Raw genomic sequence first — 57,671 nt, 5'->3', positions numbered from 1 at the left:
CCGCCGGTGGCAGAGCGGCTGCCCGTCAATCCGCTGGTCGTCGAGCCGGTGGACCGCATCGGGCCGTACGGCGGGACCTGGCGCAACGGCATGGTCGGGGCGCAGCCGTTCCGCCTGGACTACACCGTCGCGTACGAGAACCTGGTGCGGTGGAACCGCGACTGGACCGAGATCATCCCGAACGTCGCCGAGTCGTTCGAGGCCAGCGCCGACGTCACGCAGTTCACGTTCGTGCTGCGCGAGGGCCTCAAGTGGTCCGACGGGCAGCCGTTCACGGCCGACGACGTCGTCTTCGCCTACGACGACCTGGTCAACAATCCGCAGGTCATGCCGGAGGGTCTGGGCATCTTCCGGTCCGGTGACGCGACGGCGACGCTGGAGAAGGTCGACGAGCGCACCGTCCGGTTCACGTTCGCCGTACCGTACGCGTTGTTCCTCGACGCCATCGCCAACCAGCCGCTGAACGTCCTGACCCGGCTGCCCAAGCACTACCTCCAGCAGTACCACCTCGACTACAACCCCGACGCCGACGCCGCCGCACAGGCCGCCGACTTCTCCGGATGGAGCGAGGCACTGCAGCACGCGATCAGCGGCGCGGCGCTGTGGGACGACGTGAACCTGCCGCGCCTGCACGCCTGGGTGCCCACCACGCCGATCTCCTCGGCGAGCCGGATGACGTTCGAGCGCAACCCGTACTACTGGAAGGTCGATCCCGAGGGCAGCCAGCTCCCGTACCTCGACGGCGTCGAGTTCGCGATCGTCCAGGACGAGCAGGTCCTCCTGCTCAACACCGTCCAGGGCGAGATCGACATGATCGACCGGGTCGTGACCACGACGGCGAACAAGCCGGTCCTCGCGGCGGACCGCGAGACCGGCGGCTACGACTTCTTCGACCTCATCCCGGACAAGATCAACACCTGCACCATCCTGCTCAACCAGAACTGCAAGGACGAGACCAAGCGGGCGATCTTCCAGAACCGCGACTTCCGCATCGGCCTGTCCCACGCGATCAACCGCCCGGAGATCATCGACGCGGTCTTCGCCCGGCAAGGCGAGCCCTGGCAGCCGGCGCCGCTGCCGGACAGCCCGGCGTACGACGAGGAGTTCGGCAAGCAGTACACCGAGTACGACGTCGAGCTGGCCAACCAGCACCTCGACGCGGCCGGGCTCACCGCGACCGACGGCGACGGCCGCCGGCTCGGCCCGGACGGGCAGCCGATCGGCATCCGGATCCTCGCGCCGAGCGACCAGAAGCCGGAGCTGACCGACGCGCTCCAGCTGATCAAGGCGCACTGGGCGGAGGTGGGCATCGAGCTGTCCATCCAGAGCGAGGCCAGTGAGCACCGGTACGAGATCCTCAACGCCAACGACCAGGAGGCGCACGTCTGGGACGGTGACGGTGGACTCGACCCGATCACCACGCCGCAGTACTACATGCCCTCCGGCGGCCCGGACAACGGGTTCGCCACCCTCTGGGACCGCTGGTACGTCTCCGGCGGCACCGACCCGGCCGGCCTGGAGCCGCCGGCCTACGTCATCGAGCAGCGCGAACTCTACGACCAGCTGCGGGTCGAGCCCGACGCCGACCGCCGGGTGGAGCTCATGCTTCAGGTGCTGGCGATCTCGCGTGAGCAGTTCTACCTGATCGGCGTCAGCAGTCCGCTCACCGGGTACGGCGTGGTCAAGAACACGTTCCACAACATGGTCGACGAGACCTACTTCGCGGCCAACTTCCCGTATCCGGGTGTGACCAACCCCGAGCAGTACTTCATCCAGGGCTGACGGGGCGTCCGTCGTGCTGACCTTCATCGCGCGCCGCTGCTTGTTCATGGTGCCGACGCTGTTCGCCATCTCGGTGGTGGCGTTCGTCATCATCCAGCTACCGCCGGGGGACTACCTGACCACGATGGTCACCCGGCTGGAGGCCGAGGGACAGCAGGTCGACGAGGCGATGCTGGAGGGCCTGAGGGAGCGGTACGGGCTGGGCCGGCCCGTCCACGAGCAGTACCTGGCGTGGATGTCCGGGATCGTGCAGGGTGACTTCGGGCAGTCGTTCGAGTACGGGACCAGCGTGTCCAGCCTGATCGCGGACCGGCTCCCGCTGTCGATCGTCCTCACCGTGTCGACCCTGCTCGCGACGTGGCTCATCGCCTTCCCGATCGGCCTCTACTCCGCCGTGCGGCAGTACTCCGCCGGCGACTACCTCGCCACGATGATCGGGTTCCTGGGCCTCGCGGTGCCGAACTTCCTCATCGCGCTCGGCCTGATGTACGTCATGCACACGGTGTTCGGCTACAGCGTCGGCGGCTTGTTCTCGCCGGAGTACCGCGATGCGCCGTGGAGCGTGGCGAAGCTGGGCGACCTGGCTGCGCACCTGTGGATCCCCATCGTCGTGCTCGGCACCGCCGGAACGGCCGGGCTGATCCGGATCCTGCGCGCCAACGTGCTGGACGAGGTGCGCAAGCCGTATGTCGTGGCGGCCCGGGCGCGCGGCGTCCCGGAACGGCGGCTCGTGCTCAAGTACCCGCTGCGGGTGGCCCTGAACCCGTTCGTGTCCACCGTCGGCTGGGTGCTGCCGGCGCTGCTCTCCGGCGAGGTCATCGTGGCGTCGGTGCTGAACCTGCCGACGACGGGTCCGCTCCTGCTGGGCGCACTGCGCAGCCAGGACATGTACCTGGCCGGCTCGATCATCCTCATCGTCAGCGTGCTGACCGTGGTGGGGACGCTGCTGTCCGACATCCTGCTCGCCTGGCTCGATCCCCGGGTCCGGCTCGGATACCGGTGAGAGGAGGCTCTCGATGACCGACCTGACCTCTCCGGCGCCCCTGCACGAGCCGGGGCCACCGCCCGAGCCGCCCCCGGCCGCGACGGAGGCCGCCGAGGAGCGGCCGAAGGGTACGGCCTCGCAGCGCAGCCTCGTGTGGTGGAGGTTCAAGCAGCACCGGCTGGCGATGGCCGGGTTGATCGTCACCGGATTCATCTACCTCGTGGCCGTCTTCGCCGGGTTCCTCGCTCCCTTCAGCTCCAGCACCTTCAACGCCGACTACACCTACGCCCCGCCGCAGCGGCTGCACATCGTCGACCGGTCCGGCGGCGACTGGGACTGGGGCCTGTTCGTCCACGGATACCGGTCCGTCGTCGACGACGAGACGCTCGAGCTCACCTTCGAGATCGACGAGTCCCAGAAGATCGACGTCGGCCTGTTCGTGAAGGGCGACGAGTACGAGATCTTCGGCCTCATCCCGTGGGACCGGCACCTCATCGGCCCGACGAATCCCGACGATCCGATGTATCTGCTGGGCGGCACGCGGACCGGGCACGACCTGCTGTCCCGGATGATCCACGGCACCACTGTGTCGATGAGCATCGGGCTGGTCGGTGTGGCGATGGCGTTCGTTCTGGGCGTGACGCTCGGCGGGGTGTCCGGCTACGTCGGCGGCAAGACCGACCTGGCGATCCAGCGACTCGTCGAGTTCTTCATGTCCGTGCCCAGCATCCCGCTCTGGCTGGGCCTGGCCGCCGCGCTGCCACCGGACTGGGGGTCGATGCAGCGGTACTTCGCCATCACCACGATCCTGGCCGTGATCGCCTGGACCGACCTCGCCCGGGTGGTGCGAGGCCGCTTCCTGTCCCTGCGCAACGAGGAGTTCGTGACCTCGGCGCGCCTGGACGGCAGCAGCCGCCGCCGGGTGATCTTCCGGCACATGATGCCGTCGTTCAGCAGCCACCTGATCGCCTCGGTGACGCTGTCGATCCCGGGCATGATCCTGGCCGAGACCTCGCTCAGTTTCCTCGGCCTGGGGCTGCAGGCGCCCGTGGTGTCGTGGGGCGTCCTGTTGCAGGACGCGCAGAACATCCGTGCGATGGCGACCGCGCCGTGGCTGCTGCTCCCGGGGCTGTGCGTGATCGTCGCGGTGCTCGCCCTGAACTTCGTCGGCGACGGTCTGCGTGATGCCGCCGACCCGTACAAGAGATGAGGTCGGTGGAGATGAGCGCTGCCCGCCCGGACCACGACGGCCCGCTGCTGGAGATCGACGGACTGGCGACGCGGTTCTTCACGCGTGAAGGCACCGTCCGCGCCGTCGATGGCGTGAGCCTGTCCGTTCCGCGCGGCGCCACCGTGTGTGTCGTCGGTGAGTCCGGCTGCGGGAAGAGCGTGACGGCGCGGTCGGTGCTCGGGCTGGTCGACGAGCCTGGCCGGATCGTCGGCGGCCGGATCCTCTGGCGGCCCGGTGACGGTGACCCCGTCGACCTCGCCGCGCTCGACCCGAACAGTGAGCGGATGCGCCGGATCCGCGGCGGCGAGATCTCCATGGTCTTCCAGGAGCCGATGGCGTCGCTGTCGCCGATGCACACGGTCGGGTCGCAGCTGGTGGAGGCGATCCGCCTGCACCTGCCGCTCGGCCGGGCCGAGGCACACGACCGCGCCGTGGACCTGCTGCGCCGGGTGGGCATCCCGCGCCCGGAGGAACGGATGGACGCCTATTCCTTCCAGCTCTCCGGCGGCATGTGCCAACGGGTGATGATCGCGATCGCGCTGGCGTGCGACCCGGCGCTGCTGATCGCCGACGAGCCGACGACGGCCCTCGACGTCACCACCCAGGCGCGGATCATCGACCTGCTCCGCGACCTGCAGGCACAGTCCGGGATGTCGATGCTGTTCATCACCCACGACCTGGGTGTGGTGGCCGAGATCGCCGACGAGGTGGTGGTCATGTACCTGGGCACGGTCGTCGAGCGGGGCGGCGTCGACGAGATCTTCCACGATCCCAAGCACCCGTACACCCGGGCGCTGCTCGGTTCAGTGCCGCGGATGGGGGCGGGCTCCCGTCAGCGCCTGACAACCATCCGCGGAACCGTGCCGCATCCCTCGGACCGCCCGGCGGGCTGCCCGTTCCATCCGCGCTGCGATGCCGCCGTCGCCGGCGTCTGCGACCGAAGCGACCCTCCGGACGTGCCGGTCGGCCCGGGCCGGACGGCGCGCTGCGTGCTGTACGACGAGGCCGCGGTGCCGGCCAGTGGGGTGGTGTGACGACGATGACCGCACCGATCCTGGTGGTCCGGAACCTGCACGTGCGGTTCCCCGTCAAGCGTGGATTCTTCGGCCGCACCGTCGGCCACGTCCGGGCCGTCGACGGCGTCGATCTGACCATTCGCCCGGGCGAGACGCTCGGGCTCGTCGGCGAATCGGGCTGCGGCAAGACGACGCTGGGCCGCAGCATCGCACGCATCATCACGCCCACGTCGGGTGAGATCCTGTACCGCGACGCCGCCGGTGCGGACGTCGATCTGGCGACCGCGCCGAACTACGAGCTGCGCGAGTTGCAGCGGCAGGTCAGGGTCGTGTTCCAGGACCCGTTCTCGTCGCTGAACCCGCGCATGACGCTGCTGCAGATCGTCGGCGAACCGCTGCGCAACCACGGCGTGGCTACCGGGTCCGAACTCGAGGACCGCGTCGCCGGCATGCTGCAGCGGGTCGGGCTGTCGCCGAAGTACCTTCACCGGTATCCGCACGCGTTCTCCGGCGGCGAACGTCAGCGGGTCAACATCGCCCGGGCGCTGATCCTCGAGCCGCGGCTGGTGATCGCCGACGAGCCGGTGTCCGCACTCGACGTGTCGGTGCGGGCGCAGATCCTCAACCTGCTCCGTGATCTGCAGGACGAGTTCGGCCTGACGTACCTGTTCATCTCCCACGACCTCTCGGTGGTCGAGAGCGTCTGCGACCGGGTCGCCGTCATGTACCTCGGCCGCCTGGTCGAGGTGGCCGACACCGGTGACCTCTACACCCGTCCCCGTCACCCGTACACCGAGGCACTGCTCTCTGCGGTGCCCCGGCCGGACCCGCGGCTGCGCGACTCCGGCCGTCGGATCCGGCTGGCCGACGACCTCCCCGACCCGGCAGACCCGCCACCCGGATGCACGTTCCACACCCGCTGCCGGTACGCGGTGGCCGGCACCTGCGACGTCCCCGGCGGCGCGCCCGTGCTGGCGCAGACCGCTCACGGCCACCGGGCGGCATGTCTGCGCACGAACGAACTGGACCTCGCGGGCATCGAACCCGATCCCGTCTGACGACGACAGAAGGGCAGGCACAGATCCATGCGAACACGACGAACAGCCCTCATGGTGGGCGTGGCCACGGCCGTCATCACCGCTGGACTCGCGATGACCGCCGCGCAGGCCGGCCCTGCACCGGTGGACGGCAGTGGACCGCCCTCATTCATCGAACATTTCGACGCGCCCTTGGACCCGAGCTTCTGGTACGTCTCCGACGGCTACCGCAACGGCACGTACATGAACTGCGCCTTCAACCAGAACAACGTCACGGTCGCCAACGGCATGCTCTCCATCGAGCTGGACGACACCCCGTACGCCGGGCAGAACTACTCGTGTGCCTCCATCCAGACGACGCAGAACTACGGCTATGGGACCTACGAGACCCGGATGCGGGTCGACAGGGCCAGCGGCACCAACCAGTCGCTGTTCACCTACACCGGGCCGTCGCACGGCGACCCGTGGCATGAGATCGACTTCGAGGTGCTCGGCAAGGACACGACCGAGGTCGAACCGAACGCCTGGGTCAACGGTGTCGCCGCGGGCGGCGGACCGGTCGCGCTCGGCGTCGACAACGATGTGGAGTTCGTCGACTACGCGTTCATCTGGGAGCCCGACCGGCTGCGGTTCTTCACCGATGGCCGGCTGGTACGCACCTACACAGACCCGGCCCAGGTGCCGTCGTACACCCAGCGGATCATTGCCATGACCTGGGGCACCGAGACGCTGAACGACTGGATGGGACCGTTCGAGTATCCCGGCCAGCCGGTAGTGACCGAGTACGACTACATCGCCTATACGAAGTTGGGCGACCCGTGCCCGTTCCCGGGATCGATGGCCTGCGGCGTCGAGGCGCCGACCTCGTCGTTCGTCGACGAGTTCGACTCGCTCGACACGTCGCGCTGGTTCGTGTCCGACGGCTGGGCCAGCGGTGCCGCGTACAACTGCACGTGGGACGCCGGCCAGGTCTCCACCACCGGCGGCGCCCTCGAGCTGACCTTCGTCGAACAACCCACCGGCGACCGCGCGTACGCCTGCGCTGAGGTCCAGCATCGCAAGCCACTGGGCTACGGGACGTACGAGGTGCGCGCTCAGGCGGTCGAGAATTCCGGTGTCGTGTCGTCGCTGGCCACCTACGTGCCGGCCAGCGATGCCGGACCGGCGGAAGGCATCAACCTGGCGAGGCTGCTGGGGGTCGACACCACTCGCGTGCGCTACGCCACGTCGCGGTACAACCAGGCGATGACGACCGGCTCCGCGACGCTGGACGTACCGTCCGACGCCGCTTACCACGACTACGGCATGGTGTGGAGCCCCGACAGGCTCGACTTCTACGTCGACGGCGCGCTGACCTGGTCGGTGACCGATCCCGCCAAGATCCCGGTTCGCGACGCGAAACTGTTCCTGAACATCTGGGGCAGCGAGACGACCTCCTCGATGGGTGCCTTCGTCCCGCCGACGGGCCCGCTCACGATGCGCGTCGACCGCGTCGCCTACACCGCCCCCGGCGACGAATGCCAGTTCACCGGTTCGATCGCCTGCTCGCCATGACCAGCGTCCTGCACGCTTCTGAGTCGGTTCGTCGATCTCCCGTTGGCACAGAGGACGCCGTCCGCTCCGGAGGCGCCGAGTGAGATGCGTGTAGCCCGTTGCGGACTACATCGGCCATCGCTCATCGCCGCGGGAACGAGGGAGAGCCGTGGCGGCCATCCTCCGGGCGGGTGGCTGCCACGACCTCCCGGGAATGTCTGGTTGGCGGTCTCAGAGTCGAGGATCACCGGCCTGGCTCCGACCGCGGAACCTGGACGACGCGGTGGCTGATACGCGTTTCCCGGGTACAGCCCCGGAATGGTGTCTGATCTGATCATCGTCCACGCCGGTGGGTTCGGGCGGGAGACCGCCGAGGCGGTGCGGGCCGTCAACGAACGCCGCCGCACTTGGAGTGTGCTCGGGTTCGTCGACGACCGGGCGGAGACGCACGGCGCCTCGGTGGACGGGCTGCCGGTGCTCGGCCCGGTCGACGCCGTCGCGGACTACGCGGATGCGCGGCTGGTGCTCTGCAACGGCCATCTCGCGGACCGGACGGCCCGGTGCGAGGTCGTCGAGCGGCTCGCCCGCCCGGCGGAGGCGTATGCCACGGTGATCCATCCGTCGGCCGTTCTGCCGTCGTCACCGACGATCGGGCCGGGCTGCGTCGTCCTGGCCGGTGTCGTCGCCACCACGCACGTCACGATCGGCCCGCACGTGCTCATCGAGGCAGGGGTGGTCCTCACGCACGACGACTCGATCGAGCGGTACGCCGCGATCGCTCCCGGCGCCCGGCTGGCCGGCAACGTTCGAGTGGGCGAGGGCGCATACATCGGCACCGGGGCCGCGGTCCACCCCGACCGCCGCATCGGCGCCTGGGCGACGGTCGGCCTCGGAGCGGCCGTACTGCGCGACGTCCCGGCGGGCGAGGTCTGGGCCGGTGTACCCGCTCGGCCCCTGCACGAGGCCTCGCCGCCGGGTGCGCCATGAACTCTCGGCATCGTTCCGCGCAGGCTCGCCTGGGTGGCGACGGTCACTGGTTCGATCCCGGGTCCCCCTCAGACCTGACTAGTCGTATCTGAGTGTGCGGGATCTCGCCTGGTAGAAGCTCGGCGGGCGCAGATGGCCCCGCGGGGTGCGGGCGGCCGGATGCGGTGCGCCGGCGTGTCGATGAGGTCGCGCACGTGTCAGAACCTCCGATCGTTCGGATTGGGCTGAGGAATGGCCGCTTGTACCGTGACCAGCCAGGTGTCGAGTGCCTGGCTCAGCCGGCGCGCATCGCCGGGTCGTCTCGTCGCGAGGTTCTTCGTCTCTGAGATGTCGTCCCCAAGGTTGTACAGCTCCAGGCGGTCGTCCTCGAAGAACCGGACCAGTTTGAGTTCGTCCCATCGGACAGCGGCAGCAGGAGTGCCTCCCTGGTTGCCGTAATGGGGGTAGTGCCAGAAGATCGGGCCGCGGTCGAATGCCTTGCCGCGCAGGAGCGGGAGGATGCTGACGCCGTCCGTGTGCTGTTCGGGTCGCAGTGGCAGGCCGGCAGCGTCAAGGAGAGTCGGGTAGAGGTCGGGGCTGGTGGTCGGCTCAGCCGTCGTCGTTCCCGGCTTGACGACTCGCGGCCAGCTCACGATGAGCGGCACGCGAACCCCTCCGTCGTACATCCATCCCTTTCCCTCGGCCAGCGGGGTGTTGCAGGTGGGCGAGCCCTCGGCCGTCGAGAGACCACCGTTGTCGGAGGAGAACAGGACGATCGTGTTGGGGAGCTTCCCGCACCGTTCGAGGCCGTCGAGGAGCCGGCCGACGTTCCAGTCGAGGTTCTCGATCATCGCCGCGTAGGCGGGATCCGATTGAACGATCCGGCGCTGTACGCTCCTGCCGCTCAGGTGCCAGGCCGGCATCGGCTCGCCGGGCACGACGGCATCGACGCCGGCCAGGCCGAGTCTGCTCGCCTTGTCGCGGTACTTGCGGATCAGGTGCTCAGGCGCCTCGACGGGCGTGTGGACGGCGTAATGCCAGAGGTTGAGCAAGAACGGCCGGTCGCCGGCCGATTCGATGAGCGCGAGGGCCTCGTCGGTGAGCCGGTCGGTGAGGTATTCGCCGTCGGGGCCATCGGCCAAGGTGGGGCATCCGTACGGGCTGAAATAGCTCGGTGGGCGCCCCCAGTCGCAACCCGCCACATTGACATCGAATCCGTGCCGGTCCGGCCATGCCGTGCGCGGGCCGAGATGCCACTTTCCGACGTGGAACGTCCGGTAACCGGCATCGCGCAGGGCTCGGGCGAGGGAGGTCTCCTGGCTCGGAAGACGATGGTGGTAGGGCACGTCGCAGAGGCGTCCCACCGCGTGGCCGCCGATGAAGTTCGTGACGCCCACCGTAGCCGGGTACTTTCCCGTGAGAATGCTCGCCCGGGTGGGGGAGCAGACGGGTGCCGCGGCGTAGGCGTCGGTGAACCGCATGCCGCTCATCGCGAGGCGGTCCAGGTTCGGCGTCTCGTAGAAGGTCGAGCCGTAACAGCTCAGATCGCGCCAGCCGAGGTCGTCGACGAGGATCACGACGATGTTGGGCTTTGACGTGACGAGATCGGTCATGGCTGTCGCGCTCCCTTCGTCCCTTGCCGAGCCCTGTTGACATCGCCAGTGTGGCATATATTCTTCGAGTCGAAGAAATTTCACCCGGCCCCCTATCGCGGGGTGCGCCTCCAACGAAGTGGGTGGTGATGTGAGACTCATCCGTCAGCAGCCGGCGTTCTCGGCTCCCGCGTGGTCGCGTCCGTCCCGGCGGGAGGTGTTGAAGTGGGGTGCCCTGACCGGAGCCGCGGTCGGGCTCGTCGGATGTGGCACCGACGACGAGCCCGGCGCGCAGGGCCAGGGCGGCTCGGGCACGCCCAAGCCCGGCGGCACGCTCACGATCGCGCAGCCGGCCGAAGCGAACCCGGCCCAGGCGCTGAACCAGAACATCGCCAACCAGAGCTGGCGCCGCGCCGTCTACGACTGTCTGGTCGACTACGATCCCGAGCGCCGGGAGGTCGTCGAGGGCCTGGCCACCTCATGGGAGACCAGCGCGGACGGCAGGCAGGTCGTCCTCACCCTCCGTGAGGGGGTCAGCTGGCACTCGGGGCGGCCGTTCGGCGCGGACGACGTGGAGTTCACCATCGACACCGCGATCAACTCGACGCCGTCATTCCAGCTCGCCTGGGTCTTCCGGAACCTGCAGGGCATCGACATGTCCGGCACCACCGTGACGCTCGACTTCTCCGAGCCGGTGACGTCCATCTACGACGCGCTGAGTCTCATGACGGTCATCGACCGGGAGTCGCATGACGGCTTCGTCGACGGCACGGCGCACGTGGGCACCGGGCCGTTCGTGTGGGGCTCGTTCGCTCCCGGCACCGGTATCACGCTGCGGCGCAACGACAACTACTGGCGCGGTGGCCGGCCGTACCTGGACGGCCTCGAGATCCGGTTCATCACCCGGTCCGAGGCACTGGTCTCCGCCGTCCGCTCGGACCAGGTCGACATGGGGTTGAACCTGCTGCCGCTGGATCGGCGCACGGTCGAAGGGGACGAGCGCTTCGACGTGGTCGCCTACAACACCTACGGCGCTGCTCTGTACGTCGGCGCGAACGTCGAGGTCGAGCCGTTGAACCGCAAGGAGATCCGTCAGGCCATCCACTATGCGATCGATCGGCAGCGGATCAACGACGAGCTGTACCAGGGACAGGGCAAGGTCAGCGCTGCCCCCTGGTCGCCGACTAGCTCCGGATACGACGAGAAGTGGGCGCAGGCCTACTCCCGTGACCTCGACAAGGCGAAGAGCCTGGTGGCCGCCGCCGGCCCGATCGGCGAGGTCATCGTGGTCGAAGCCGGCGCCGCGCAGTCGAGGGCCGCGGAGATCGTCGCGTTCAACCTCAGCGAGATCGGTCTGGAGACTGACATCCAGATCCTCGAACCGGCGCTGATCACCGAGAGGTTCCAGAGTCGTAGCTTCGCCGGCCTGTACCTGGCCTTCCACGGCTGGAACACGCTGTCACCGATCAACGTCGTGTACAGCGCCGCGCCGATGCGGGTGGAGAACAACCTGTTCCGGTTCGCCTCTGACGAGTACGCCCACCTCGCCACCGAGCTTGCCACGGCTGACCCGGCCGGTGCGCCGGCGGCGATCGAAGCGCTGACAGAGCTCATCCTCGACGAGGCCTTCTGCCTCGACGTGGTCCACACGTCGAACAACGTGGTCAGTCAGCAGAACGTGCATGGCTGGTCGTACAACGTCTGGGACGAGATGCTCTTCGCCGATGCGTGGAAGAGCTGACCGATGCTGCGCTATGCCCTGCGTCGGATTCCCACCGCCGTACTGACCTGTGTCGTGGCCTCGATCGGGATCTTCTGGCTGGTTCAGCTGCTCCCGGGTAGTCCGGTGGCGATGGTGCTGGGCGAGCAGGCCACGCCGGAGAGCGTCGCCGCGCTTGAGGCGGAGGCGGGCCTCGACCGGCCGTTCGTCGTGCAGTACTTCGACTGGATCGGCGGGCTGCTCACCGGTGACCTCGGCGTCTCCTACGTCTCCCGGTTGCCGATCGCTGATCTCGTCGGCCCCGCGGTGGGGGCGACGCTGGAACTCGCGCTCGCGAGCCTGCTGGTGACGGTGGTGGTGGGGTTGGCCTTGGGGATCACCGGGGCCGTTGCCCGTCGCCGGCCGGCGACGGTGGCGTACCGGCTGATCTCGGCGATCGGGTTCGGCGTGCCGGAATACGTGGTTGGAGTACTGCTGGTCTTCGTCTTCGCGGTCACCCTCCGAACGCTGCCCGCGGGTGGGCGGGTGCCGCTGCTGGAAGACCCGGGCACCGGCGTGCAGCATCTGGTGCTGCCCGCGATCGCCCTGTCCGTCCACTCGGCGATCGTGGTCGGACGGTTCCTCGAGACCGCCCTGAACCAGCAGATGGACGAGGAGTACCTGGACACCGCACGGGCCAAGGGTGCGTCCCGGCGACGCGTGCTGTGGCGACATGCGTTGCCGAACGCGTTGCCATCGGTGGTGACCGTGATCGGTCTTCGCATCGGTCATCTGCTCGGCGGCGTCGTCGTGATCGAGACGATCTTCGCCTGGCCCGGGCTGGGCACCGTGCTGGTCAACGCGGTGTCGTCGCGCGACTACCTCCTGGTCCAGGACCTCGTGCTGATCTCCGTCGCCGTGTTCATCGTCGTCCAGGTCGGCAGCGATCTGCTGCATGCCGCCCTCGACCCGCGTGTACGGCTGGAGGCCTGATCATGAGCGCAGTGATCGAGACGACGGAGGTCGCGGCCCACGTGCCGCAGAACCGCAGCCGGATCCGGTCCGCCTTGCGCTCTCCAGCCGGCATGCTCGGGGCCGGCGTCGTGATCGCGATCAGCGCGCTCGGCCTGCTCGCCCCCGTGCTGGCAGCGGCGGATCCGGAGGCGCAGCAGGCGGGCGCGTCGCTGCTGGGCCCCAGCGGGGACCATGTGCTCGGTACCGATGAGATCGGCCGGGACATCTTCGCCCGGCTGCTCTACGGCATCCGGCAGAACGTGATTGTGGTGGTCCTCGCGGTCCCGCTGAGCAAGGCCATCGGGATGATCATCGGCCTGCTGTCCACCATGCATCCACGGATCGATACCGCCGTTCAGCGCCTGCTCGACGTCCTCATCGCGTTCCCCAACCTCATCTTGGGCGCCTGTCTCGCCGCCTTCCTCGGAGCGGGCTTCGAGACCGTCGTGATCGTCATCGTCCTGATCGGGATACCGATGGCGGCGCGGTTGACCCGCACGGCGGTGCTGACCCAACGCGAACGCGAGTACGTTCTCGGCGCTCGCGCCGTCGGCGCATCGCGCCTCGGGGTGCTGTTCCGGCACGTGCTGCCGAACTCGCTGGACGCACTGATCGTGAACTTCGTGCTCTCCGCCGCGACGGCGATCTTCGTCGAGGGCGGGCTGAGTCTCCTGGGTTTCGGCATCCAGCCCCCGAACCCCTCGCTCGGCAGCATGGTCGACGCCGGTCTTCCGTACATGGCCGACCAGCCGTTCTATGCGCTGGCGCCGGTCGCCGTGATCACCGCACTTGTCATCGGGTTGAACCTGTTCGCCGACGCGCTCAACCGCGCTCTGCGGCGTGGATGAGGAGTCAGGATGAAGACCGAAACCCTGCTGGAGGTACGCGGGCTGCGCGTCGAGTTCCCGGGGTCTGCCGGAACGGTGCACGCCGTACGCGGCATCGACCTGGGTGTCCGGGCGGGGGAGCGGCTCGCCATCGTGGGAGAGAGCGGCTCGGGCAAGACCGTCACGGCTCGCACCCTGCTGCGGCTGCTGCCGGCCACCGCCGCGATGACCGGCCAGGTGCTCTTCAAGGGCCGCGACGTGCTGGCCATGGGCGACAGCGAGCTTCGCCGGTATCGAGGCGGCGACGCCGCAATGGTGTTCCAGGACTCGCTGGCGGCGCTGAACCCGGTGATGCGCATCGGCGAGCAGGTGGCCGAGGCGATGCGCGTGCACGGCGTCTCCAAGACCGCGGCGCGCAGCCGCGCCGTCGACATGCTGGATCTGGTGGGGGTGCCCGACCCGCAGCGACGCGTTGACGAGTACCCGCATCAGTTCTCGGGCGGTATGCGTCAGCGCGTCGTGATCGCGATGGCGCTGGTCAACGACCCGGACGTGCTGATCTGCGATGAGCCCACCACCGCGCTCGACGTCACGGTGCAGGCCCAGATCCTCGAGGTGTTCGCCCGCCTCAACGAGCAGCTGGGCACGGCAGTCGTCCTCATCACCCACAACCTCGGAGTCGTCGCCAGCCTGTGTGAACGGACCGTCGTGATGTACGGCGGGCGGATCGCCGAGATGGGCGACACGGAGCAGCTGCTCACCGAGCCCGCCCATCCCTACACCGCGCAGCTCCTCCGCTCCGTGCCTCGGCTGGGCGTCGAATCGACCCGGCGGATGCATGCGATTCCCGGCCAGCCACCCGATCCGCACCACCCGCCCCAGGGATGCCCGTTCGCCCCGCGATGCGCACTGGCCGAAGAACGCTGTGCCGTCGAGGCGCCGGACCTGACGCGTCGTGGACACGGACACGTCGCGGCCTGCTGGGTGACCGCCGACCGGCCACACGGGTGGGAGACCGTCTCGGCTGACGAGATTGCAGTGACGGCGCGGCGACCGGTGTCGAGCGCCGAGCGTCCGGTGCTCGTTGTGGAGGACGCCGAGAAGACGTTCCTGCCCCGGCAGGGGCTGCTGGCTCGGCGCCGGCAGGCCGGGGTCCGTGCGCTGGACGGCGTCAGTCTCGCCATCCGGCCGGCCGAGACGCTCGGGCTGGTCGGCGAGTCCGGTTGCGGCAAGTCGACGCTGGGACGGGCCGTTCTCGGTCTGCAGGACATCGACGCGGGCCAGGTGCTGGTGGCCGGCGACGACCTGCGCGCGGCACGAGGAAGGGAACTACGCCGCCTGCGCCGTCGGGCCCAGATCGTCTTCCAGGACCCGTACGCCTCGCTCAACCCCCGCCACACCGTGGGCGCGCTGGTGGCCGAGCCGCTCAAGATCCACCAGATCGTACCGCCGGACCAGATCGCGGCGAGGGTGGATCAGCTTTTGGAGCTGGTGGGTCTGAACCCCGGTCATGCGGGCCGGTTGCCGCGGGAGTTCTCCGGCGGGCAGCGGCAGCGCATCGCGATCGCCCGAGCTCTGGCCACCGAGCCCGATGTCGTCGTGCTCGACGAGCCCGTCTCCGCGCTCGACGTCTCGCTGCAGGCGCAGGTCGTCAACCTGCTCCGGGACTTGCAGGACCGTCTCGGGGTGGCGTATCTGTTCATCGCGCACGACATCGCTCTCGTCCGGTACATGAGCGACCGGATCGCCGTCATGTATCTCGGCCAGGTCGTCGAGCAGGGCGACGCCGATGAGGTGTGCGCCGACCCGCTGCATCCATACACGGCCAGCCTGCTCTCCGCCGTTCCCGATCCCGAGCCGAAGGCACGCCGGGAGCGGATCATCCTGTCAGGAGACGTGCCCAGTCCCGCGAATCCACCACCGGGGTGCCGGTTCCACACCCGGTGCCCGATCGGCCCCATGGCGCGACCCGGCCGTGAGATCTGCGTGACCACGCCACCGCCTCTGGCCGAAGCGCGACCGGGCCGCCTCACCGCCTGCCACTTCGCCACCGACGTGCCGGGCCTCACGACGAGCAGGGAGAACACCGATGTCCGACGGGGGTAGCACAGTGGATTCGATACGCGGCGTCTCGCCGGTTCTGGCCACACCGTTCGAACCCGACGGCAAGGTCGATGTCGCGTCGTTCCGGCGCTCGGTGACCAGGCTCGTCGACACGGGCGTCACGTCGATGATGTTCCCCGGCTTCGCCTCGGAGTTCCACCAGCTCGACGACGGCGAGAGGTCGCTGCTCCTCGCCGAGGTGTTACGGATCACCGAGAACTCGGACATCGCGGTCATCGGATCGGTCGCCGACAGCTCGACCTACGTGGCGCGCCGACGAGCGCTCGAGATGGTCGAGCGAGGCGTGCACGCGATCAATCTGCTGCCGCCCCGGCACCCGGATGCACCGGTTCCGGAGATCCGCGACCACCTCGCCGCGGTCGTCGACACGGTCGCTCCGATTCCGGTCGTCCTGCAGTACGTGCCTCAGGAGACGGCAGCGTGGATCGCCGTCGACGACGTCAGAGCGCTTGCCGCCGCGCACCCGAACCTCACGCACGTCAAGGTCGAGATCCGATCGCCGTCGGACTACATCGCGGCGCTGCTCGGCGGCGCGCCACCGATCGCGAGCCTTATCGGGAACGGCGGCATCGAGATGCTGCCCGCCCTGGAGGCCGGCGCCGTCGGCGTCCAGCCCGGCGGTGGCTTCCTCGAGGTGTACCTGGCGATCTGGCAGGCCTGGACCTCCCGGGACACCGCTGCGGCGGAGGATCTGTACCGGCGGCTGTTGCCCTATGTGACGTACTGGCTGGGATCAGGGACGCTCACCCAGGCCGGGAAGCTGCTCGCGTACCGTCGCGGCGAGATCGCCTCGCCGGTCTGCCGTGGGCCCGTCGCCGGCATCGGCGGGTACGCCGCCGAGCTGGTCGACCGGTTCCTGAAGGAGTTCGCCGCGGAGCTGGCCGCGTGAACAGTCCGCACATCATCGAGGTCCGCCGATACTCTCGCGACGTCACCTGGCGAACGACCTGGGAGTTCGCCGAGGTCGTCCTGTCGGACGGAACGGTCGGGCTCGGGGAATGGTCCGATGCCGGAGCGTGGCAACTGGCCCATGCCAGCATCGACGCCCGAGCGGGCCGCTTGATCCGCCTGCCGCTCGAGGCCGCGCTCACACAGATCCGAGCCGAGGCAGAGGAGGTGGGACGGCGCGACCCGCGGTCCCACCCGCACCGCCGGCTCGAGCTGACGGTTCTCGGGGGGCTGGACGCCGCGCTGTGTGACCTGGCAGCGCAGCACGCCGGCTCGTCTCTCTCGGCCTGGCTGGTGTCGCAGGCCGGCGCGGAGGCCCAGGGCGCCGCCCGCGCGGGCAGCCAGGACGCCCCGGTCGCTGACATCCGCTGCTACGGCAACATCAACCGGGCGGTCCACATCCGGACGGTCGACAGCGTGGTCCGGGTCGCCAAGGAGGCGCTCGCCGCGGGCTTCACCAGGCTGAAGCTGGCGCCCTTCGACTTCCTCGTCGGCGCTCGGCGGATCTCGGCCGGTCTCGAGCTCGCGGCGGCGGTCAGAGACGCTGTGGGGACCGAGACCGAGCTCATGCTCGACCTGCACAACCAGCTGAGCGTCGACGAGATCCTCGCCGTGCGGGACGAGCTGCAGGCACTCGACCTGCGATGGCTCGAGGACGTCGCGCCGCTGCATGACGTGGACGCGCATCGGCGCGTGCGTGACGAGATCGGAGTACCACTGGCGGCGGGCGAGTTCGCGGCGTCGCCGGCGGAGCTGCGGCCGCTGCTCGACGCCGGCGCGCTCAATGTCGTGATGCCCGACGTGAAGCACGCCGGCGGCCCGCGACGTGCGCTCGAGCTCGCCCGCTTCGCCGGCCGTCACGGAGTCGAGGTGTCACCGCACAACCCGACCGGCCCCGTCGCGTCGGCCCACACTGCCATGCTGTGCAGGGCGGTGTCGCCGCACGGCCTCCTCGAGCTCGCGCTGTTGGAGACGGAGGACCGTCAAGCGATCGTCGATCCCCCCGAGACGACGGTGAGTGGCGCATACGTGTCACCGGCCGGACCGGGACTCGGCGTCCGGCTGGCCGCGGCGGGAACATGGTCGAGCGTTCAGAGGATCAGGTGATGGCGAGGTTCGATGGCGAGGCGGTCGTGGTCGTCGGCGCCGGCAGGGGCATCGGAGCGGCGGTCGCGTCCGCCTTCGCCGCCGACGGTGCCGCTGTGGTGCTGGTCGATCATCGCTCCGAGGTGACGACCCGAGCGGCCGAGCTCGCGGGCGGGGCGGTGGCCGTCGTCGGCGACGGTTCGGACGCCGACGTCATGGAGCGGGCCGTCGGTTCCGCGGCCGGCATCGGGCGGCTGTCCACGCTGGTCTACGCCGCCGCTCACCAGCGGCCCGCGCCGGTGCTCTCCCTCACACCGCAGGAGTGGGACCGTGCCCACGACGTCGGTGTGAAGGGTGCCTGGCTGGCCGCCGGCCGGTTCGCGGCGGCCGTCCGCCGGCAGGGCGGCGGGCCGGCCTCGATCGTGATGGTCGCGTCGGTACATGCCTACCAGGCCTATCCGCGCCACGCCGCTTACGGCGCCGCCAAGGCCGCACTGGTGGGACTGACGCGTTCGCTGGCCGCAGAGCTCGGCCCCCTCGGCATCCGGTGCAATGCCGTGGCGCCGGGTTTCATCGCGGTCGAGCGCAACCGCGACGCGTGGGCCCTGCCGGAGCAGGCGGCCCGGCACGCCGCACGCAACCCGTTGCGCCGCTTGGGCCGGCCCGAGGACGTGGCGCGGGTGGTCGGGTTCCTCGCCTCCGGCGACGCGGCGCACGTCAATGGTGTATGCCTGCTGGTCGACGGTGGAGAGCTCGCCATCAGGCCCGGAGGCTCCGACCAGGACCACGATGCGCTCGCGGAGGACTCATGACCTGGCGCTCCACCCACAGCATCCATCCGGTGACGATGCGCCAGCAGAATCTGGCCACGGTACTGAAGGTGATCCTGGCGCACGGCCCGATACCCCGGGCGGACATCACCGAGATCGCTGGAACCTCGTCCGGCACGACGACCAAACTCACCGCCGCTCTGATCGAGGCGGGGATCGTCAAGGAGCTGACCGCCTCCGGGCCGACGGCGGGCGCGGGCCGCCCGCGCGTGCCGCTCGATCTCGACACAGCGAGCCGGGCCGTGCTCACGCTGCACATCGGCGTGCATTATTCGCTGGTGGCCGCGGTCGACATCCGGGCCGAGCAGATCCTGCAACGCAAGGTCGAGCACCGGTCGGCCGACGCTCGCGAGGTGATACAGCGGGCCGCGGGGGCTCTCGCCGAGCTCCGTCGGCAGCTCGGTGGGCGCCTAGTCATCGGTGTCGGCATCACCTCGGGCGGCACCGTCGATCACACCGCCGGACGGCTGATGCACCACGCAGACCTCGGCTGGACGTCGGTCCCGGTCCGCGACCTCGTGGCCGAGCAGCTCGGGCTCGAGGTGGTCTATGACAACGAGGCCCGCGGCGAGGCCCTGGCCGAGTTGACCTTCGGTGTCGGGTCGAGGGCGGACAACGTGATCGCCCTGTTCGTCGGGAGCGTCGTCGAGGCCGCGATCGTCGTCGACCGGCGGATCCACCGTGGCGCCCACGGTGTCGCGGGCACGGTGACCCACCTTCCCGTCGGCGAGGCGCGTGGGCCCAGGTGCGAATGCGGCCGGAGGAACTGCCTTCGCATGGTCGCTAGCAACACCGGGCTGCTCACCATCGCACGGGAACAGGGGATCGCCACGGAGTCGACCACGTACGAAGAGCTGGTCGAGCGCAGTGCCGGCGGGGACGATGCCGTGGCCGAGCTGCTCGCCCTGCGCGCTCGCTGGGTGGGCGAGGCGGTCGGAGTCCTCACCGATCTGCTGGATCCGGACGCGGTGACCCTGTCCGGCAACGCGACCCATGCCGAGGGCTTCCTCGACGCGGTGCGGACCGGCATGCGCTCGGCCGACCCGACCAGGCCGGACGAGGTCGTACAGCTGGCGACGTTCGGCGAGCAGTCCACCGCGGCGGCCGCGGCCGCGCTGTTGCTGGACCGCTACTTTGCGGATCCGGTCGCGTTCGAACCCGGCCTCGACACCAACCACGGCGGCTGACGCACGGACGGCCCATTGACGTTCGCGCGACCAGCCCGATAGATTCCAGACGTAATTATCTTTGGAACGAAGATAATTCACGGAGAACCCATCCCAACGTCGTAGGAGGTTCCCATGCGTGTGTCGTCCCGCCGGTTGGCACTGGCGTCGACAGCGTTCATCGTCGCCGGCTCGATGGCCGCCGTGCCCCAGGCCGGCTCTGTGGAAGCGACCCCGGATCCCGGAGTGGTCGGCGTTGCAGCGGGCCCGGGTCACCTGGTCGTCGCCGGCACGTCGACGCCGTTCGTGCCGCGAGGTTTCAACTCCGTCGGCATCCTCTACCCGGAGGAGTATCCCGCCCTCTGCGACGCTGTCGGGCTGAGCGATGGCGAAAGGGCCGAGCTGTCCGACGTGCGTGCCGCGATGGTGAACGACACCGAGGAGCAGCTGCTCGCCATGAAGACGCACTGGCGGGCCAACGCGGTGCGGTACCAGGTGAGCCAGGGAGCGCTGGCACTCGAACACCACGACCCGGGACCGGATCCGTACACCGAGACCGTTCTCGACGTCGTGGCACAGGCGCGGGCTATGGGCCTGGTCACCGTCGTGTCGCTGCAGACCCAGATCCGTGGTTGCACGCCGCACGTGGACGGCGACCAGGTCAAGCTGCCCAATGACGATTCCGTCGCCGCCTGGAGTCAGCTCGCACCGACATGGGTCGACGACATGGGCGTCGTCCTGGAGATCTTCAACGAGCCGCAGAGCAAGCGGCCCTGCGCCACCGGGGTGGACTGGTCGTGGCCGGAGTGGGCATACGGCTGCGACACCGATCCCGCCACGGGTGTGGACGGCATGGTGCCGCTGGGGCAGGCGGTGCGGGCGATGGCGCCGGACAACCTGCTGCTCTTCGACGGCGACAACAACGGGGGCAAGTTCAACGACTTCACGCCGCCGCCGGACATTACCGACAACACCGCCTACGCCATCCACCCGTACTTCTACGCCGACGGTCCCACCGGTGACGGCCCGGCCGGCGGCGAGGGTTGGGACGAGCGCTTCGGCCACCTGCAGGAGAGCGGACAGGCCGTCGTGAACACCGAGTGGAACGGGTCGGCCTCGTGCCGGGAGCCGGAGCTGGCCGCCGAACTCGTCCAGGACTACCTGCCGGATCACCAGGTCGGCATGTTCGTGCACTCATGGGACGCTCCAGCCGCGAGGCTCGTCGACGACAACTACGACCCGGTCGACTCGGTCCCCAAGTGCCCCGAATTCACCGGGGCGACGTTGGCGTACGACCTGTTCTGGTCGCAGGCGGGCGGGGGAGACCCGGCACCTGAGATCAAGGTCGGTTCGGTCACGATGTCCGACGGCGCGGTGGACGCGGTGAGCGTGGCGATCGCGGACAACGGCAGCGACGACGGCTCGGCCGGTCCGCTGCAGGCTCGCTCGGTTCTGCTGCTGGTCCAGAAGGCCGGCTCGACCCGGTCGTCGGCCCTCACGAGCATGAGCCTGGACACCACGTTCGCGTGGACGAACGGCAGCTTCACGATCGCGACCGCATCCGGTCTGGCCGACCGGCGGATCGCGGCCGAGGCCGGCGACGTGCTGATCGTCCGGGTCCGCTACGGCGACGGCACGGGCGACGAGATCAGCTACCCGGTGGGCTGACGGAAGGGGTTCCTGGCCATGATCGGTGCCGATGCGAGGCGCAGACGTGCGATCTTCGTGTTCTTCGACACGCTCAACCGCAGGTACCTGCCGCCGTACGGCAACCCGTGGGTGCACGCGCCGAACTTCACCCGGCTCGCCCGGCGGGCCGTGACGTTCGACAACTGCTACGCGGGCAGCATGCCCTGCATGCCGGCGCGGCGGGAGCTGCACACCGGGCGGTACGGATTCCTGCACCGCGGCTGGGGACCACTCGAGCCGTTCGACGACTCGATGCCGCAGCTGCTCGCCGAGCACGGGGTGTACACCCATCTGGCCAGCGACCACCAGCACTACTGGGAGGACGGCGGCGGGACGTATCACACGCGGTACCGCTCATGGGAGTTCTTCCGGGGACAGGAAGGCGACCCGTGGAAGGGCCAGGTGGCCGAGCCGGACGTTCCCGACGCGGTCAGGCTGGTCCGGAACCGGCTCTGGCGGCAGGACTGGGTGAACCGGCGGTACCTCGAGCACGAGGAGGAGCACCCGCAGACCCGGACCGTCGATGCCGGGCTGGAGTTCGTGGCCACCAATCACGAGCAGGACCGCTGGCTCGTGCAGATCGAGACCTTCGACCCGCACGAGCCGTTCTTCACCTACAAGCAGTACCGCGACCGGTATCCGCACGACTACGCCGGACCACACTTCGACTGGCCCGAGTACAAGCGGGTGACCGAGCGGCCCGTGGCCGTGGATCACGTCCGGTACGAGTACGCGGCGCTGTTGAGCATGTGCGACCACTCGCTCGGCCGAGTGCTCGACGCGATGGACCGGTACCGGTCGTGGGACGACACCATGCTCGTGGTCGGTACCGACCACGGCTTCCTGCTCGGCGAGCACGGTTGGTGGGGCAAGAACGTGCAGCCCTGGTACGACGAGACCATACACACGCCGCTGTTCATCTGGGACCCGCGCGTGGGCAGCGCCGACGAGAGACGGAGCAGCCTGGTCCAGACGATCGACCTCGCACCGAGCCTGCTGGAGTTCTTCGGTGCCGAGCGTCCGCCCGACATGCAGGGAAGCCCGCTGCTCGAAACGATCGCCTCCGATCGGCCCGTGCGAGAGGCAGCATTGTTCGGGTCGTTCGGCGGGCACGTCAACGTCACCGACGGCCGGTACGTGTATATGCGCGCGCCGGCCACCCCGGAGAACGCGCCGCTGTTCGAGTACACCCTCATGCCCACCCACATGCGGGCCCGGTTCGCCGTGGACGAGCTCGCCGAGGCACAGCTGGCCCGACCGTTCGCGTTCACCAAGGGCTGCCCGACGCTGCGGGTGCCGGCGCCGGGCCAAGCGAACGCGCACGTCTTCGGGACCCTGCTGTTCGACCTCCAGACCGATCCGGAGCAGGAGCGCCCGCTCGTCGACGACGAGCTGGAACGCCGGATGGCCACGCTCATGGTCGAGCTGATGCGGTCGGCCGATGCTCCGCCTGAGCAGTATCAGCGACTCGGCCTGCCGGCGGCGGGTGAGGTCGAGGATCGCCATCTGCTCATCCAACGGCAGCGTGACCACAGCGAGCGCGCCACGGCCGCGCTGCCGCGGCCGGAGGACCTGCCAGCGGGCGGGATCGACGTCAGCACACCGATCACCAAGCTGCTCGCCGACCCGGGCGTGGTGGCCGCCATCGACGGCACGGTGCCGGGATTGCTGGACAATCCCCGAGTGGCCACGCTGGGACACGTCTCGTTGCTGGAACTCGCCGCATTGGCGCCCAGCGTGCTGGACGGGCCGAAGCTGCGGGCGCTGGCCGACGCCCTCGCCGTCCATGACCTCTCGAGAAAGGCCGCCGATGGATAGCCCTCCGAACGTGGTGCTGATCTGCGTGGACCAGTGGCGAGGCGACTGCTTGTCCGCCGACGGCCATCGAGTCGTGCACACGCCGCACCTGGACGCACTGGCTGCTCGCGGCGCCCGCTTCCGCCGGGCCTACTCGGCGACGCCCACGTGCATTCCCGCACGCGCCGCGCTGATGACCGGACTGTCGCAGCGGTCGCACCGGAGAGTGGGCTACGAGAACGCACGGCCGTGGGACTACCAGGTGACCGTGGCCGGGGAGTTCCGCCGGGCGGGATATCAGACGCAGGCCATCGGGAAGATGCACGTCTATCCGGAACGTACGCGGCTGGGTTTCGACGACGTCCTGCTGCACGACGGCTACCTGCATTTCGCCCGTCGCCGTCATCGGCCCTACGAGGAGTTCGACGACTACCTGCCATGGCTGCGGATGCAGGCCGGCGCCAGCGCCGTCGAGGACTACTACGACAACGGGCTCAACGGGAACTCGATGATCGCCCGCCCGTGGGACAAGCCCGAGGCCTGGCACCCCACGACCTGGACGGTCACGCAGGCAACGTCGTGGCTGTACCGCCGCGATCCGCGCAGCCCGTTCTTCCTGTACATGTCGTTCCACCGGCCGCATCCGCCGTTCGATCCGCCGGCCTGGGCGTACGAGCAGTACCTCGACGTGCTGCCCTACGTTCCCGAGGTCGGCGACTGGGTGGACGTGCTCGAGCCGCGCTACGAGGACTGGCGGCACAACCCGGTGGCCGCCCGCATGTCGCCGGCGGTCCTGCACCGAGCCCGCGCCGGCTACTACGGCCACCTGGCCCACATCGATCTGCAGATCAACCGGTTCCTCGAGATCCTCGGTGAGTTCGGACTGGCCGAGAACACCGTGGTCTGCTTCGTGTCCGACCACGGTGAGATGCTCGGGGAGCACCACCTGTTCCAGAAGGGCCTCCCGTACGAAGGCGCCGCCCGCATCCCGTTCCTCCTCGCCGGCCCGGGCGTGCCCGGCGGTGCGGTCCGCGACGATGTCGTCGAGCTACGCGACGTGATGCCGACGCTGCTCGACGCCGCCGGCGTTCCGGTGCCGGACGACATCGACGGCCGCAGTGTGCTGCAGCTGCTACGGCAGCCCGGCGCCGGCTGGCGTAGGCACCTGCACGGCGAGCATCCCAATCTCGGGCAGAAGCTGCACTGGATCACCGACGATCGCTGGAAGTACGTCTGGTGGTCCGGCGACGGCCGTGAGCAGCTGTTCGACCTGTCCGCCGATCCACTGGAGTGCCATGACCTGGCCGGCGAGCCGTCAGCCGAAACGCATCTGGTACGGCTCCGGGAACTGCTCGTCGACGAGCTGTCGGACCGCGAGGAGGGCTACGTCAACGGTGGGCGCCTCGTCAGCGGGCGGCCGTCCCGGAGCTGGCTGGAGAAGGCGTGACCCGGCCCACGTCGCGGCCGAACATCGTGCTGATCGTCTCCGACGACCACGGCTACGGTGACTTCGGCCGGCTCGGTGTCCACGAGGGCGTGCGCACGCCTCATCTGGATCGGCTGGCATCCCAGAGCGTGGCGTGCACAGACGCCTACGTGACGGCACCGATCTGCAGTCCGTCGCGGGCCGGCCTGATCTCGGGCTGCTACCAGCAACGCTGGGGCAGTACCTGGTTCGGTGACTCCCGGTTTCCCGATCACCTGCCCACCCTTGCGGAGCGGCTGGCCGAGCTCGGTTACGCGACGGGGTACTTCGGGAAGGTGCACTACGGGCCGGAGCAGGCCGGCGACCGAGCCTGCCCGCCGAACCACGGGTTCACCGAGTCGTTCTACGGGCTGGCGGGCCAGCAGCAGGGACGGCTGAACTACTTGCGGCATTCGAAGGCGGCGGTGGCCGAGTACGGTCCGGAGGCGTCGCAGCGGATGGCCGTGCTGCCGCTGTACGACGGGCAGGAGGAGGTCGAGTACGAAGGGTTCCTCACGGCCGAGCTCGGCCGGCGGGCCTCGGACTTCGTCGCGCGGCACGAGCACGAGCCGTTCTTCGCCATGGTGGCGTTCAACGCGGTGCACAACTTCTGCTTCCAGCTCCCAGATCATGAGCTGGGCAGGCGTGGCCTGCCCCGGTTCGGCGACTGGGACTCGGCCGTGTCGGGCTACGACGCGTGGTACGAGGACGTCATCTGGCCGAATCTGCCCCACGGGCGTGCGTATTACCTTGCCCAGCTGGAGCTGATGGACGCCGAGATCGGCAGGATCCTCGACGAGCTGGACCGGCGCGGGCTCACCGACGAGACGATCGTGGTGTACCTGACCGACAACGGCGGGTCCACATGCAACTTCGGTGACAACACACCGCTGCGCGGTGGGAAGTACACCCTGTACGAAGGCGGCATCCGCGTGCCATTCCTGGTCCGGTGGCCGGCCGGCGGCGTACCGGCGGCTGTCGAGCGCGCTGGGCTGGTCAGCGCCATGGATCTGGTCCCGACGCTCGTCGGGGCTGCCGGCGGGACGGACCCGATGCCCGCTGTCGACGGCGTGAACCAGTTGCCACTGTTGCGCGGACAGGGCGAATCCGGCCACGAGTCGCTGCACTGGGACTGCGGGTTCCAGTGGGCCGCGCGCTCTGGCGGCTGGAAGCTGCGATGGGTGGACGGCCTCGACCCTCGCGTCGACAGGCTGCGACGCGGGGAGCACGTCGACGTCGGTACGGGTCTGGTGCTCTACGACCTGCACGACGACGCCGGGGAGACGAGAGACCTCGCGGGCCGTCACCCCCAGGTCGTCGCAGAGCTCACCGCCCGCCACGCTCGATGGCAGCGCGAAGTAGGCCTTCGCCCGTAAATCGCGTTCTCGACCCGGCTGGCGCCATCTCAAGGAGTCAGGTGTGGCCAGCTCCCTGCTGGAAGTCGCGTGCGCGCTCCATGTCGCGGCCCGAGACGACGGGTTCTGGCAGGTCAGAGCCGATAGGGCAGGTGCCGCCATGCCGCCCACTCAAGGCAGTGCCCCCAGAACCCGAGGGTTGTCCGTTCTGCATTCGCGACGAGCAGGCGACGGCCTGGCACGGCGGGCGCGAAGGCGGCCTGATGGCGTGCCGCACAACGCCGTTCACGGATTTGGCCCCCACATGGGCCACCAAGCACGGGTACACATCGGGCACGCGGTGCGAAGGCCTCCGGTGAGAAACTTGTCTTGAGCTGCGGCGACGTGGATCGGCCCGGCATCCGTCGGCATGGCGGGCACCGGCCGGATGCCCAGGCATTCAGCCGGTGCCCTCACCCGCCGCGCGGACGCCTCTTCCGGCCCGCCCCACCGCCGCGTGGTCCCGGTCGACACGATGCGGACGGAGCCACGGAAGCAGCGGAAGAGCCTGGCCCTCGTCCTCATCAGGCCTTCACGTAGCCGCGCGCCTCGGTGATCCGACCACCGCGGATCCGGATGAGGTTCACGCCACGGACACGGTCCTGCTCACCGTCGCCCCACTGCAGGTGCCACGGCTGGACTGCGAGATCCCCGTGGATCTCTGCCGTCTCCGGCGTGAACCTCAGCGCACGGTTCCCCGCGAGCTCGGACCACCGCGCCAGGCACGCTCGGCCGCCCTCGCGGCGTAGCCCGTCCGGAGCCGGGCCGGAGTCCTCGATGACGCAATCGTCTGCGATCAGATCATTCAGAAGCCCAGGCTCGTGCAAACGGAAAGCATCGTTGTACAGGTCGAGGACCTCGCGGGTTGTCCGCACTCTCACGTGTGCCCGCTCGACGCTGACGGCCTCGGCGGCCAGTGGGACGCCTCCGGTCTTGCCATATCCGAGGGCCTCGACGATCAGGCCGTCGCTCACCCGTACGAGAGTCACGCCGCGTACGGAGTCGGAAGGACTGTCGCCGAAGCGGTACCGCCAGCGGATCGTCGCCCGCTCCCCGGAGACGGTGACCTCTTCGGGCTCGAACTGGGTGGTGCGATCTGCGGCGAGTGCCTGCCAGAACGTCAGGCAGGCGTCGCGTCCTTCGTAGCGGGCGCCGTCGGGGGTCGGCTGGATGGCCTCCATCACGCAGTTCGCCCCGATCAGGTCGGTGAGCGCCTCGGCGTCGTGGTCGATGAACACGCGGTTGAAGCGGTCGATGGTGTCGGCTGTCGTGCGAGTCGGCATGTCCGGACTCCTCGTAGATAGACCATTCGGTCTACTCACCATATCGACCGGTCGATCTACCCGTCAAGTAGACTGAGCGCCGTGACCACACGCACTCTGCCAGGACCACGGGAACGCCTGTTGGAGGCAGCCAAGGAGCTGACCTACAAGCAGGGCGTAGGGGTGGGCGTCGATGCGCTGTTGAAAGCCGCGAACGTGGCCCGGCGGTCGCTCTACGAGCATTTCGGTGGCAAGGACGGGTTGATCACCGAGGTTCTACGACTGAGCGCCGCCGAGGACGAGGCCGGGTATCAGGAAGCCATGCGGGCGGCAGGAGATGACCCGCGCCGCCGCCTGCTGGGCGTCTTCGACTGGCTCGGCGAGGTCATCGAGGAGCCGGAGTTCCGCGGCTGCCGGTATCTCGCCGCCGAGCTCGCCCTGGCCGACCCGGACCATCCGGGGCACGATGTCATCCGCCGGTATCGCGAGCGCGTGCACGACCTCCTCGAGCGAGAACTGCGCGAGCTCGATCACCCACAGCCGGCGCACGCCGCCGATCAACTGCTCCTGCTCGTCGACGGCACCCTGGCCGTCGGGGCCATCCGGCGCGACACGCACCCGGCCGCCGGGGCTCGCCAACTCGCCGAACAGATCCTCGGCGACCCGCGCCCCAGCACCCGCCGATCCTGATCCCACCGTGTCCAACCAGGCCAGACGAGTGATCCTCCGGCGCTGCCGTCAGGAAGTCATCTGAAGGGGAAGGGCCGATAGAGGTAGCCGGGTGTCCAGAACGGCGGGTAGCCGTAGTAACCGTAGACGTCCTCGTAGTACGTGGGCTCCTGGACCAGCTTCGGGTCGTACCTCGGCGCACCGGCGACATGCCTGCGTTCCTTCGCGATGCGGACGGTGTCGTCGATGCTCTCGATCGCGTCGACCGGGATGAGAGTCTTCTGTTCCCCGAGGCCGAGGAATCCGCCCGATCCCACCTGAAGGAACCGGACCCGTCGTTCGTCGGGATCGATGAGGAGGTCGTCGACCTGACCGATGTCGTCGCCGTTGCGGTCCACGACGGTGCGGCCGCGGATGTCGTCGGCATCGCCGGCGAGGGTGAGGTCGGTGTCGCTGAGGTGCACCAGCATGGCTGGTCGGTCAGTAGTCATACTGACGGCTCGTACCCGTGCCGGGGGTGTGCATGCACGCCGAGCACGATGGCGCGCGCAGAACCACCCGTTAGCGGCCGGATGTCCGTGGGTAGGGGCGACTCATGGTCGACGAGACGTTCGATCGGCAGCCACGCGGCGATGAGCAGGGCGATCCCTATGCCTATGCCGGTGAGGCCGCCGAGGGCTCGGTGCACACGGTCATGGGTGGGGACTGGGACGAGGTCACAGAGGCGGCGGCGGTCGGTGAGGAGCGCATCGTCGTCAACATGGGTCCGCAGCACCCGTCGACGCACGGGGTGCTCCGGCTGATCCTCGAGCTCGACGGCGAGACGGTGGTCGAGGTGCGCCCCGGGGTGGGGTATCTGCACACCGGCATCGAGAAGAACATGGAGTACCGGACGTGGACCCAGGGGGTCACGTTCGTGACCCGCATGGACTACCTGTCCCCGTTCTTCAACGAGGCCGCGTACGTGCTGGGTGTGGAGAAGCTGCTGGATGTCGAGGGCCAGATCCCGGACCGGGCGACGGTGCTGCGGGTGATGTTGATGGAGCTCAACCGCATCTCCTCACACCTGGTGGCGATCGCCACCGCCGGCATGGAGATCGGCGCGCTCACCATCATGACCAACGGGTTCCGCGAGCGAGAACGGACGTTGGACGTGTTCGAGCTGATCACCGGGCTGCGGATGAACCACGGCTACTTCCGGCCCGGGGGTGTGGCGCAGGACCTCCCGCCCGGCGCGGTGGAGGCCGTCCGCGAGTACCTGCGCTGGATGTGGGATCACATCGGCTCCTACGAGGCGATGTTCAACGAGAACGCGATCTTCAAGGGCCGCACCGTCGGCGTCGGGTACCTCGACCTCGCCGGCTGTATGGCGCTGGGTATCACCGGGCCGATGCTGCGCTGCACCGGCCTGCCGTGGGACTTGCGCAAGTCGCAGCCGTACTGCGGCTACGAGACCTACGACTTCGACGTCCCGACGCGCGACAGCTGCGACGCCTATGGGCGGTACAGGCTTCGGGTGGACGAGATGAAGGAGTCGCTGAAGATCGTCGAGCAGTGCCTGGACCGGCTGGAGCCGGGCCCAATCATGGTCGGCGACAAGAAGATCGCCTGGCCGGCCCAGCTGGCCATCGGCAGCGACGGCATGGGCAACTCCCTCGACTACATCCGGCACATCATGGGTGAGTCGATGGAGGCGCTGATCCACCACTTCAAGCTGGTCACCGAGGGCTTCCGGGTGCCGGCCGGCGAGGTGTACGTGCCGGTCGAGTCGCCGCGTGGGGAGCTCGGCGCGCACGTGGTGTCCGATGGCGGCACCCGTCCGTGGCGGGTGCATGTCCGCGACCCGTCCTTCAACAACCTGCAGGCAGTACCGGCGATGTGCGAGGGCGGCATGATCGCCGACGTCATCGTGGCCGTCGCGAGCATCGACCCGGTGATGGGCGGGTGCGACAGGTGACCGGTCGCAGCGACGCGGAGCGGCCCGAGCCTGGTGTGGGGGAGCCGACCGGTGCCGAGCCCGTCCAGGCCAAGCCGGCGTATCGACTGCGGCTCGCCTTCGCGATCGTCGGCCTGACATTGGGCCTCACCGGTCTCGCGGTGTTCGGCCTGCGGGTCGCCGACGAGACGGACGGGGCGGCGGTGTCTGGGCTGGTCGTGAGTGCGCTTTTCGCCGTGACCGCGGCGCTGGACATCGCGGTCATCGTGCGTCGCCGTCGACGGGCGCGACACCGATCGCCGGACCTTTGATCCTTGCTCGATGCGACGGAGTCGAGACACTCGATACCATCTCGCAGAGTTCCTGGGGCCGCCGGCGTTCAGGTGCGCGGCCCCTTGGAGGTCAAGGCACATGAGGTTCACCAACGTCATTTCGATCAACAGGTCGCTGGATCAGGTCTTCGACTATCTGATCCATTTCGAGAACATCCCGCGTTGGAACTACGCCATCACCGAGACGCGGATGATCACCGACGGTCCTGTCTGTGTGGGATCGCGCTACGTTCAGACCCGGACCATCCCCAGCCCGTCAACGGAATCCTTCGAGATCACCGCGTTCGAGCCCAGGTCCGGCTTCTCGCTCAGCGGAGACCTCGGCCCGTTCGCGGCTCACGTCAGCTACGCGCTCCAGCCGACGGCCGATGCCACGGTCCTGACCAACACCATGGATCTGCGGGCGGCCGGCCCTCGGCGCCTCGTGGCGCGATTGGCGGCACCGGGTATCGAATCGGCGGTCGCCGCCAATCTCGGCGTACTCAAGAACCTGCTCGAGAACGGTGACGCGGATACGTTGGGCCGGCGCCACTAGGGCGCGTCAGCAACTCATGTCACGCGAGACCTCGACCCGCGCGGCGATGACATCCGGGGTCTCGGTGGACAGGACGCGCCACTATGGTGGACCGATGGCGTCGGTCAAGCAGTTCCAAGTCACCTTCGACTGTGCGGAACCTGAGCGCGTCGCTCGTTTCTGGTGCGAGGTGTTGGGGTACGTGGTACCGCCGCCGCCGGAGGGGTTTGCTACGTGGGACGATTTTGATCGCTCGCTGCCGCCTGAGCGTCAGGGTTCAGCGTTCGCCTGCATTGATCCCTCAGGTGTGGGCCCGCGACTGTACTTCCAGCGCGTTCCCGAAGGCAAGGTCGTCAAGAATCGGGTGCATCTCGACGTGCGGGTCGGCGCCGGGCTCGTGGGTGAGGAGCGCCTCGCCAGGCTCGAGGACGAGTGCGCACGACTGGTCGCGCTCGGGGCGGTACGCGTGCGACTGCTGCCTGCCGATGGCGTCGACGAGTCGTGCATCGTGATGCGGGACATCGAGGGCAATGAGTTCGATCTCGACTGAGGAGCCGCGGGAGACACGTGAGGACCACTCACTTCCAGCGTGTTCAGTGGGCGGACGATGCGCACCACCTGACTCTCCTTGCTCGTGGTGGCGGCCGTAGACAGGCCCTTAGCTAATTTGCATAATTACTAAATGCTGGACGCGGACGTGCTCAAGGCCCTCGCGAACGAGAAGCGGCTGCTGACGTTGGAGTGGCTGCGCGACCCGGAGGCGCACTTCCCTCCGCAGCGCGATGGCGATCTGGTTCGCGACGGCGTGTGCTCGCTGCTCATCGCCGAGAAGCTCGGCGTGAGTCAACCGACGTGTGGTGAGCACCTGAAGGTGCTCGGCCGGGCGGGGTTGATCCGCGGCAAGAAGATCAAACAGTGGGTGTTCTACCAGCGCGACGAAGAGCGCATCGCCGAGGTGAAGGAGCTGCTGGGCAGTGATTGGTGAACGATCGCCCGCTGAGGTGGATCTCGTGACCCCGGAGGAGATCCGGCAGACGTTCCACGTGATCGAACCCCACATCCGGCGGACCCCCGTCCTCCAGGTCGACCCGCACGACCTCGCGCTCGCGGATGCGGGAGCGGCGCCGCGACGGCTGGTGCTCAAGCTGGAACACCTGCAGCGGGCCGGCTCGTTCAAGGTTCGCGGCGCCTTCGCGAATCTCCTGCTCCGCGATGTGCCCGAGGCCGGCGTCGTCGCGGCGTCTGGCGGCAACCACGGCGTGGCCGTCGCCTACGCTGCACACACGCTTGGCGTGCCCGCGCGGATCTACGTCCCGACCATCTCCGCACCCGCGAAGATCGAGAGAATCCGCTCGCTCGGGGCGCACCTCGTCGTGGGCGGTGACCGCTACGCCGACGCCTTGGCTGCCGCGCAGGAGTGGGTGGCCCACTCTGGCGCGTTGCCCATCCACGCGTTCGACCAGCGAGAGACCTTGCTGGGGCAGGGCAGCGTCGGGCTCGAGCTGGCTGACCAGGTCAGCGACGTGGACACCGTGCTGGTACCCGTCGGCGGCGGCGGACTGATCGGCGGAATCGCCGCCGCCGTCGCCGGTTCCATACGCGTGATCGGAGTCGAACCCAAGGACGCGCCCACCCTCACCGCCGCCCGAGTGCACGGCGCGCCGACTGACGCGCCGACCGGTAGCATCGCCGCCGACGCACTGGCCCCGCGTCGCATCGGAGACCTGGTCTTCCCGATCACCCAGTCATTCGTCAGCGACGTCGTACTCGTCGATGACGACGCCATCCGAGCCGCCCAGCGCGTTCTCTGGCAGGCCACCCGCCTCTTCGTGGAACCCGCCGCGGCCGTGGGAATCGCCGCGCTGATCACCGGGGCGTACTCACCCGGCCCAGGCGAACTCGTCGCCGTCATCATCAGCGGAGCCAATACGACACCCGCGGCCGCCGACCCCGCGGCGCCTCTTCCACAACCCTGATCAACCTCAGGACCGGCGGTCCGGTCCGAGCGCCGGCAGCCGGGCCGTCACGACCGCGCCGCCTAGCGGGCCGTCGTTGCGTGCGTCGATGGTGCCGCCGTGGGCGGTGACGATGGCGCGCACGATCGACAGACCCAGGCCGGCACCGGACGAGCCTCGGGTCCGGGCGTCGTCGCCGCGGACGAAGCGGTCGAATGCTGAGCGGAGGACGTTCGGCGCGAATCCGGGACCGTCGTCGGCGACCTCGACGATCACTGCGTCGTGCCGCCGCTCGATGCGCACGCGCACGGTGGCGGCGCCGGCTGCCGCGCTGTTGCCGGCCAGGTTGGACAGCACCTGCCGCAGCTGCCGCGGGTCCGCCTCGACGACGACCGGGTCGCCCTCGACGGCGATGCGGATGTCCAGGACGGACTCGAGGTTCCGGGTGTGATCGCGGGCGATCTCCAGCAGGTCGACCGGCTCGCTCGTGATGACGAGCGAGCCCGCGCGCTGGCGGGCCAGCAGCAGCAGGTCCTCGGCGAGCCGGGCCAGCCGCGCCGCTTCCCGGAGCGCGGCCTGGAGCGAGCGCCTGACCTCGGCGGGGTCGTCGGCCGCGGACATGGCGAGCTCCAGCTCACCCTGCAGGATCGCGATCGGTGTGCGCAGCTCGTGGCTGGCGTCGTCGACGAAGCCCTGCTCGCGAGCGAAGGCGACGCGCAGCCGGCCGAGCATGTCGTCCAAGGTCCGCGCGAGCCGGGCGATCTCGTCGTCGCCGGCCACTGCGGGGAGCCTTCGCTCGGCCTCCAGGGTGGAGATGGCGGCGGCCTCCCGGGTCAGGAGGTCGACGGGGCGCAGCGCGGCCCGGGCGACGAGCCAGCCGGCCGCGGCGAGTACGACGACCAGCAGGGGGGCGGCGATGAACAGCACCAGGAACAGCCGTTCGCGGGCGGTCTCGACGGCTTCGGCCGGGGCGCCGACGACGAGCACACGTTGGGGGTCGGCCTGCCGGACCAGCAGCCGCACCGGCGTGGCCGCGCCGTCGGGACCGACCGGCAGCGTGCGCGTGACCAGCTCGCCGTCGACGGAGTCCCGGACCTCGCCCGGGCCCAGGAGTCGTCCGTCGCGCAGCGACGGTGAGCCGGCGAGCAGCGTCCCGTCGGCGTCGTACAGCTGCGCCAGCGGGTCCAGCTGCACGTCGGCCTCCTGGCCGGAGCGGACGGCGGCGACGAGGTCGTCGGACCGGGCCTCGAGACCGGCGTCGAGCGTGGACCGCAGCTCCGAGTCGAGGGCGACGTAGAGCGCGACGACGCACGCCGCGACCACCGCCGCCGCGCCCAGCGTGCCGACGAGCGTCAGCCGGGCGCGTAGGGATCGGGGGAGCAGCCGCACCGCGTCACCTCCGAGAGCGACGCGATTGTCTCATGCGGCTCTCATGTTCGGCGGTTCACGCTGGCGACATGGTGCTCGTGGCACTGCTGCTCTCGGCGCTCACGCTGGTCGCCGCGCTCCTCGTCCTGGTGGCGACGGGGCGGGCGGAGCGAGCCGCGCGGGAACGGGACCGGCGCGCGGAGGAGCGGAGCCGGCGGCTGACTGCGGCGATGGCCGAGGTGCGGGCCGATCTGGACCGGCTCGGATCCGAGGTGGCGCGGCTGGCCGCACGCGTCCAGACCTACCGTGGCGGCGGTTCAGACGGCATCGACACAGGTCGCCGCGGTAAGCCGTAGGCTGATGGGCGTGCGGTTGCTCATCGTGGAGGATGACGCGGGCATGGCCGACATGCTCCTGCGCGCGCTGCGCCGCGAGGGTTACGCCGTCGACGTCGTCGGCACCGGTGAGGACGCCCTGTGGGGCGTTCAGGAGAACGAGTACGACGGCGTTGTTCTCGACGCCATGATCCCGGCGCCCGACGGGTTCGAGGTGTGCCGCCGCATGCGTGCGGCCGGGCGGTGGGCGCCCGTGCTCATGCTGACCGCCCGCGACGCCGTGCCGGACCGGGTCCGCGGCCTCGACGCCGGCGCCGACGACTACCTCACCAAGCCGTTCGCCCTCCCGGAGCTCGTCGCGCGGGTCCGCGCGATCACCCGACGTGGTCCGCTGGAACGCCCGGTCGTGCTCCAGGTCGGCGACCTCACCCTGGACCCGGTGACCCATGAGGTCCGCCGCGGCGCGGCCGACATCGCGCTGTCGCCGAAGGAGTTCGCCCTCCTGCAGGAGCTCATGCGCCGTCCTGGCGAGGTGCTCACCCGGACCCACCTGCTCGAGCACGTCTGGGACTTCGCCTACGACGGCGGCTCCAACGTCGTCGACGTGTATCTGCGCTATCTGCGCGAGAAGGTCGACCGGCCGTTCGGACGGAACACGCTGCGCACCGTTCGCGGCGCCGGCTACCGGCTGGACCCGGACGCCTGACGGCGCCCGCCTCAGCTCAGTCCGGGCTTATCGACGTGGGTGTCCACGGGGTTTTGCGGCGATTCGGGAGCCACCACCAGGACTTCTCCCGCATGACGAGGCATGCAGGCCTGGTGGAGCGGGAGCACGCCTGGTGTCGTAGGCGATGGACGATGATCAACGCTGTCCACAGGCAGCAACGTCACACCGCACCACGCCGAACGACCCCTGGCACACCACGGACAACGCCACCTGACCTCGAGGTGTGCCCAGACTCGCCCCGTCGCCCTGATCGCTGCCCGTTCTCGGCCGCGGGCGTGCGGGTCAAGCGGTCATCGCCGCGCGAAGCGCCCAACAAGTCCGCTTGAGGCGCGCGATCGCGGCAAGACACTGGGGCGGCAGGGGGACGGCGAACGTCACCAACTCAGCCCATGGCCGGCCGAGCGCACGGCCGGCGCCGACCGACCCCCGGCCGCTCACGCCCCACGGATCGAGCAGAAGAGCCTCATTCCGCTGCTCTCATCCACCTCTCATCGACGCTGCCGCACGGTGGTGTCCGAGGCGCTCGCCCTGGCGCCGCCGCACGTGGAGGAGGGGACAGACCATGCCCGAGTTGGACACCGTGCCGTTCCGGCGGCCGCCGGACGAACCGGCGAGGCCGGCCGGTTCCCAGGAGGGGGAGAGGCCCCCGTCGACGCCGCCGAAGCCCAAGTGGCGGATCTGGCCGTTCGTCGTCTCGCTGCTCGTCTTCGCCGTGCTCTTCTTCGGGCCCGGGCTCGTCGCGGCGGCGCGAACGGAGGAGCTGTCGTACAGCGCGTTCCTGTCCGACGTCTCGGCCGGCAAGGTGAGCTCGGTCGCGGTCGGGAGCGAGGGCGAGCTGACCGGCACGCTCTCCGACGGCACGCAGTTCACCGCTCAGGCACCGACCTGGGCGCTGACCACGCAGGACCTGTCATCGCGGCTGGAGAAGGCCGACGTCAAGGTGACCGCGTATCAGCAGACCGACACGCTGCGGCAGCTGGTCGCCTCCCTGCTGCCGGCAGCGCTGCTGGTCGGCGGCTTCGTCTGGCTCAGCCGGCGGGCGCAGCAGAGCCTGGCCGGCGGCGGCGGGCTGGGTGGCCTCGGCGGCCTGTTCCGGACCAGGGCCAGGGTGACCGACGCGGAGCGTCCGACGACGAGGTTCGTCGACGTCGCCGGCTACGAGGGCGTCAAGGAGGAGGTGCGCGAGGTGGTGGACTTCCTGCAGAACCCGGACCGGTACCGGCGCGCCGGCGCCCGCGGACCGCGCGGCGTGCTGCTGGTCGGGCCGCCCGGCACCGGGAAGACACTGCTCGCCCGGGCAGTCGCCGGCGAGTCGAAGGTCCCGTTCTACGCGGTCACCGGGAGCAGCTTCGTCGAGATGTTCGTGGGCCTGGGCGCCTCGCGGGTGCGGGAGCTGTTCGCCGAGGCACGGCGCAACGGACCGGCGATCGTCTTCATCGACGAGATCGACGCCCTCGGCGCCCGCCGCGGCACCGGCGCCATCGCCGGCCACGACGAGCGCGAACAGACGCTCAACCAGCTGCTGGCCGAGATGGACGGGTTCACCGAGGACAGCTCGGTCGTGGTCCTGGCCAACACCAACCGCCCGGAGGTCCTGGATCCGGCGCTGCTGCGGCCCGGGCGGTTCGACCGGCAGATCCAGGTGCCGCTGCCCGCGCTCGCGGACCGGGAGCGCATCCTCGCCGTTCACGTCCTGGGCAAGAGGCTCGACGCCACGGTCGATCTGCACGCCATCGCGCGCGGCACGCCGGGATTCAGCGGCGCGGATCTCGCCAACCTCGTCAACGAGGCCGCACTGCGGGCCGCCCGTGACCACCGGGACGAGTTGCGCCCCGTCGACTTCGACGATGCCAAGGACCGCCTGATCCTCGGACGCCGCGACGGGACCGCCCTGCTTCCGGAGGAGCGGCAGCGCGTCGCCGTCCACGAGGCCGGACACGCGCTGGTCGCCGGGCTGTCGGAGACCGCCGACCCGGTGGCGAAGGTGACGATCCTGCCCGCCGGGATGGCGCTCGGCGCGACCCACCAGCTGCCCTTGGACGAACGCCGTCTGTACACCGAGCAGTACCTGCACGAGTCGCTCGCCGTCCGTCTCGCCGGCCGCGCCGCCGAGCTGATCGTCTTCGGGCAGCCGTCGACCGGCGCAGTCGACGATCTCGCCAGTGCCACCCAACTCGCGCTGCGGATGGTCCGGGAGTACGGCCTGTCCCGCGGTATGGGACCGGTGGCCTACCCGGCGCACGACGACACCTACCCCGGCCAGGCCGATCGTCCCTATGGAGAGGAGACGCAACGGCTGGTCGACGGCGAGGTCGCCCGGCTGCTCCGCGAGGCCGAGGAGCAGGCGGACCGGCTCCTGCGTGGCCATCGCGCGGCGCTGGATCGGCTCAGCCGGCGACTGCTGGACACCGAGACGGTCGACGGCTCGGTGGTCTACGAGATCATCCGCGCCGCCTGACCGCGCGGCTGCTTCACCGCACCCCGTCCACTCACACCCATCACCCTTGGAGGATCCGATGAGCACCCTGACCGAACGGCTACCCGTCACCCACGCACCAGCGCTCCGCCTTCGGTGGCTGGCAGTGCTGCTGACCGGCCTCGCCCTGTTCGGCGTCGTGTTCGCCGTCGTGACCGAGACCGGTGATCCCGTGTTCCTTCCCTGTCTCCTGCTGGTCGGCGCCGCGGTCGTCCCGGCCACGTTCACCACGCTGGTGAGTGAGATGGAGACCACGCACCGGCTGTCGACCGTGCGCATCCTCACCGGCGCGATCCTGGGCGGGGTAGTGGGCGGTGTCCTGGCCGGGCAGCTGGAGTTCGAGACCGTCCGGACGTTCGGATCGCTGCCCTACGCGATGATCGGCCTCATCGAGGAGTCGGCGAAGCTCGCGATCCCGGTGCTGCTGCTGGCGTGGCTGCGTCCGCGCGCCCGCGCGGTCGACGGGCTCGTGCTCGGTGTCGCCGTCGGCAGCGGCTTCGCCGCCCTGGAGACGATGGGCTACGGGTTCGTGGCCCTGATCAGCACGGGCGGGCAGCTCGATCCGGTCGGCCATGTCCTGATGCTCCGGGCGTTGAGCAGCCTCGGCGGCCACGCCGCCTGGACCGGCCTTGCCTGTGCCGCCTTCTTCGGCATCCGCGGCGCCCGTAGCCGTGCCCTCGGCTGGCTCCGGTTCGGCGCGGTGTTCGCCGGTGTCATAGGTCTGCACGCCTGGTGGGACCAGCGCGCCGCCCTCGGAAGCGGGTACGCCGGGATCGCCGTGGCCAGCTTCGTCCTGCTCACCGCCGTGGCGGTGGCCCTGCGTGAGCGACCCGCTCGCTGAGGTGCGTGCGCACTCGTGCTGGAGCCGGTCGATGCCGCCGCGGCGCCAAGGCTCGTGCGCGGAGCAGCCGCAAGCCGTTGCGCGCGACGATGACCGTGGAGCCCTCGTACCCGGCAACGGCCGACGGCAGCGGCAGCGTGTGGACGAGGTCCCAGGCCTCGGATGCAGCAGTGCGAGTTGGCAAGGGTGGGACGACCGGTCGACGGAAGCAGCAGGAGAGCCAGGAACGACGCTTGACAACCCATGGGCGTTCTGATTGCCTAGGCGAGGCAGCTGGTTACACGAGTAAATTCTGAGCTCGGCTATACCGTCTGCACTGGCGATTATTACTGGTCGAAGCGGTTTACGGTTGCTGATTACTCGTGTAGATGTCGGGCATCTGGCGGTTGTCGCGAGGAGGCGAGATCGATGCGTACGGTGGCACTTGTCATCGCCGGCACGGGCATCCTGGCGGGAGTCGCGCCTCCAGCGGATCACCAGGCCGCTGCCGAGCCGTGGACTCCGGCTCCGAGCTGTTCGAGCGGGCTCAGTCAGATGGACTCGGCGAGCGACGAGTTCGACCAGCCGCTCGGCAGCCGCTGGCGCGTGTACGACGTCGAGGAGGGCGACCGCTCGGGGGAGCTCGCGTACCTGCCGGAGATGGTCGAGGTCTCCAACGGAGTCCTGCGGCTGTACATCCGAAACGACACTCCGGATGACGGCGTCGACGGGTATCCGGCCGGCGCCGTCGAGTCCACGTTCGACGTGCCCGGGGCCGGCGCGCAGCGGGCGAGCTGCGTGGAGGTCAGGACGAAGGGATTCGCCGCCAACGTCGCGAGCCACACCGCGTGGGACCAGAACGTCTTCAGCGCCGTCTGGCTAGCGACCCGGCCACCGAGCTACGACACCAATCCCAATCCCGAGCTCGACATCCAGGAGTTCTTCTGGGTCGACGAGATGCACATGGCCCTGCACACCTGGGAGTCTCCGCCGCCACCGGCGCCGCCGACTCCGACCGAGCACACGGCGGTGGACAACTGCCGGACGGGACGTGCCGACCAGACCACGGATCCGGTGGGCGTGATCGACGACTGCCACACCGACCCGCTCGGCCTCGGCGACCTGACCGCGGCACAGCACACCTACGGCCTGCGGCGAGAGATCGCGACGATCGACGGCCAGCCGGCCGGCCTGCTCACGTTCTACGTCGACGGCGTGACCACGTGGACCAAGGAGGTGTCCGCCGACTCGCCGTTCGTCACCGAGGGCCGGCACCTCGTCCTCAGCACCCAGGGCAACCCGCCCGGCGACCCCGGCCCGCCGTTCCCCAAGGTCGCTCTGCACGCCTGGGTGCGCACCTACCACTGACGGAGGCGATCATGATCGGACGCGCAGGACTCCGCCGAGCTGTCCTCTCGGTGGTCGTGGCGAGCGGCGCGGTGGCGGCGAACACCGCACTCGGTGTCTCGGATCCGGAGCCGGGCCAGGACACCCCGCAGCCGGCCGCCGCCCCTCAGGTGCCGACCCTGTGCAATACCGGGCTCAAGCCCGTGAGCAGGGCCAGCGACGAGTTCGACCGGCGGCTCGGCCCCAAGTGGCGCGCCTACGACTACTACGACACGTCGCTGACGACGGGAACGCCGGGCCGGCGGTCCGGCGAGCTGTTCTACCGGACCGACATGGTGACGGTGGACGACGGAACGCTGAGCCTGTGGATCGTCGACGAGCCCGAGGACGTTGACGGCGACGGCAGCCTGGACTACCCGGCCGGAGGTGTCGAGTCGACGTTCGACGTGCCCGGAGCGACACCAGGCCGGGCGAGCTGCGTCGAGGTCCGCACCAAGGGGTTCGCCGCGAACGTCGCGAGCCACACCGCGTGGGACCAGAACGTCTTCAGCGCCGTCTGGATGGCGACCCGCCCACCGAGCTACGACACCAACCCCAACCCCGAGCTCGACATCCAGGAGTTCTTCTGGGCCGACGAGATGCACATGGCCCTGCACACCTGGGAGTCTCCGCCGCCACCGGAGCCGCCGATCCCCACCGAGCACACGGCGGTGGACAACTGCCGGACGGGGCGCGAGGACAAGACCACGGATCCTGAGGGAGCGATCGACGAGTGCCGCACCGATCCGCTGGGCGCCGGCGTCCTGACCGAGGCCATGCACACCTACGGCGTGCGGCGCGAGATCGTCGAGATCGACGGACATCCGGTGGGCCTGCTCACGTTCTACTTCGACGGCCGCCCCACGTGGACCAAGGAACTTCCCGCCGACTCGCCGTTCATCACCGAGGGCCGGCACCTCGTGCTCAGCACCCAGGGCAACCCGCCCGGCGGGCCCGGCCTCGGCTTCCCCAAGGTCGCCGAGCACGACTGGGTTCGGACGTACCACTGATGGGGCGGCGGATGACACGAGTCCCGAGAACCGGCCGACTGTCGCTCGGCTTCGCAGCGCTGGCGTTACTGGCCACGGCGCTGCCGGGGGTGGCCGTCGCTCAGCCGACGACGGTGGCCCTCGGCCAGACCAGCCCGGGCAATATCTTCGCCACCGGTGCCACGCCCAGCTTCGAGGTGTCGACGCCGGCGTCCTCCGTCTCGTGGACCGTCCACGACTACTGGGGCGACGAGACCGCGGTGGGAACGACGCCGGTGACCGACGGCCGGGCGCTGCTGCAGGTACCCGTCGATGCCGTCGGGTACTACGAGCTGCACGTCACTGCGGCAGACGGCGGCGGTGCGGCCGAGACATCCTTCGCGGTGCTGCCGGAGGCGGATCGATCGGCGACCGACGACCTCCGGTTCGGGGCGCAGACGCACTTCGCGCACGGATGGGATCCCGAGATCCTCGTGCCGCTGCTCACGAACATCGGCGTCCAGACCGTCCGCGACGCGCAACAGTGGCAGCTCATCGAGACCGCGCCGGGAACCTACGACTTCACCGTCGAGAACGGCCGGTTCGAGACGTTCATGGAGGAATTGGGCGAAGCGTCCGTCGAGCCGCTTCTCAACTTCGGCCTGTACAGCCCGCACCACGACGGCGGCGCCACGCCGTACACCGACGAGGGGCGGCAGGCCTTCGCCCGGTTCGTGCAGGAGGTGCTGGCGCACTACGGCGACCAGATCCGCAGCATCGGCGTGTACAACGAGCCGAACACCCCCAAGTTCGGTGATCGGGGCGACGGTCTCGCCGACGCCCGTCCGGACTACCACGCGGCGCTCGCCCAGGTGGTGTCCGACGCCGTGCAGGAGGTGCGCCCCGACGTCGAGGTCGTCGCGCCCGAGCTGCTGGCGAAGACGCAGGACTTCGCCGAAGGCCTGCCGTGGCTGGCGGAGTACCTTCGCGCCGGTGGAGCGGAGGCGCTCGACGTCGTCTCCGTGCACCCGTACCGGGCGTGCTGCACGCCGGAGACGCTGCCCGCCGACATCGCCGACCTCCGCCGGGTGATGGACGAGAACGGCGCCGCCGACGCGCCGATCTGGTTCAGCGAGCTGGGCTGGCCGACGAACGACAGATCCGAGCACACGACGGAACGGGCGCAGGCCCAGTACCTGCCGCGGTCCTACGTCCTGGCGTTCTCCGAGGGCGTGGCGCGGTACTACTGGTACAACTTCATGGATCACAACAGCGGCCCGTTCGGCCTGCTCCGGCGTCCCGGTGACCCGCAGGGCGACTACACACCGAAGCCGTCGTACGTCGCCTACGCGGTCATGACCGCGCAGCTCTCCGGACTGCCGTACGACGGTGCGGATCGGGTGCCCGGCGGTGTGCACAGCCATCGCTTCAGCGACGGGGTCACCGCGGTGCGGGCGATGTGGGCGCCGGAGGCCGGCACCGAGGTCAGGCTGATGACCCCCAGGCCGCTGCAGGTGACCGACACGATGGGCGTGACCCGCACGATCACCCCGTACCGGGGTGCGGTGTCGCTGACCCTGTCCGGCGACCCGCTGTACGTCCGCGGCAACGTCAAGGCCGTTCTGCACCCACGGGGAGCCAGGTGACCGACACACCGAACATCCTGCTGATCACGACGGACCAGCACCATCACGAGGCCCTCGGCCATCGCACCACCGTGCTCCAGACGCCGCATCTCGACCGCCTGGCGGGCGAGGGCGCACGGTTCGATCGTGCCTACTGTCCCAACCCGTTGTGTTCGCCGTCGCGGTCCTCGCTGATCACGGGCCGGTACCCGTCCGCCCACGGCTGCTGGACGCTCGGCACCCGGCTCGACGACGGGTCACGCACCATCGGTGAGCTGCTCGGCGCGGCCGGGTATGCGACGTCGTTGATCGGCAAGGCCCACTTCGAGCCGCTCGCCGCAACACCCGAGCAGCCGTCGCTGGAACGTGCCGACCTGTTGCGCGACCTGGAGTTCTGGGCCGGCTTCCACGGCCCGTACTTCGGCTTCCAGCACATCGAGCTCGCCCGCAACCACGCCGACGAGCGATGGGCCGGCCAGCACTACGCGTTGTGGATGGAGCGGCAGGGCCTGGCCGACTGGCGCCGCTACTTCCAGGGCGGCCCCGGCGACCGGCCGCACGAGCATGCGTGGGACCTGCCCGAGGCCTTCCACTACACGCATTTCGTGGCCGAGCGTACGGTCGCGGCCATGGACCACGCCATGGCGGCCGGCCGGCCGTTCTTCACGTGGGCGAGCTTCCAGGATCCCCACCCGCCGTACCTCGTCCCGGAGCCGTGGGCGTCGATGTACGACCCGGCGGACGTCGAACCCGGCGAGCCGGCAGACGGCGAGCTCGAGGCGATGCCCGAGTGGTTCCGGCTCACCCAGCTGGCCGATCCGGACTTCTCGGCGTGGCAGGAGACCGAGCACGCGAACCACGGCTTCGTCAGCCATCTCGTGGCACCCGACCGGCTGCGACGCGACCTGGCGGTCTACTACGGCATGATCAGCCTGGTGGACGCCGGGATCGGCCGGCTGCTGGCCTACCTCGATGAACGAGGGCTGGCCGGGGAGACGTTGGTCGTCTTCACCACCGACCACGGCCACTTCCTCGGCCAGCACGGCCTCACCGCAAAGGGACCCTTCCATTACGAGGACCTCATCCGGATCCCGATGCTGGCGCGCTTCCCCGGCCGGATACCCACCGGTCGCCGGGTGAGCGCGCTGCAGAGCCTGGTCGATCTCGCGCCCACGTTCCTGCACGCGGCGGACCTACCCGTTCCCGGCGACATGCAGGGCGTGAACCAGCTCGGCGTCTGGTCCGGCACCGAGCGGCGGGTTCGCGACCACGTGCTGGTCGAGAACCGTCACCAGCCCACGGCTGTGCACATTCGCACGTACGTCGACGAGCGGTACAAGATGACGCTGTACCGCGACCAGCCGGTCGGCGAACTGTTCGACCTCCAGGCCGATCCGGGTGAGCGGAGCAACCTGTTCGACGACCCAGCGCACGCCGACCTGCGGGCGGAGGTCATGCACCGCTTCCTCAACGCCGAGATCCGCCGTGAGGCGAGCACCTTCGAACGGATCGCCGTTGCCTGAGGAGGGTCGAGCGCCAGTGAAGCGGCCGAACATCGTCTTCGTCATGTCCGACGACCACGCGGCCCACGCGATCAGCGCATACGGCGGCGCCCTGAACCGGACGCCCCAGCTGGACCGAGTCGCCGAGGAGGGCATGCGGTTCGACAACAGCTTCTGCACCAACGCCATCTGTGCACCCAGCCGGGCGGTCATCCTCACCGGCACCCACAACCACGTGAACGGCGTGATGGCGATGGCGAGCCCGTTCGATGCGGGACAGCCGACGTTCCCGGCGCTGCTGCACGATGCCGGATATCAGACGGCGTTGTTCGGCAAGTGGCATCTCGGCGCGGGTTCCGGCCGCGATCCGCAGGGATTCGACGAGTGGCGGGTGCTCTATGGCCAGGGTGAGTACGACAATCCGGTGCTCCGGACGCCGCGCGGCGACGAGCACCACGCCGGCTACGTCACCGACATCCTGACGGACCTGAGCGTGGACTGGCTGCGGTCGATCGACCGCGACCGCCCGTTCTGCCTGCTGCTGCACCACAAGGCACCGCATCGCACCTGGATCCCGGCCGAACGGCATCGCGACCTCTACCAGGGCGAGGAGTTCCCGGAGCCGGCGACGTTCCGGGACGACTACGCCACCCGCTGCGGTGCGGCCGCGGCGGCGCGGATGCGGATCGGCGAGCACCTCAACCCTCGAGACCTCAAGCAGGACGTCCCGGCCGGGCTCGACGACGCGGCGCGCACGTCGTGGCAGTACCAGCGGTTCATCACCGACTACCTGCGCTGCGTCGCCGCGGTCGACGAGAGCGTGGGGCGCGTCCTCGACTGCCTCGACGACACCGGCCTGGCCGACGACACCGTCGTCGTCTACACCTCCGACCAGGGCTTCTTCCTCGGCGATCACGGCTGGTTCGACAAGCGGTTCATCTACGAGCACTCGCTGCGCATGCCGCTGCTCATGCGGTATCCGCGGGAGATCTCACCGGGGACGGTGTGCCGCGACCTCGTCTCCAACGTCGACTTCGCGCAGACGTTCCTCGACTGGGCGGGCGTCGAGGCGCCCTCACGCATGCAGGGTGTGAGTCTGCGCCCGCTGGTGTCGGGACGAGACGCCACACCGCCGCGCGCCGCGATCTACTACCGCTACTGGCAGCACGACGATCCGGCGCACGGCATCTGGGCCCATTACGGCATCCGCACCGAGCGCTACAAGCTCGTGTACTTCTACAACGACGGCATGGCGCTGCCGGGCACCGGCACCAGCGCGGCGGCGCAATGCTGGGAGCTCTTCGACCTGGCCAACGACCCGGACGAGCTGGTCAATGTCTGGCACGACCCGGCCTACCGGCAGATCCGCACGGAGCTGACCGACGAGCTCGCCCGCCAGCAGGCCGCGGTCGGTGACGCGCCGCACCGGAGTCAGGCGTGAGCCTCGACCCGCGGACGGAAGCGGCGTACCGGGTGGTCGAGGACTACCTCGGCGCCGAACGCGGGCGGGTGGCACGCCCGCCGGAGGGCGCGCTGCGCCGGTCGTACGTGGATCCCGCGTCGGTCTACCGCGGGCAGCTGTGGGACTGGGACGCGTACTTCACGCTGCTCGCCCTGACGCCGCATCTGGACGACACCACTGTGGTCCGTGGCTGCGTGCTGAACTTCCTCGACCACCAGCGCGCTGACGGCTCGATCCCGTACGTGATCGGCGTGGACGGCGCGGACGCCCATGGCCCGAGGGGGCCGGACGCGCCGATGAACCCGGCCAAGCCGGTGCTCGCCCAGCTGGCGCTGCTGTCATCGGATCCGGCGGCATGGGCGGGGGAGGCCTTGCCCGGTCTGCGCCGGCATGTCGCGCACTGGGAGGAGACCCAGCGGCACGCCTCCGGCCTGTTCCGCTGGCGCAGCCACCGGGGCAGCGGCGCTGACAATCATCCCGCCGTCTACGGCCGCCCGCTGGACGCGACCGCCGGCGTGGATCTCAACTGCCTGATGGTCGCCGAGTACGGCGCGCTCGCGCACCTGCACGCCCTGGCGGGCGACCCCGTGCGTGCGCCTCACTATGGCGAGCGGCAGGAGCAACTGGCCGAGCGGGTGCGGCGCCTCCTGTGGGACCCCGTCATGACGGACTTCTGCCATGCCGACACCTTGACCAGCACGCCGCCCGGGACGACGCAACGCGCCGAGTGGCTCGTCCCGCTGCGTTATCGCTCCTGGGTCGGCTTCTACGCGCTGTGGGCGGGAGTCGCCGCACCGGATCAGGCGGCGGCGTTGGTCGAGGGCTGCGAGCTCTTCTGCGACTTCGGTATCCGTACGCTGTCGCGCCGCGAGCCGCTCTACAACGTCACCGCCACGGCCAACCCGTCGAATTGGCAAGGACCGGTGTGGGTGGTCGCCAACTACATCGCGTTCGCCGGCCTGCTGAGGTACGGCTACACCTCACACGCGCGGCGCATCGTCGAGGGGACGCTGGCGATGCTCGCCGGCGACTTGGAGCGGACCGGGACGCTGCACGAGTACTACGACCCGGACAGCGGCCGCGGCATCCACGGCCCGGGCTTTCTCAACTGGAACTTCCTGGCGACGACCATGTACGAGACGTACTGCGACGACGCGTCCGGCTGACGGCGGGCGCGAACGAGGTCACGACAGCGGATCCTTGTCGACACAGCCGCACGAACCGCGGGCCTGCAGCGTGGTCGGGTACGTGCGATGCGTGGGCGCGCGGCCGCCGTCTCTGAGGGCGAGCAACTCAGCGACGGCGTCCTCGGCCATCTGTTCGACCGGCTGCCGCATCGTGCTCAGACCCGGCCACGTGAACTCCGCCTCGGTGGAGCCGTCGAAGGAGACGATGGCGATGTCGTCGGGTATTCGCAGGCCGGCCTCGTGGACGGCGCGGAGCGCACCCACGCCTTGCGCGTCGCAACTCGTGAACAGGGCGGTGAGACCGTCGCCCGACGCGAGCAGCCGCTTCGCCGCCTTGTACCCGCCGAATCGCTTCGGCGTGGCGGGCACCAGCGGACCTTCGGGCAGCCCGCTCTCCGCCAGCGCACGGCTCCAGCCGGCCTCCCGGCCGTCGGAGAGGTCGGTGGGCGGGCCGCTGATCATGCCGATCCGCTCATGGCCGTGGTCGATGAGGTGGCGCACCGCGTCGTACGCACCCGCCTCGAGATCGGCGCCGACCGAGGGCACCGATTCGATCGAGCCGCCGTTGTCGAGCAGCAGGACGGGTACGCCGGCACGGGCCACCTCAGAGATGTCCGGCTGAGCCTCGACGCTGGCGAGCATGATGCCGTCGACGCGGCGGTTGACGAGGTTGCGCAGGTGTTCGCGCTCCCTCGCGGCAGATTCGCGCGAGTTGGTGTTGATCACCGCGAAGCCGAGGGCGTTCGCTGCGTCCTCGATGGCGTTGGCGAGCTCGACGAACAGTGCGTTGCCGCCCGTGGAGAGCACCAGCCCGAAGATCTCCTGGGACTGCAGCTTCAGCGCACGCGCTGCGGCGTTGGGGCGGTAGCCCAGCACTCTGATCGCCTCGAGAACCCGGGCCTCGGTCTCGGGCCGCACCCGCTTCGGGCCCTTGTTGAGGACGTAGCTCACGACTGCCGGGCTCACGTTCGCGTACCGGGCCACGTCCTCGCGGACCACCACCTTGCGCGTCGACATGCTGCCAGCATATCCGTCGGCCAGGTCGTTGATACGAGTAACCGGCTTTGAGGTGCAGAATTGACAGACCAGCTACCACGAGTAGAGTGGCGCCTGCCTCCAGTCGAGAGAGGGATCGCGATGAAGTCTGCAATGGTGCGGCTCACTGCCCTGGTCACCGTGGGAGTCCTGGCCAGCTCATGCGGCATCATGTCGCCCGGCGACGGTGACACGACCGGCAGCGGCGACGACGGCGGTGGTTCCACCACGATGCGCGTCGCCTGCTTCGGCAACGACCAGCGCATCCAGCGGGTCGAGGCCGCCGTCACGGCGTTCGAGCAGGCGAACGACGGTGTCGACGTCCAGCTGGAGTGCACCGGGTTCGCCGGCTACTTCGACAAGCTGGCCACCCAGTTCGCCGCCGGCGACGCGCCGGACGTGATCATGCTCAACAGCCAGTTCCTCGGCGAGTACGCCGAACGCGGCGCCCTGGCCGAGCTCGGCGACTCCGTGGACACCTCGAGGTTCAGCGAGGTCGCCGCGGCCGAGGGCACCACCGCCGACGGCCGGTACGGGGTCGCCGCCGGCCTGAACACCATGACGATCCTGGCGAACACGGCTCTGTTCGAGGCCGCGGGCGTGGAGCTGCCCGACGACACCACCTGGACCTGGGACGAGTACGCCACGCTGGCCGCCACGATCACGGAGAAGAGCGGTGGCGAGCAGTACGGGTCCGACGCGCCGAACTTCGGTCCCGCGCTCGAGCACTGGCTGCGGCAGCAGGGGAAGGAGATGTTCACCGACGACGGCGAGCTGGGCTTCGCCCCGTCCGACGTCGCCGACTTCCTGACCTACCTCCAGGGGATGGGCCAGAGCGGCGGCCTGCCGCCGGCGTCGTTGATCACCGAGCAGCACGAGGCGCTCGAACAAAGTGGCGTGGCGACGAACAAGGACGCGATGGGCTGGTTCTGGAGCTCCGCGGTGGGTGCCATCACCAAGGCGTCGGGGGCGGACATCGTCATCCTCCGCCCGCCAAGCACGTCGGGGTCCTCGGCCGATGCCGGGCTGTTCTTCAAGCCGGACTCGCTGTGGTCGGTCAACGCCGACTCCGAGAACGCCGAGGAGGCCACCGCCTTCATCGACTTCATGGTGAACAGCACCGAGGCCGGCCAGGCCGTGCTCACGAGCCTCGGCGTGCCGGCCAACTCCGACGTCCGCGATGCCATCGCCGCAGAGGTGTCCGGCAGCGACAAGGCCGCGCTCGACTACGTCGCCGAGATCAGCGACGAGCTGGGCCCGCAGCGGCCCGCTAGCCCGTCCGGGGCGGGCACGCTCGACAACACGTTCTTCCGCCACGCCATGGAGGTCCTCTACGAGCGGGCGAGTCCGGACGCCGCGGCGGAGGGCTTCGTGGCCGAGATGACCACGGCACTGGAGAAGTAGGGCAGACGTGAGTGTCAGCACCGAGCTGCGGCGGCTACGGGCCGGCCGCGCCACCACCAGGCCCACGTCCGACCGCTCGGCCTACGGCTTCCTGTCGCCGTGGCTGATCGGCCTGGTCGTGATCACGGCCGGCCCGATCGTCGCGTCCCTGGTGCTCAGCTTCACCGACTACAACCTGCTGCAGGATCCCAGCTGGATCGGCCTGGACAACTTCCGCAGGATGTTGTCCGACGACCGGCTGCGCCAGTCGCTCTGGGTCACGTTCGTGTACGTCGTCCTCGGCGTGCCGCTTCAGCTCGGTCTGGCGCTCGCGATCGCCGTGCTGCTGAACCGCGGCATGCGCGGGCTGGCGCTGTACCGCTCCGTGCTCTACCTGCCGTCGCTGCTGGGCGGGTCTGTGGCGGTGGCGATCCTGTGGCGGCAGATCTTCGGCACCGAGGGCCTGATCAACCAGGTGCTGGGGTTCGTCGGTATCGAGGGGATCGGCTGGATCTCCGACCCGCGCACCGCCTTGTACAGCATCATCGCGCTGCACGTGTGGACCTTCGGGGCTCCGATGGTGATCTTCCTGGCCGGCCTGCGCCAGATCCCGGCGTCGTACTACGAGGCGGCGGTCGTGGACGGCGCCGGCCGGTGGCAGGTGTTCCGGCACATCACCCTGCCGCTGATCACGCCGATCATCTTCTTCAACTTGGTGCTGCAGATCATCTCCGCGTTCCAGGCGTTCACACAGGCGTTCATCGTCTCGGGCGGCACCGGCGGCCCGTCCGACTCCACGCTGTTCTTCACGCTCTATCTGTACGAGAAGGGCTTCGGCGAACTCGACATGGGCTACGCGGCGGCGCTGGCGTGGCTGCTCCTGCTGATCATCGGCGTCTTCACCGCCATCAACTTCTATGCGGCGAGGTTCTGGGTCTTCTATGACGACTGACACGGCACGTGCGGGTGACGTGCGGACCACGTCCGGTCCGCCGCCCGGAGAGCGGCGACGGCCCGCCGACCGGGGCCGGCGCCGGAAGAGCCTGGTCAAGCACCTCGTGCTGACCGCGGCCTGCCTACTGATGATCTACCCGCTGGCATGGATGGTGGTCAGCTCGCTCCGGCCGGAAGGAGAGGTGTTCCGGCAGACCGGGCTGCTGCTGACCGACCCCCGGCCGGAGAACTACGAGCGCGGCTGGAACGCGCTGCGCTATCCGTTCGGGCACTACCTGCTCAACTCGCTCGCTGTCGTCGTCTTCAGCATCGTCGGCAACCTCGTGTCCTGCTCCATGGCGGCGTACGCCTTCGCGCGACAGGAGTTCCGCGGCCGGAAGCTGCTCTTCGCGATCATGCTGGTCAGCATCATGCTGCCGCTGCACGTTGTGATCGTGCCGCAGTACATCCTGTTCTCCGAGCTGGGCTGGGTGAACACGCTCCTCCCGCTGGTGCTGCCGAAGTTCCTCGCCACCGACGCGTTCTTCGTGTTCCTCATGGTCCAGTTCATCCGCGGCATCCCGCGGGAGCTCGACGAGGCGGCCCGCATCGACGGAGCGGGTCACGTCGCGATCTTCACCCGGATCATCCTGCCGCTGCTCGTGCCGGCGCTGGCCACGACCGCGATCTTCACGTTCATCTGGACGTGGAACGACTTCTTCACGCCGTTGATCTACCTCACCTCACCCGACGCGTACACCGTGCCCGTCGCGCTGCGGTCGTTCGTCGACTCCCAGGGCGCGACCTCCTGGGGCGCCCTGTTCGCGATGTCGGTCCTCTCGCTCCTGCCCGTCTTCATCGCGTTCCTCATCGGCCAGCGCCTGCTGGTCCGCGGCATCGCGACCACCGGACTCAAGTGACAGACCATCCACCACCAGCGAGGACCACACCTGTGACACAGCGCCCCACGCCCAACATCGTTCTCGTCCACTGGCACGACACCGGCCGCTACCTCGGTGCCTACGGCCTGGAGCATGTGCGCACCCCTCACCTCGACGCGCTCGCCCAGGACGGCGTGGTGTTCGAGAACGCCTTCTCGACCGCTCCGCTGTGCTCGCCGGCCAGAGGGTCGTTGTTCACGGGGCGCTATCCGCACGACAACGGGCTGATGGGCCTGGCGCACCTCGGCTGGGAGTACCACGCCAACGAGCAGACGCTGCCCATGCTGCTGGCGCCGCACGGCTACCGGTCGGTGCTCGTCGGCCTGCAGCACGAGAGCGCCGACTCGTCCACCCTGGGCTACGACGAGGTGATCGACGTCAACGCCGATCGGCAGGCCGCGCCCGTCGTCGCCGAGCTGGCGGTGGACAAGCTCTGCACCCTCGCCCAGGGCGACGCGCCCTTCCTCATGGTCGTCGGCATGTTCGAGCCGCACCGGCCGTTTCCGGCGTACCGCTTCCCGACCTCCGCGGGGACGCCTGTCGACGTGCCGCCGTACCTCGCGGCCACCGACGGTGTCCTGGAGGACCTGCGCGCCTTCAACGCGGCCGTCACCTACGCGGACGCAGCGACCGGCCGCATCCTCACTCGGCTGCAGGAGCTGGGGCTCGACGACGACACCGTCGTCGTCTTCACGACCGACCACGGCATACCGTTCCCGCGCGCGAAGTCGACGCTGTTCGACTCCGGCATCGAGGTGGCGCTCATCGTGCGGTGGCCCGGGAACACACCGCCGCGGCCACGGTGCTCTGACCTGATCAGCCATGTCGACGTCGTGCCCACGCTGCTGGAGCTGGTCGGCGCGCCGGTGCCGGGTCAGGTGCAGGGCGTCAGCTTCGCGGCCCAGCTCGGTCACGGCGAGAGCGGAGCGAGACGAGAGGAGATCTTCGCGGAGAAGAACTGGCACGGCCTGCGCCAGTACGACCCGATCCGCTGCGTGCGCACGCGCCGCTACAAGTACATCGTCAGCTCCGAGGAACGGCCGGAGGTGCCGCTGCCGGTCGACATCGCCCTGTCGCCCTCAGCCGTCGGTGTCGACGACACCGCGCCACGTTCCCGGGTCGAGCTGTACGACTTGGAGGCGGATCCGCACGAGACGCACAACCTGGCCGGTGCCGAATCGCTCGCCGAGATCGAGAAGGATCTGGCCGAGCGGCTCTCGAGCTGGCAGCACGCGACGCAGGATCCGCTGCTCCATGGCGTGATCCCGGCCGCCCGCCGCACGGGAACGAACCGCGGCCCGCACCCGAACCGCACGGAGCTGATCGAGCCACAGTTCATTCAGCGCAGCTGACGGTCGAGCGAGCACTGGCCGGCCCACGCCGAACCGTCGCCCGAACTACTGGAGGCGACCTGACGACCGACCGTGACACATCGTGTGCGGCCTTGAACCAGACCGGTATTGATATCGCCGCGATCACCGCCGCGCGGCGGTGGCCATCGCGTGGAGGCGCCGGACGCGGTCCGCCGTCGGCGGGTGGGTGCGCAGCTGGCTCGCCATGCCGCCTCCGGCCAGCGGGTTGGCGATCATCAGGTGAGCGCCGTCGGCGTCGGCCTCGTACTCGCGGAGCGGGATGAAGATGGCCAGGTTGGCGGCGGCGGTGACGATGCCCTCCAGCGTGGCGGCCACGCTGGAGATGAGGATGTCGCGGTTGTACACGTGCGACAGCTCGTGGGCCAGCACCGCGCGCAGTTCGCGCGGGCTGAGCAGCCGCAAGATGCCGTCGGTGACGGCGACCGCGGCATGTTGGGGTCGCGGCCGGTGGCGAACGCGTTCGGCTGTGCGACCGGGCTGACGTAGAGGCGCGGCATCGGCCGGCCGCTGGCGCTGGCGCTGGCGAGCTCGTGCACCATGGCGTACAGCTCCGGCGCCTGCACCGGGGTCACCGAACGCGCGCCCATCGCCCGCAGCGCGAGCTTGTCCGACCGGAAGTAGGTGCCCGCGTTCATCGCCAGCGAACCGAGCAGCACGCGCTACCGTCGCTCTGTGCAGATCGGGTCCGTCGGCACCGCGCCGCCGATCGTCGGCCGGTCCGGCGAGCAGTCGCGGCTGCGACGCCTGCTGGCCGACGCCAAGGAGGGGCGCGGCCGGGCGATCGTCCTGCGCGGCGAGGCCGGGATCGGCAAGACCACGCTGGTCGACGACGCGGCAGGGATGGCGGGTGGGTTCCGGGTGCTGCGCGTCGCCGGAGTGGAGTCGGAGGCGGAGATCCCGTTCGCCGGTCTCCAGGTCCTGCTCGCGCCGTTCGCCGACCGGTTCGACGACCTGCCCGCGCCGCAAGCCCGGGCGCTCCGGGCCGCGTTCGGGACGGACACCGCCGCCACCGATCCGCTGATGGTGGGCGCCGCGACCCTGATGCTGCTGTCGGACCTGGCCGAGCGGGGGCCGCTGCTGTGCCTGCTCGACGACGCGCACTGGTTCGACCGCTCATCGGCGGCCGCGCTGCTGTTCTCGGTGCGCCGGCTGGGCTCCGATCCGGTCGCCACGATCTTCACCGTCCGCGACGGCGACCGCCCGTTCCCGGCCGAGGGCATCGAGAGCCTCACCCTGCCCAGGCTCGACGGCGACAGCGCAGCGCAGCTGCTGGCCGCGCAGCGGGCACTCCCGCACGGTGTCGCCGACCGGGTGCTGCAGGAGTCCGGTGGCAACCCGCTGGCCATCATCGAGCTGGCGGGCGGCCAGCCGGCGTCGGCGGGGTCGTTGCCGGAGCCGGTCGCGCCACTGCCGGCCACGGGCCGGCTCGAGGCGCACTTCCGTCGCCAGGTGCGCGCACTGCCCGACGCCACCCGGTGGGCGCTGCTGCTCGCCGCCGCGGACCACCGGTCCGAGCTCGCCCTGTTCGCCGCCGCGGCGGGTGCTCTCGGCGTCGGGGTCGCCGACCTGGCACCGGCAGAAATGCGCCAGCTCGTCCGCGTCACGTCCGGCCGGCTGGAGTTCCGGCACCCGCTGATCCGCGCCGCGGCCTACCAGGATGTCCCGCTCACACGCCGGCTTGCCGCCCACCGGGCCCTCGCTGACGTCGTCGCCGACGATGACCGTCGCGCCTGGCACCTCGCGGCGGCCGCGGCCGGGACCGACGACACCGCGGCGGCGGCACTGGACGACGCGGCGCGGCGGGCGCTGTCACGCGGCGCACCGGCGGCCGCGTCGCAGGCCTGGGAGCGCGCCGCGACGTTGAGCGGTGACCGCCCGGGCCGCGCCCGCCGGCTGCTCGAGGCCGCCCGGACGGCGTACGACGCGGGGGAGCTGGACCGGGCTGAGTCCCTAGCCGCGGCCGCCGGCGTCGCGGTGGCCGCCCTGACCGGTGCGGCCGGCGCGACGGCCGCGCCCAGCGGCAGCAGTGTCGCGGTCGAATGGGCCGGCCAGGCCGCCGAGGCCGCCTGGGTGCGCGCCCAGGTCGCCTACGAACGTGACTCGCCGACCCGCGCCTGCGAGCTGGCGCTGGAGGCCGCCGAACCGATCCTGACGACCGACCCTGCCCGTGCGACGGCGGTGCTGACCGAGGTGGCCTGGTGCGCCCGCGACGCCGCCGATCCCGCGCTGCTCGACCGGTGCGCAGAGCTCGTCGCCCGGGTAACGCCCGGGCCGGCAGGGGAGGTGCGCGACGCACTGATCGGCTTCACCCACCTGCTGGCGGGTGGCCCGCCGGCGACCACGACGGCGCAAGCGATGCGCGCATTGCTGCACGCGGCCCACGACGGACGAGTCGCCGGCACCCTGGAGCGGCTGATGGGCGGCTTCATGGGCCTTCTCGTCGGCGACGACGCCATTGCGCTGTCAGTACTGGCGGCGCAGGTGGCCCAGCTCCGCGACGACGGTGCCATCGGCTGGCTGCCGTACTCGAGCGAGCCGCTCGCGCTCGCGTATCTGGTGTCCGGGCGGTTCCGCGACGCCGAAGTGACCGTCGCCGACGCCAGCACTCTCGCCGCTGAGCTCGGCCAGCGAGTGCAGGTCACGGTCCTCACCTCGATGGAGGCGTGGCTCGCCGCGGTCCGCGGCGACATCGCCGCGTGCGAGCGGCTGGCCGCGCAGGTCCTCAGCGACGGCCACGGGCACCGGTTGGCCGCGGCGACCGCGACCTGGGCGCTCGCCGTCGCCGACCTGGCCCGGGCCGAGCCGGCGGCCGCACTGGACCGGCTCGAGCGGGCGGGGCACGGAACGTCTCGGCGCGACCTGCTCGTCCGGGCGCTCCCGGACCACATCGACGCCGCCGTGCGGGTCGGAGATCGCGCGCTCGCCCGCGATCTGCTGGCCGAGCTGCGCGGCTGGGCCGATCGGACGGGGAGCCCGGTCGCCTCGGCGCTGGACCTGCGCTGCGCCGCGATCCTGGACGACGGCCCGTCGGCGCGCGACCGCTTCGAGGAGTCGCTGCGTGTCGGAGGCTGCGGGCCCTACGACCGGGCCCGCACGCAGCTCGCGTTCGGCGAGTGGCTGCGCCGGCACCGCCGGCCGAGCGCCGCGCGAGCGCAGCTGACCGAGGCGCTGGAGACGTTCGACCGGGCCGCCGCGTACGCGTGGAAACCGCGGGCGGAGGCCGAGTTGGGCGCGCTGGGTGTGCGCCCGCCCGGCCGCACGCCGGCGCCGCGGGCCGCCGTCCAGCTCACCCCGCAGGAGCTGCAGGTGGTCCGGCTGGCGGCCCAGGGGCAGACCAACCGCGAGATCGCCGCGCAGCTGTTCCTCAGCCCGCGCACCGTCGGGCACCACCTGTACAAGGCGTACCCGAAGCTGGGCGTGTCGCGGCGCGCCGAACTCGGCCGGCTCGACCTATAGCGCCCGCGCCGCCCGCCGATGCACGCCAGTCGTTCGACAGATGCGGGCCGTCGTCCGGCACTCCTAGCGTCACATGTGGACGCCCTGCACACCGCGACGACCGGGCGCCGGAGGCTCCCGCGAGTCGTCGGTCGAGACCGCAGGGCGGATAGAGAGCGGACTGTGTCATGCAGGTCCGACACGCAGAGAGGGTGATTTGTCATGGGAAAGCTCATAGTCCACAACGCGATGTCCGTGAACGCCGCTTTCGAGTCGCCCACCCCTGACGCCTGGCTGGTCCTCGACAACGACAGCAGCGACGACGGGCTCGACCAGCTCGTCCTGGCCGACGCGCTGATGATGGGGCGGCCCGTGTACGAGGGCCTGTCGAAGGTCTGGCCGCAGCTCACCGACGACCCCGCGATGGGCCGGTCGGCCGGCCGCATCAACGCGATGCCGAAGTACGTCGCGTCGCGCAAGCTCACCGGCCCACTGGAGTGGAACGCGACGCTGATCGAGGGCGAGCTCGACCGGGCCGTGCCGGCGCTGAAGGAACGGCACTCCGGCAACCTCGTCGTCACCGGCTGCGGCGAGTTCGCCCACACACTCACCCGTCTCGGCCTGGTCGACGAGTTCTGGTTCTGGGTCCATCCGCACCTCTGGGCCGACGGTCCGCGCATCTTCGACGGCGTCGGCCCGGTCCCGCTGCGGCTCGTCTCGGCGACGCCCTACCGCTCCGGTGTCGTGTGGCTGCGCTACCGGCCCGAAGCCGGCTGAGGGAGCGCCCGGCTCACAGCCCAGCCCACGCGCCGCCGGCGCCGGGATGCGTGTCCGCTGCCCTCCGTTGGGTAAAACGTTGCAGGCGTCCTGGCACGGACGCTTGTCGGCGGCGGCGCGGGCGGTGGTCGACTTCGCCCGCAGTGCGGCGGCCGCGGTCGTGGCGGCGGTGCTCGTGGTGGCCTGGCTGGTCGTCGTGGCGGTCAACGGGTTCACGCAGGCCTGGTTGAACGTCCTGTTCGGTGTGACCGGAGCGGCGACCTTCGTGATGGTGTTCTTCATCCAGCACGTCAGCGCGCGGAAGCTCCGCGCGGTGATGCTCAAGCTCGACGAGCTGGTGCGCGCCACGGACGGCGCGGACGAGGCCGTCGTCGACGCCGAGCACGGCTCGCTCGACGAGCAGTAACGTCTCGAGGAGCGCCACCGCAGGACCCGGCCCGCGTAGAGGGGCGCGGCCGGTCAGCGGCCGGTCAGGCTGAGCTCGCCGATCGCGGTGAAGTCGCGGCCGCCGGGGTCGGACACCTCGTCGAGGCGGACCCGCACCGTTGTCGTCTCGACCGGCGCGTCGAGGGCGAACACCTGGGGCTCGACCGTCTCCTCCAGCGCGTAGGAGGCCTCGGTGCCGTCGTCGAAGATCCAGGTGACGGCGAGCACCCGGCGGTTCTCGCCGTAGCGGCGGTCGCCGCTGGCGTCGTCGACCTTCGCGTAGCCGTTGACGATGCCGACCTCGGTGATGGTCCGGGCCGCCGGCAGCGTGAGGACGACCTCCTTCCCGCTGGCGTCGCCCTCGACCCGCCAGGCCGTGCTCGGGTCGCCGTCGACGAGGTTGGCGGCGCCGTAGCCGACCGTGTTGCCGGCGCTGTCGACGCCGTCGGGCGCGGTGCCGGGCACCTCGACGTCCGCCTGGGCGGCGAGCTCGGCCGCTGGCGGCGACTCGCCGCTGCCGTCGTCCGCCGGATCCTTGGCGATCAGGATGACCACGATCATCAGGATGAGGATCGCGGCCGCGACTCCGGCGATGGTCAGGACCGACCGCGAGACCGTCGCCCGGCCGGGTTCCGGGGGCGGCGGCGGTACCGGTGCGGCGGG

General features: G+C 70.0%; 49 protein-coding genes and 1 pseudogene (1 of these 50 running past the window's edge). 43 read left to right on the top strand and 7 right to left on the bottom strand.

Annotated features, from left to right (window positions below):
* From E1262_RS18930 to E1262_RS18900, 7 genes are all read left to right on the top strand, one after another.
* A protein-coding gene (locus E1262_RS18930; RefSeq protein WP_132104694.1) for an ABC transporter substrate-binding protein crosses the window boundary here: on the top strand, positions 1 to 1,782 show its 3' portion. It extends 177 nt beyond the left edge of the window; 1,782 of the gene's 1,959 nt are visible here — the last part of the coding sequence; the start codon falls outside the window, past its left edge; it ends in the stop codon at positions 1,780 to 1,782.
* 13 nt (positions 1,783 to 1,795) lie between these two features.
* Positions 1,796 to 2,785 carry an ABC transporter permease gene (locus tag E1262_RS18925; protein ID WP_132104693.1) on the top strand — a complete coding sequence of 330 codons (990 nt, stop codon included), beginning with the start codon at positions 1,796 to 1,798 and terminating at the stop codon, positions 2,783 to 2,785.
* A gap of 13 nt (positions 2,786 to 2,798) precedes the next feature.
* Positions 2,799 to 3,977, top strand: coding sequence for an ABC transporter permease (locus tag E1262_RS18920; RefSeq protein ID WP_132104692.1), 1,179 nt, complete (start codon positions 2,799 to 2,801; stop codon positions 3,975 to 3,977).
* Between the two features lie 11 nt (positions 3,978 to 3,988).
* Positions 3,989 to 5,032 (top strand): ABC transporter ATP-binding protein, encoded by a 1,044-nt coding sequence (locus tag E1262_RS18915; protein WP_132104691.1) that lies wholly within the window; start codon positions 3,989 to 3,991, stop codon positions 5,030 to 5,032.
* Positions 5,033 to 5,037: 5 nt separating this feature from the next.
* On the top strand, positions 5,038 to 6,072 hold the full coding sequence (locus E1262_RS18910; protein ID WP_132104690.1) for an ABC transporter ATP-binding protein: 1,035 nt from the start codon (positions 5,038 to 5,040) through the stop codon (positions 6,070 to 6,072).
* Between the two features lie 60 nt (positions 6,073 to 6,132).
* A complete protein-coding gene (locus tag E1262_RS18905; protein WP_162605993.1) occupies positions 6,133 to 7,605 on the top strand; it encodes a family 16 glycosylhydrolase in 1,473 nt (490 codons plus the stop codon).
* Positions 7,606 to 7,902: 297 nt separating this feature from the next.
* Positions 7,903 to 8,571 carry an acetyltransferase gene (locus tag E1262_RS18900; RefSeq protein ID WP_132104688.1) on the top strand — a complete coding sequence of 223 codons (669 nt, stop codon included), beginning with the start codon at positions 7,903 to 7,905 and terminating at the stop codon, positions 8,569 to 8,571.
* 197 nt (positions 8,572 to 8,768) lie between these two features.
* Here the strand turns inward: E1262_RS18900 and E1262_RS18895 are convergent, their stop codons facing one another.
* Positions 8,769 to 10,163, bottom strand: coding sequence for a sulfatase (locus tag E1262_RS18895; protein ID WP_132104687.1), 1,395 nt, complete (start codon positions 10,161 to 10,163; stop codon positions 8,769 to 8,771).
* A 130-nt stretch (positions 10,164 to 10,293) separates the two neighbouring features.
* Here E1262_RS18895 and E1262_RS18890 point away from each other — a divergent pair, with 130 nt between their 5' ends.
* The 12 genes from E1262_RS18890 to E1262_RS18835 all read left to right on the top strand — a co-directional run bounded on the left by E1262_RS18890 (position 10,294) and on the right by E1262_RS18835 (position 26,163).
* Positions 10,294 to 11,883, top strand: coding sequence for an ABC transporter substrate-binding protein (locus tag E1262_RS18890; protein ID WP_132104686.1), 1,590 nt, complete (start codon positions 10,294 to 10,296; stop codon positions 11,881 to 11,883).
* A gap of 3 nt (positions 11,884 to 11,886) precedes the next feature.
* Positions 11,887 to 12,834, top strand: a complete 948-nt coding sequence (locus tag E1262_RS18885; RefSeq protein ID WP_132104685.1) for an ABC transporter permease — start codon at positions 11,887 to 11,889, stop codon at positions 12,832 to 12,834.
* Between the two features lie 2 nt (positions 12,835 to 12,836).
* On the top strand, positions 12,837 to 13,703 hold the full coding sequence (locus E1262_RS18880; protein ID WP_132104684.1) for an ABC transporter permease: 867 nt from the start codon (positions 12,837 to 12,839) through the stop codon (positions 13,701 to 13,703).
* Between the two features lie 9 nt (positions 13,704 to 13,712).
* Entirely contained in the window at positions 13,713 to 15,788 is a 2,076-nt protein-coding gene (locus E1262_RS18875; RefSeq protein ID WP_132104683.1) for a dipeptide ABC transporter ATP-binding protein, read from the top strand.
* The gene (locus E1262_RS18870) at positions 15,772 to 16,695 is read left to right on the top strand and encodes a dihydrodipicolinate synthase family protein (RefSeq protein ID WP_132104682.1); all 924 of its coding nucleotides are present in this window, start codon (positions 15,772 to 15,774) and stop codon (positions 16,693 to 16,695) included. The genes E1262_RS18875 and E1262_RS18870 overlap by 17 nt, the downstream gene beginning before the upstream one ends.
* A complete protein-coding gene (locus E1262_RS18865) occupies positions 16,692 to 17,861 on the top strand; it encodes an enolase C-terminal domain-like protein (protein ID WP_162605992.1) in 1,170 nt (389 codons plus the stop codon). Before E1262_RS18870 ends, E1262_RS18865 begins: the two co-directional genes overlap by 4 nt.
* Positions 17,861 to 18,652 carry an SDR family NAD(P)-dependent oxidoreductase gene (locus tag E1262_RS18860; protein ID WP_162605991.1) on the top strand — a complete coding sequence of 264 codons (792 nt, stop codon included), beginning with the start codon at positions 17,861 to 17,863 and terminating at the stop codon, positions 18,650 to 18,652. The genes E1262_RS18865 and E1262_RS18860 overlap by 1 nt, the downstream gene beginning before the upstream one ends.
* Positions 18,649 to 19,857 (top strand): ROK family protein, encoded by a 1,209-nt coding sequence (locus E1262_RS18855; protein ID WP_162605990.1) that lies wholly within the window; start codon positions 18,649 to 18,651, stop codon positions 19,855 to 19,857. Before E1262_RS18860 ends, E1262_RS18855 begins: the two co-directional genes overlap by 4 nt.
* A gap of 114 nt (positions 19,858 to 19,971) precedes the next feature.
* Complete coding sequence (locus tag E1262_RS18850; RefSeq protein ID WP_132104679.1) at positions 19,972 to 21,504, top strand: cellulase family glycosylhydrolase; 1,533 nt, start codon at positions 19,972 to 19,974, stop codon at positions 21,502 to 21,504.
* 18 nt (positions 21,505 to 21,522) lie between these two features.
* Positions 21,523 to 23,343, top strand: coding sequence for a sulfatase (locus E1262_RS18845; protein ID WP_132104678.1), 1,821 nt, complete (start codon positions 21,523 to 21,525; stop codon positions 23,341 to 23,343).
* On the top strand, positions 23,312 to 24,769 hold the full coding sequence (locus E1262_RS18840) for an arylsulfatase (protein WP_338033372.1): 1,458 nt from the start codon (positions 23,312 to 23,314) through the stop codon (positions 24,767 to 24,769). Before E1262_RS18845 ends, E1262_RS18840 begins: the two co-directional genes overlap by 32 nt.
* Entirely contained in the window at positions 24,766 to 26,163 is a 1,398-nt protein-coding gene (locus tag E1262_RS18835) for a sulfatase family protein (protein WP_203454029.1), read from the top strand. The genes E1262_RS18840 and E1262_RS18835 overlap by 4 nt, the downstream gene beginning before the upstream one ends.
* A 542-nt stretch (positions 26,164 to 26,705) precedes the next feature.
* Here the strand turns inward: E1262_RS18835 and E1262_RS30965 are convergent.
* On the bottom strand, positions 26,706 to 27,464 hold the full coding sequence (locus E1262_RS30965) for a nuclear transport factor 2 family protein (RefSeq protein ID WP_203454027.1): 759 nt from the start codon (positions 27,462 to 27,464) through the stop codon (positions 26,706 to 26,708).
* 81 nt (positions 27,465 to 27,545) lie between these two features.
* Between E1262_RS30965 and E1262_RS18820 the strand changes: the two genes are divergently transcribed.
* Positions 27,546 to 28,133 carry a TetR/AcrR family transcriptional regulator gene (locus E1262_RS18820; RefSeq protein WP_132104675.1) on the top strand — a complete coding sequence of 196 codons (588 nt, stop codon included), beginning with the start codon at positions 27,546 to 27,548 and terminating at the stop codon, positions 28,131 to 28,133.
* Positions 28,134 to 28,189: 56 nt separating this feature from the next.
* Here E1262_RS18820 and E1262_RS18815 read toward each other — a convergent pair whose 3' ends face one another.
* Positions 28,190 to 28,603, bottom strand: a complete 414-nt coding sequence (locus E1262_RS18815) for a PRC-barrel domain-containing protein (RefSeq protein WP_132104674.1) — start codon at positions 28,601 to 28,603, stop codon at positions 28,190 to 28,192.
* Between the two features lie 203 nt (positions 28,604 to 28,806).
* On the opposite strand from E1262_RS18815, the gene E1262_RS18810 reads away from it, so the two are divergent.
* From E1262_RS18810 to E1262_RS18785, 6 genes are all read left to right on the top strand, one after another.
* On the top strand, positions 28,807 to 30,069 hold the full coding sequence (locus E1262_RS18810; protein ID WP_203454043.1) for an NADH-quinone oxidoreductase subunit D: 1,263 nt from the start codon (positions 28,807 to 28,809) through the stop codon (positions 30,067 to 30,069).
* The gene (locus tag E1262_RS18805) at positions 30,066 to 30,359 is read left to right on the top strand and encodes a DUF6343 family protein (RefSeq protein WP_132104672.1); all 294 of its coding nucleotides are present in this window, start codon (positions 30,066 to 30,068) and stop codon (positions 30,357 to 30,359) included. The genes E1262_RS18810 and E1262_RS18805 overlap by 4 nt, the downstream gene beginning before the upstream one ends.
* A gap of 100 nt (positions 30,360 to 30,459) precedes the next feature.
* Positions 30,460 to 30,915 carry an SRPBCC family protein gene (locus E1262_RS18800; protein WP_162605989.1) on the top strand — a complete coding sequence of 152 codons (456 nt, stop codon included), beginning with the start codon at positions 30,460 to 30,462 and terminating at the stop codon, positions 30,913 to 30,915.
* Positions 30,916 to 31,009: 94 nt separating this feature from the next.
* Entirely contained in the window at positions 31,010 to 31,444 is a 435-nt protein-coding gene (locus E1262_RS18795) for a VOC family protein (protein WP_132104670.1), read from the top strand.
* A 132-nt stretch (positions 31,445 to 31,576) separates the two neighbouring features.
* Positions 31,577 to 31,879, top strand: coding sequence for an ArsR/SmtB family transcription factor (locus E1262_RS18790; protein ID WP_132104669.1), 303 nt, complete (start codon positions 31,577 to 31,579; stop codon positions 31,877 to 31,879).
* A 25-nt stretch (positions 31,880 to 31,904) separates the two neighbouring features.
* Entirely contained in the window at positions 31,905 to 32,870 is a 966-nt protein-coding gene (locus E1262_RS18785) for a threonine/serine dehydratase (protein ID WP_162605988.1), read from the top strand.
* Between the two features lie 6 nt (positions 32,871 to 32,876).
* On the opposite strand, the gene E1262_RS18780 is transcribed toward E1262_RS18785, so the two are convergent.
* Positions 32,877 to 34,238, bottom strand: coding sequence for a sensor histidine kinase (locus E1262_RS18780; RefSeq protein ID WP_132104667.1), 1,362 nt, complete (start codon positions 34,236 to 34,238; stop codon positions 32,877 to 32,879).
* Positions 34,239 to 34,306: 68 nt separating this feature from the next.
* Here E1262_RS18780 and E1262_RS18775 point away from each other — a divergent pair, with 68 nt between their 5' ends.
* The 10 genes from E1262_RS18775 (at position 34,307) to E1262_RS18725 (ending at position 46,684) form a co-directional block, all read left to right on the top strand.
* Complete coding sequence (locus E1262_RS18775; protein WP_132104666.1) at positions 34,307 to 34,573, top strand: hypothetical protein; 267 nt, start codon at positions 34,307 to 34,309, stop codon at positions 34,571 to 34,573.
* Positions 34,574 to 34,583: 10 nt separating this feature from the next.
* A complete protein-coding gene (locus E1262_RS18770; protein ID WP_132104665.1) occupies positions 34,584 to 35,258 on the top strand; it encodes a response regulator transcription factor in 675 nt (224 codons plus the stop codon).
* A gap of 583 nt (positions 35,259 to 35,841) precedes the next feature.
* Positions 35,842 to 37,737, top strand: coding sequence for an ATP-dependent zinc metalloprotease FtsH (gene ftsH / locus E1262_RS18765; RefSeq protein ID WP_132104664.1), 1,896 nt, complete (start codon positions 35,842 to 35,844; stop codon positions 37,735 to 37,737).
* A gap of 58 nt (positions 37,738 to 37,795) precedes the next feature.
* Entirely contained in the window at positions 37,796 to 38,596 is an 801-nt protein-coding gene (locus E1262_RS18760; protein ID WP_132104663.1) for a PrsW family glutamic-type intramembrane protease, read from the top strand.
* Between the two features lie 534 nt (positions 38,597 to 39,130).
* Positions 39,131 to 39,943, top strand: a complete 813-nt coding sequence (locus tag E1262_RS18750) for a LamG domain-containing protein (RefSeq protein WP_132104662.1) — start codon at positions 39,131 to 39,133, stop codon at positions 39,941 to 39,943.
* Positions 39,944 to 39,954: 11 nt separating this feature from the next.
* On the top strand, positions 39,955 to 40,971 hold the full coding sequence (locus E1262_RS18745; RefSeq protein WP_132104661.1) for a LamG domain-containing protein: 1,017 nt from the start codon (positions 39,955 to 39,957) through the stop codon (positions 40,969 to 40,971).
* An 11-nt stretch (positions 40,972 to 40,982) separates the two neighbouring features.
* On the top strand, positions 40,983 to 42,575 hold the full coding sequence (locus tag E1262_RS18740; protein WP_162605987.1) for a glycosyl hydrolase: 1,593 nt from the start codon (positions 40,983 to 40,985) through the stop codon (positions 42,573 to 42,575).
* On the top strand, positions 42,572 to 44,077 hold the full coding sequence (locus E1262_RS18735; RefSeq protein WP_132104659.1) for a sulfatase family protein: 1,506 nt from the start codon (positions 42,572 to 42,574) through the stop codon (positions 44,075 to 44,077). The genes E1262_RS18740 and E1262_RS18735 overlap by 4 nt, the downstream gene beginning before the upstream one ends.
* A complete protein-coding gene (locus tag E1262_RS18730; RefSeq protein ID WP_338033371.1) occupies positions 44,040 to 45,497 on the top strand; it encodes a sulfatase family protein in 1,458 nt (485 codons plus the stop codon). The genes E1262_RS18735 and E1262_RS18730 overlap by 38 nt, the downstream gene beginning before the upstream one ends.
* Complete coding sequence (locus E1262_RS18725) at positions 45,494 to 46,684, top strand: MGH1-like glycoside hydrolase domain-containing protein (protein WP_132104657.1); 1,191 nt, start codon at positions 45,494 to 45,496, stop codon at positions 46,682 to 46,684. The genes E1262_RS18730 and E1262_RS18725 overlap by 4 nt, the downstream gene beginning before the upstream one ends.
* Positions 46,685 to 46,702: 18 nt before the next feature.
* On the opposite strand, the gene E1262_RS18720 is transcribed toward E1262_RS18725, so the two are convergent.
* Positions 46,703 to 47,722, bottom strand: coding sequence for a LacI family DNA-binding transcriptional regulator (locus E1262_RS18720; RefSeq protein WP_132104656.1), 1,020 nt, complete (start codon positions 47,720 to 47,722; stop codon positions 46,703 to 46,705).
* 120 nt (positions 47,723 to 47,842) lie between these two features.
* On the opposite strand from E1262_RS18720, the gene E1262_RS18715 reads away from it, so the two are divergent.
* Genes E1262_RS18715 through E1262_RS18700 form a run of 4 tightly spaced genes read left to right on the top strand, consistent with a single transcriptional unit; the run spans position 47,843 to position 52,349 of the window.
* A complete protein-coding gene (locus E1262_RS18715) occupies positions 47,843 to 49,144 on the top strand; it encodes an ABC transporter substrate-binding protein (RefSeq protein WP_132104655.1) in 1,302 nt (433 codons plus the stop codon).
* A gap of 25 nt (positions 49,145 to 49,169) precedes the next feature.
* Positions 49,170 to 50,075, top strand: coding sequence for a carbohydrate ABC transporter permease (locus tag E1262_RS18710; protein WP_420810542.1), 906 nt, complete (start codon positions 49,170 to 49,172; stop codon positions 50,073 to 50,075).
* Positions 50,065 to 50,976: a carbohydrate ABC transporter permease gene (locus E1262_RS18705; protein ID WP_132104653.1), complete on the top strand. Its 912-nt coding sequence runs from the start codon at positions 50,065 to 50,067 to the stop codon at positions 50,974 to 50,976. The genes E1262_RS18710 and E1262_RS18705 overlap by 11 nt, the downstream gene beginning before the upstream one ends.
* A gap of 32 nt (positions 50,977 to 51,008) precedes the next feature.
* A complete protein-coding gene (locus E1262_RS18700; RefSeq protein ID WP_162605986.1) occupies positions 51,009 to 52,349 on the top strand; it encodes a sulfatase family protein in 1,341 nt (446 codons plus the stop codon).
* Between the two features lie 123 nt (positions 52,350 to 52,472).
* Here the strand turns inward: E1262_RS18700 and E1262_RS32150 are convergent.
* Positions 52,473 to 53,014: pseudogene (locus tag E1262_RS32150) on the bottom strand (M48 family metalloprotease); the annotation flags it as partial.
* Between the two features lie 28 nt (positions 53,015 to 53,042).
* On the opposite strand from E1262_RS32150, the gene E1262_RS18690 reads away from it, so the two are divergent.
* From E1262_RS18690 to E1262_RS18680, 3 genes are all read left to right on the top strand, one after another.
* Entirely contained in the window at positions 53,043 to 55,826 is a 2,784-nt protein-coding gene (locus E1262_RS18690) for an ATP-binding protein (protein ID WP_162605985.1), read from the top strand.
* Between the two features lie 201 nt (positions 55,827 to 56,027).
* On the top strand, positions 56,028 to 56,582 hold the full coding sequence (locus tag E1262_RS18685) for a dihydrofolate reductase family protein (protein ID WP_132104650.1): 555 nt from the start codon (positions 56,028 to 56,030) through the stop codon (positions 56,580 to 56,582).
* Between the two features lie 79 nt (positions 56,583 to 56,661).
* The gene (locus E1262_RS18680; RefSeq protein WP_162605984.1) at positions 56,662 to 56,988 is read left to right on the top strand and encodes a low affinity iron permease family protein; all 327 of its coding nucleotides are present in this window, start codon (positions 56,662 to 56,664) and stop codon (positions 56,986 to 56,988) included.
* A 53-nt stretch (positions 56,989 to 57,041) separates the two neighbouring features.
* On the opposite strand, the gene E1262_RS30425 is transcribed toward E1262_RS18680, so the two are convergent.
* The coding region (locus E1262_RS30425) for a discoidin domain-containing protein (protein WP_162605983.1) at positions 57,042 to 57,671 on the bottom strand (630 nt) is incomplete at its 5' end.

Source organism: Jiangella aurantiaca (assembly GCF_004349105.1).
Lineage (GTDB): Bacteria > Actinomycetota > Actinomycetes > Jiangellales > Jiangellaceae > Jiangella > Jiangella aurantiaca.
Note: the sequence above shows the minus strand (reverse complement) of the source record. Positions and strands in the feature narration are given on the sequence as shown.

Bases quoted from the DNA above. Each gene is read 5' to 3' on its own strand.
- E1262_RS18920 (WP_132104692.1), top strand. From the start codon at position 2,799: ATGACCGACCTGACCTCTCCGGCGCCCCTGCACGAGCCGGGGCCACCG.
- E1262_RS18915 (WP_132104691.1), top strand. From the start codon at position 3,989: ATGAGCGCTGCCCGCCCGGACCACGACGGCCCGCTGCTGGAGATCGAC.
- E1262_RS18910 (WP_132104690.1), top strand. From the start codon at position 5,038: ATGACCGCACCGATCCTGGTGGTCCGGAACCTGCACGTGCGGTTCCCC.
- E1262_RS18900 (WP_132104688.1), top strand. From the start codon at position 7,903: ATGGTGTCTGATCTGATCATCGTCCACGCCGGTGGGTTCGGGCGGGAG.
- E1262_RS18895 (WP_132104687.1), bottom strand. From the start codon at position 10,163: ATGACCGATCTCGTCACGTCAAAGCCCAACATCGTCGTGATCCTCGTC.
- E1262_RS18885 (WP_132104685.1), top strand. From the start codon at position 11,887: ATGCTGCGCTATGCCCTGCGTCGGATTCCCACCGCCGTACTGACCTGT.
- E1262_RS18880 (WP_132104684.1), top strand. From the start codon at position 12,837: ATGAGCGCAGTGATCGAGACGACGGAGGTCGCGGCCCACGTGCCGCAG.
- E1262_RS18875 (WP_132104683.1), top strand. From the start codon at position 13,713: ATGAAGACCGAAACCCTGCTGGAGGTACGCGGGCTGCGCGTCGAGTTC.
- E1262_RS18870 (WP_132104682.1), top strand. From the start codon at position 15,772: ATGTCCGACGGGGGTAGCACAGTGGATTCGATACGCGGCGTCTCGCCG.
- E1262_RS18860 (WP_162605991.1), top strand. From the start codon at position 17,861: ATGGCGAGGTTCGATGGCGAGGCGGTCGTGGTCGTCGGCGCCGGCAGG.
- E1262_RS18855 (WP_162605990.1), top strand. From the start codon at position 18,649: ATGACCTGGCGCTCCACCCACAGCATCCATCCGGTGACGATGCGCCAG.
- E1262_RS18850 (WP_132104679.1), top strand. From the start codon at position 19,972: ATGCGTGTGTCGTCCCGCCGGTTGGCACTGGCGTCGACAGCGTTCATC.
- E1262_RS18845 (WP_132104678.1), top strand. From the start codon at position 21,523: ATGATCGGTGCCGATGCGAGGCGCAGACGTGCGATCTTCGTGTTCTTC.
- E1262_RS18840 (WP_338033372.1), top strand. From the start codon at position 23,312: ATGACCTCTCGAGAAAGGCCGCCGATGGATAGCCCTCCGAACGTGGTG.
- E1262_RS30965 (WP_203454027.1), bottom strand. From the start codon at position 27,464: ATGCCGACTCGCACGACAGCCGACACCATCGACCGCTTCAACCGCGTG.
- E1262_RS18815 (WP_132104674.1), bottom strand. From the start codon at position 28,603: ATGACTACTGACCGACCAGCCATGCTGGTGCACCTCAGCGACACCGAC.
- E1262_RS18810 (WP_203454043.1), top strand. From the start codon at position 28,807: ATGGGTGGGGACTGGGACGAGGTCACAGAGGCGGCGGCGGTCGGTGAG.
- E1262_RS18800 (WP_162605989.1), top strand. From the start codon at position 30,460: ATGAGGTTCACCAACGTCATTTCGATCAACAGGTCGCTGGATCAGGTC.
- E1262_RS18795 (WP_132104670.1), top strand. From the start codon at position 31,010: ATGGCGTCGGTCAAGCAGTTCCAAGTCACCTTCGACTGTGCGGAACCT.
- E1262_RS18790 (WP_132104669.1), top strand. From the start codon at position 31,577: ATGCTGGACGCGGACGTGCTCAAGGCCCTCGCGAACGAGAAGCGGCTG.
- E1262_RS18775 (WP_132104666.1), top strand. From the start codon at position 34,307: ATGGTGCTCGTGGCACTGCTGCTCTCGGCGCTCACGCTGGTCGCCGCG.
- ftsH (WP_132104664.1), top strand. From the start codon at position 35,842: ATGCCCGAGTTGGACACCGTGCCGTTCCGGCGGCCGCCGGACGAACCG.
- E1262_RS18760 (WP_132104663.1), top strand. From the start codon at position 37,796: ATGAGCACCCTGACCGAACGGCTACCCGTCACCCACGCACCAGCGCTC.
- E1262_RS18750 (WP_132104662.1), top strand. From the start codon at position 39,131: ATGGACTCGGCGAGCGACGAGTTCGACCAGCCGCTCGGCAGCCGCTGG.
- E1262_RS18745 (WP_132104661.1), top strand. From the start codon at position 39,955: ATGATCGGACGCGCAGGACTCCGCCGAGCTGTCCTCTCGGTGGTCGTG.
- E1262_RS18740 (WP_162605987.1), top strand. From the start codon at position 40,983: ATGACACGAGTCCCGAGAACCGGCCGACTGTCGCTCGGCTTCGCAGCG.
- E1262_RS18720 (WP_132104656.1), bottom strand. From the start codon at position 47,722: ATGTCGACGCGCAAGGTGGTGGTCCGCGAGGACGTGGCCCGGTACGCG.
- E1262_RS18715 (WP_132104655.1), top strand. From the start codon at position 47,843: ATGAAGTCTGCAATGGTGCGGCTCACTGCCCTGGTCACCGTGGGAGTC.
- E1262_RS18705 (WP_132104653.1), top strand. From the start codon at position 50,065: ATGACGACTGACACGGCACGTGCGGGTGACGTGCGGACCACGTCCGGT.
- E1262_RS18685 (WP_132104650.1), top strand. From the start codon at position 56,028: ATGGGAAAGCTCATAGTCCACAACGCGATGTCCGTGAACGCCGCTTTC.